The organism is Mesorhizobium sp. M0030, from assembly GCF_040323695.1.
Classification (GTDB): Bacteria; Pseudomonadota; Alphaproteobacteria; order Rhizobiales; family Rhizobiaceae; genus Mesorhizobium.
This window is the reverse complement of the sequence record NZ_JAMYVE010000024.1, coordinates 1-48963: the sequence shown is the minus strand read 5'-3', so window position 1 is coordinate 48963 and position 48963 is coordinate 1. Positions and strand designations below refer to the sequence as shown.

Genomic DNA, 48963 nt, shown 5'->3' with positions numbered 1-48963 from the left:
CCCCCCCCACCCCACCACCCCCCCGCCGCTGCCTTTTTTTTTTCCCCCGCCCCCCCCTCCCGCCCCCCCCCCCCCCCGGCCCCCCCCCCCCCCCGCCGGCCGCCCCCCCCCGCCCCCCCCCCGGCCAGCGTCTCGGCCGCGCGCCTGAGACCGTCCTGATTGGACGACGCCAGCCCTGCCGATTGCAGCATCTCGGCGGCCAGCGCCAGCGTCACATCCTCCAGTCGCTTGTCGCGGAGCCTCCCGGTGAGGAAATCGACGGCGTTGCGCACCTCGACCGCGTTGCCGGCCGCCGACGCCAGCGGCTCGTTCATGCCGGTGACCAGCGCCGAGGCCTTCAGGCCGGCGCCGTTGGCGATCTCGACCAGGCTGTTGGCAAGTGCTGTCGCGTCGCGCGACTTCTCCATGAAGGCGCCATTGCCGACCTTGACGTCGAGCACCAGCGACTGCAGGCCGGCCGCCAGTTTCTTCGACAGGATAGAGGCAGTGATCAGCGGCACCGATTCCACCGTTCCGGTCACATCGCGGATCGCATAGAGGCGACGGTCGGCGGGCGCGAGATCGGCGGTCTGGCCGATGATGGCACAGCCGGTCTCGAGCACGGTCTTGCGGAAGCGCGCGATATCCGGCTGGCTGATATAGCCTGGGATGGCATCCATTTTGTCCAGCGTGCCGCCGGTATGCCCAAGGCCCCTGCCGGAGATCATCGGCACATAGGCGCCGCAAGCGGCGACGATCGGCGCCAGCATCAGCGAGACATTGTCGCCGACGCCGCCGGTCGAATGTTTGTCGGTGACCGGACCCGGCAGGTCCGACCAGTCGAGCACATCGCCGGAATCGCGCATGGCGAGCGTCAGCGCCACCGCCTCGTCGCGGTTCATGCCGTTGAAGAACACGGCCATGGCGAAGGCGCCGACCTGGCCGTCCGAGACGCTGCCCGAAGTCACGCCCGCGACGAAGGCCGAAATCTCCTGCGGGGACAGTTTCTGGCCGTCGCGCTTGCGGCGGATGATTTCCTGCGGAAGCATCAGGCAGCGCCCTTCGGCTCCGGCAACCCATCCTGGAACACATGCGCAAGGATCGTCGCCAGCCGTGCGCCGCCGATCGGCGCCATGTCCTTGGTCTCCTGGTGCGACAGTTCCGCCCCGGTCATCCCGGCGGCGAGATTGGTGATCACCGAACAGGCGGCTACGCGAAGCCCAAGGAAGCGGGCGAGAATGACCTCCGGCACGGTCGACATCCCTACCGCATTGGCGCCCATGACGCGGGCCATGCGGATTTCAGCAGGGGTTTCGAAACACGGACCGGAAAACCACATATAGACGCCCTTGTGCAGCGCCGTCCCTGTCGCCTTCGCCGCCCGTTCGATCGCCGCGCGCAAGCCGGCATCATAGGCTTCGGTCAGGCCGACGAAGCGGCGGTCGCTCGGCTCGCCGATCAGCGGGTTGGAGCCGGAGAAATTGATGTGATCGGTGATCAGCATCACCGATCCAGGCAGCATGTCGGGATCGACCGAGCCGGCGGCATTGGTAAGGATCAGCTTGGTGATGCCGATGCCGGCAAGCACCTCCAGCGCCGGCCGCATCGCCGCAGCAACGCCGTGCTCGTAATAATGGGCGCGGCCGGACAGCATCAGCACCGGCGTGCCGGCGAAAAGCCCCGCGACCACCTCGCCGGCATGGCCAGTCACCCCGCTGCGGGGGAAACCCGGCAGGTCGGCATAAGAGATGCGCACGGCATTTTCGACCTGGTCGACAAGCCCGCCAAGGCCCGACCCCAGCACCATCGCCGTTGTCGGCGCCAACCCGTCCAGCCTTTCAACGAGGTGGTCCAGAGCTTCCTTCATATCAGCCAACTCTCACTTCAAAATGTCGCCACGAAACCCGTAGGGCAGCATGTCGCCCATGGTCACGGTCTCGACCACGCCGGTGTTGTCGCAAAGATAGAGCTTTGTGTCCGGCCGGCAGAATTCCGCCAGCCTTTGCCGGCAGCCGCCACAGGGCGAGCATTTGGCCATGCGCGAGGCAATGACGGCGATCTCGACGATCTTGCCGCCGCCGCCCATGATGTAATGGCCGAGCGCCGTGGTCTCGGCGCACCAGCCTTCCGGATAGGACGCGACCTCGATGTTGGCGCCGGTGAAGACACGGCCGTCTTCGGTGCGCAACGCCGCACCCACCGGAAACTTCGAATAGGGCGCGTAGGCCTTGGCCATGGCCTCCTGCGCGGCTTCGAACAGATCATGCGACATTCAGGTGTTCTCTCCGACGATCGTGGTCAAAACCCGGCGCTTTGCGTTTTCGTGGCGCCTTTCGAGCACCAGCCGCATGCTCGACTCAGTGCTCCTGGGCGCCCGGATCAACGTTCCTTGACATACGGCACGCCGCCGGCGCGCGGCGGGATCGCCTTGCCGATGAAGCCGGCAAGCAGGATCACGGTCAGCACATAGGGCAGCGCCTGCATGAACTGCACCGGCACCTTGCCGATCAACGGCAGCGGCGAACCCTGCAGGCGGATCGCCGCCGCGTCGAGGAAGCCGAACAGAAGACAGGCGAACATAGCGTTGACCGGTCGCCATTTGGCAAAGATCAGCGCCGCCAGTGCGATGTACCCCTTGCCCGCGGTCATGTCCTTCACGAAGCCGCCATTCTGCACCATCGAGAGGTAGGCGCCGGCAATGCCGGTCAGCACACCGGTGCAGATCAGGGCCCGGTAGCGCAGCCAAGCGACCGAAATGCCGGCGGTGTCGACGGCGGCCGGGTTCTCGCCGACGGCGCGCAGGCGCAGGCCGAAGCGGGTGCGAAACAACACCCACCAGGTGAACGGCACCATGGCGAAAGCGAGATACACCAGAATCGAATGGCCCGAGAGCAGCTCGGAATAGATCGGCCCGATGATGGGCACATCATGGATCGCGGCAGCACCTGGCAGAGTGATGGCCTCGAAACGCTCGCCCGGCTGCAGCGCCGGCGTGCGCCCGCCCTGCTGGAACCAGGCCTGGCCCAGAATGATGGTCGAGCCGGCGGCGACGAAGTTGATGGCCACACCGGAGACGATCTGGTTGCCGCGATGGGTGATCGAGGCGAAGCCGTGCACCAGGGCAAAGGCGACCGACATCACGATCGCCATGCCGAGACCGAGGAAGGCCGAATGGAAGACCGAAGCGGCGGCCGCACCTGCAAAGGCGCCGACCAGCATCTTGCCTTCCAGCCCGATGTCGAAAACGCCTGCGCGTTCCGAATAGAGGCCGGCGAGGCAAGCGAGCAGCAGCGGCACCGACAGGCGTATGGTCGAGTCCAGGATCTGCACGATGGCGATGAAGACGTCCATCTCAGGCGCCCTTCCCTTTGACCGCTTCGATGCCGACCGACCTTGGACTGAACGAGGCGAACAGCGCCTGGACGTAGGGCCGGAACATGTGCTCCAGCGCACCGGCAAACAGGATGACCAGGCCTTGGATGATGACGATCATGTCGCGGGAAATCGCCGGCATTTCGAAGGCAAGTTCGGCGCCGCCCTGGTAGAGCATGCCAAACAGGATCGCCGCCAGCACGATGCCGACCGGATGCAGACGGCCCATCAGCGCCACGGCAATGCCGACGAAGCCGGCGCCGGAGACGAAATCGATCGCCACATTGTGCTGGTCGCCCATCACCGGGTTCAGCGTCATCATGCCGGCCAGCGCGCCCGAAATCATCATCGCGATAATGATGATGCGGGTCTCCGAAATGCCGGCATAGCGCGCCGCTTTCGGGCTGTGGCCATAGGTGCGCATCTCGTAGCCGAGCTTGGTGCGCCAGATCAGCAGCCAGACCAGGAATGCCATGAGCAGCGCCAGCAGGAAGCAGATGTTGAACGGCGCCGAGCGGATCTTGGCGCCGAACAGTTCGATGATCCAGTTGAGTTTGGGCAGTTCGGCGCCGGCGAGGAAGTTGCGCGTCTGCGGCGCCTGCGACGCCGCCGGCTTCAACGGCCCAACCAGGAGGTAGACCATGATCGAGGCCGCGATGAAGTTGAACATGATGGTGGTGATGACGATGTGCGACCCGCGCTTGGCCTGCAGATAGGCCGGGATCAGCGCCCACAGCGCACCGACGGCGGCTCCGGCGACGATCGCCAGCGGAAAGGTCAGCCACCACGGCAGCACAGTGTCGAAGGCGAGGCAGACCACGCCCACGCCAAGGCCGGCAATATAGGCCTGGCCCTCGGTCCCGATGTTGAACAGGCCGCAATGCGCGGCCACCGCCACAGACAGGCCGGTGAAGATGAAGGTGGTGGCATAGAACAGCGTGAAGGCAATGCCGGTTCCCTTGCCGAAAGCGCCCTCGACCAGGATGACGGCGGCACGAAACGGGTTTTCGCCGACCAGCATGACGACGAAACCGGCAACGATGAAGGCCACTGACAGATTGATCAGCGGGATCAGCCCATAATCGGCCCAGGCCGGCAGCTTGGCGTAAGGCGTGCTCACTCTGCCGCCTCCTGGCGATCGACGCCTGCCATCAGCAGACCAAGCTCGCCTTCGGTCGCCTCCGGGCCGCGTTCGCCGACGATGCGCCCGGCAAACATCACCAGGATGCGGTCGGACAGCGAACGGATCTCGTCGAGCTCGACCGACACCACCAGCACCGCCTTGCCCTGGTCGCGCATGGCAATCAGCCGCTTGTGGATGAATTCTATGGCGCCGACATCGACGCCGCGTGTCGGCTGGCCGACGATCAGAACACCGGGGTCCTGCTCCATTTCTCGCGCCAGCACGATCTTCTGCTGGTTGCCGCCGGAGAAATTCGCCGTTTTCAGACGCGGATTGCCGGGCCGGATGTCATATTTCTCGATCTTGTCCTTGGCATCAGCCATGATGGCGTCGATGTTGAGGAACGGCCCTTTCAGGTAGCGCGGGTCGTCATGGTAGCCGAGGATCGAATTCTCGTTCTCCTCGAAGGCCAGCACCAGGCCGACATGATGGCGGTCCTCCGGCACATGGGCGAGCCCACGGTCGCGCAACTCGCCGGGATCGGCGGCCCCGGTCAGGTCGATCGGCTTGCCATCGAGCATCACCGAGCCGGAAACCGCGCGCCTGATGCCGGAAATCGCCTCGAGCAGTTCGGACTGGCCGTTGCCGGCGACACCGGCAATGCCGACGATCTCGCCGGCGTGGATATCGAAGGAGATGTCGTCGACCATGGTGACGCCGCGCTGGTCTTTCACCGTCAGGTTCTTGACGGCCAGCTTGACCGCGCCGGCCTCCGTCTCGCCCTTTTCGACCCGCAGCAGCACGCGCCGCCCAACCATCAGTTCGGCCAGTTCGCCGACTGTCGTCTTGCTGGTCTCGCGCGTCGCCACCATCGTGCCCTGGCGCATGACCGAGACATTGTCGGTGATGGCCATGATCTCGCGCAGCTTGTGGGTGATCAGCACCACCGTTTTCCCCTGGTCTTTCAATTGCCTGAGGATGCGAAACAGATGGTCGGCCTCGGCCGGCGTCAACACGCCCGTCGGCTCGTCGAGAATCAGGATCTCGGCGCCGCGATAAAGCGCCTTCAGGATTTCGACACGCTGCTGCAGGCCGACCGGCAATTCCTCGATGATGGCGTCGGGATCGACTTCCAGCCCGTATTCGCGCTCGAGCCGCTCCAGTTCGGAGCGCGCCTTGGCGATGCTCTTTTTCAACAGCGCATCGCTTTCGGCGCCGAGGATGATGTTTTCCAGCACGGTGAAATTGTCGACCAGCATGAAGTGCTGGTGCACCATGCCGATGCCGAGCGCGATGGCGTCGTTGGAGGTCTTGATCGACGCCGCCTTGCCGCCGACACGGATCTCGCCGCTGTCGGCCTGGTAGAAGCCGTAGAGGATCGACATCAGCGTCGACTTGCCGGCGCCGTTCTCGCCGACGATGCCGTGGATGGTGCCGCGTGCGATCTCCAGATTGATGTCGCGATTGGCGCGAACGGCGCCAAAACTCTTGTTGATGCCGATCAGTTCGATTGCGGCTTGCGCCATGCAGCCTGTCCCACTCTTATTTTTTTATCGCTTGGTCAAAACGCCTAGCATGATGCCCCACCCGTGCCAATTGGCGGCGCAGTGGCCACTCTCGACAAATCCCGGTGCGCTTGTCAATTTCGAACGTGGCCGCAGACCTTCACATTCACTAATATGCAAGGCTCGACAGTCGCATCATGCTGCACTGCGTGCACCAGGACCTGGGGAGTTTCGAATGATCATGCCTGTCGACCGGCTGACGACGCTGGAAATCCGCGCCGCCGAGCAGGAAAAGACGATCGAGGAACTGTCGGGCCAGATCGCCGAACAGTGGACGGTCATCGAGCGCATGCAGCGCAAGCTGGATGCGCTGACCGGGCGCTTCATGGCGCTGGAGGAACAATCGGCACCCGACGTGCCGATAACCAAACCGCCGCACTGGTAGCAAGGAGAAGCCGATGGCCGGTGAAAGCGATCGCGTTACGCGGGCGGGCGACTATGTGCTTGGCCTGATGAACGATCGCGACCGCGAGCGTGCCGAGCGAGACCTGGCGATCGATCCCGCCTTCCGCGACACGGTGATGCGGCTGGCCGAGCGCATGCATGTCTTCGACGGCACGGGGCGGCCCTCGGGCGACGACGATCGCTGGCGGCTGATCTCGCAACGCATCGCCGAACTGCCGCAGATGCGTGTGGTCGGCCAGGACGAAGCGACGCCGGCGCTCGGCAGACTGGAGCGGAAGCCCTATGGCGTCGGCGTGCATTCGCTCGGTGCCCGACGCGGCGCCGTCATCGCCATCGCGCTGATCGTGGTGTTTGCGCTGGGTTATCTCTTGGGCTTGTTGTCGACCGGCGGTGCGCTTCTGCCCTGACGTCCAAGGCAATCGCATATGGACTTGCGAAGAAGGACCCGCAACGCCGAAACTGCCGATCTCCCCCCTTGCGGGGGAGATGGCCGGCAGGCCAGAGGGGGTGTGAAGGATCGCCAACCTGATTGGCCGTTAGGCCGAGGGACAGCCCCCCCTCTGCCTTGCCAGGCATCTCCCCCGCAAGGGGGGAGATCGGACGTCGCCGAGACCTCCGCCAATCCTCAACGTCCTTTAAAGCCCTCAAACAAAACCGCCGGGCTTTTACCCGGCGGTTCGTAAGCGAATTCTTATCAATCAATACGGGCAGGCGTTGTCGGCGGTATAGTCGTGCACCTGGATCGTGCCGGCGATGATGTCGGCCTTGGCCTTTTCGACGGCAGCCTTCATCTCGTCGGTGACCAGCGCCTTGTTGTTGTCGTCCATGGCGTAGTCGACACCGCCTTCCTTGAGGCCGAGATTTTGCAGGCCGCCTTTGAAGGTGCCGTTCTTGCCGTCCATGAAGGCGGTGTAGACGGCCACGTCGACGCGCTTCAGCATTGAGGTCAGCACCTTGCCGGGCTGCAGGCCGTTCTGGTTGGAATCGACGCCGATGCCGAGCTTGCCGGCATCCGCCGCCGCCTGCAGCACGCCGACGCCGGTACCGCCGGCCGCGGCATAGACCACGTCGGAGCCCTGGTCGATCTGTGTCTTGGCGATCTCGCCGCCCTTGGCCGGATCGTTCCACGCCGCGGGCGTGTCACCGGTCATGTTCTGGATGACATCGGTCGCACCGGCCGCCTTGGCGCCGCCGACATAGCCGCATTCGAACTTGCGGATCAGCGGAATGTCCATGCCGCCGATGAAGGAGACCTTCTTGGACTTCGAGGCCATCGCCGCCAGGATGCCGACGAGATAGGAGCCTTCGTTTTCCTTGAACACAAGCGAACGGACATTGGGCATATCGACGGCATCGTCGATGATGGCGAAGTTGAGATCGGGATATTCCTTCGCGACCACCTTCAGCGCATCCTCCCAGGCAAAGCCGGCCATGACGATCGGGTTGCGGCCGTCCTCGGCGAAGCGGCGCAGCGCCTGCTCGCGTTGCGAGGCGTTCGACACTTCGAACTCGACATAGGCGGTGCCGGTCTCGGTCTTGAACTTTTCGGCGCCGTGATAGGCAGCCTCGTTGAAGGATTTGTCGAACTTGCCGCCGAGATCGTAGAGGATGGCCGGCTGGACATCCGCGGCGAAAGCCGGAAGAACCATTGCGGTTGCGGCCAGGAGGCCGAGAACGATACGTTTCATGTGATCCACACCCTGTCGGTTATTTTTTTCCGTTACGCGCCGCCCGCCTGCCCGGTTCTCCGGCAGGCATGCGGCATCAGCCAGGAGTGTACTCCCCTCCCGCTCAAGGCAATCTGGCACGGCCCGAAACAAAATTCACGCGGAATTTTGACCTTTTGGAAAAGCATGCCCCCCGTTGGAAAAACATGCCCAATGCGGTGACAGCTGTGGACGATTGCCGCGTTGTCGTCGCAAGTCCGCTGGGACAACCCATCAGCCCGGCGCGAATTCTCCGCCGCGCCGCCGGCGCCGGTAGCCGATCGCATAGAGGATGAAGGCAAGCACCGCGAACACGGCAAACCCCGGCTGGGCAAGCACCCAGGCGATGCCGCCATCCCATATCATCGGATTGACCTTGGCGCGCACGAAGGTCTCGAAGGCCGCGCGGGTGTCGGGCGAAACCGCCAGCCAGCTCGAATTCAGCGGCGTCATGACCAATGTGGAAGCCGCCACCGAGCGCGTCGCGTCGAGCACGGCCATGATGACGGCGACCGAGAGTGCGATCATGGCCGCGAGGCGAAACAAAAAACGCAACATCGAAATCTTCCCCGGTCCTCAAGTTCCTCCCGAGGACCTTCCGGTCAAAGGCGAGGAATAGAATGCGCACGCCCCGCGTGCAATCGCCATACGCGAATTTGAAGCCTATCGCCCGCCTATATGGCCACCTTTCGGCTCCGCCGATGGACGAGCCAGACGCCGAGGACGCCGCCGCCAATGGCCCCGACCACCAGCCCGGCAAGGCCGATGAACACCGCGAAGTAGCCGCAGCCGCCTTCGAAACAGCTGATGTCGGTGGCTTCGGCGATCCCCGCGCCAAGCGCGAAGCCGGCGACAGTGCCGACGACGGCGCCGAGGATGATGCCGGCCAGCGCGGCGACGATCGAACCAAAGGCTGACGGTGCCTGCGCTTCCGGCCTTGCATAAAAGGCCTTGGCCTCGTCGCGGCGGCGCAGCAGGTAAATGCAAAACAGGCCGATGACGATTTCGGTGGCGGCGATCGCAAGCTCCCTGGCGGAGACGGTGAAATCGGGCACGGTCAGCGCATAGACCTGCTCGGCCAGCCGCCAGGCGATGGTGGTGATCTGCCAGATGGTGAAATGACGCGGAAAGCGCGCGGAACGGCTGAAGGCGAGGCCGAGCAGATAAAGCCCCCACACGATGGTGACGATGTCGAAGACCAGTCCGCCAAGCACGAAATAGAAGATCCTGTCCGGCACGCCGGAACTCTCGAACAGCCACCGCGCCGAGACCAGCCAGTAGACCGACCATGCCATGACGAAGAGGAGCCAGACCACGGGCACGAAGGACAGCCCGCTGTCCGGAGGCCCTGCGGGCGTCAGCCCGCCTGGCATGCCTCCGGCCGGCGTTCCGCTGGCCGGCTGTTCATTGCTCGATGTCACGTCTGGACGTTGCCCCCGCAAAGCCTCCGCCGCACTCGACAGGTGGCGAGGGGCGAAGTCAAGCGCGGCCGGCCCTGCCGCCTTGCCCGTGCACACCATTCAGAACCGAAGCGCCTTAGAAGCGGAGCCGTTCAACGCCCCGCGAAACGATGCATGGCCGGCAAAGCGAATAGACTGCCGTTATGGCTTGGCATTCGGCGCCGGATCGACTAGATGAGCCCCGCGCCTGTTTGATTGACGGGCGCCGGGAAGGGCATCCGCTGGTTGGCGGTGTCCATCAAGCGGGTCTTCCCGCAAATCCCAAAGGGATGCATCTCCCCAACCCGCGTGGCAAAACCGGCCGGGCGCGAATGCAAGGACGGAGAGGTGGCCGAGTGGTTGAAGGCGCACGCCTGGAAAGTGTGTTTACGGGAGACCGTAACGCGGGTTCGAATCCCGCTCTCTCCGCCATTATCAAGCCATTGAAACCGCTGCGATTTTCCATCCCAGCGGGTGCGGCTGACTTTACTTCACATGCTCGCCCTGGGTTCATGGCGGATTGCCGGCTTGCTCGCCAAGCCAGGCGCAGAAATGCCGCGGAGCGATCCGGCGGTCGCCGTCACCTGTTCAACCGCCAGAGTTTCAAAGGCGTAGCCGGACCTCTGTCTTCACTCTTCGTGCCCCATCTGTCACCGTCGCAACCAACGCGTTAGTGCCGCCTGGTGCGGTCTCAGGTCGCAGATGAGGTAATTCCATGAATTATAACGATATCGACCTCAATCTATTGCGGGTCTTTGACGTGATGATGCGGGAAAGGAGCGTGACGCGGGCGGCTACCGATTTGGGCAGAACACAATCAGCTGTAAGCCACTCCCTGTCGAAGCTTCGGTATCTATTGCAGGATGAATTGTTCACCAGAGATGGCGGCGAGATGCGGCCAACTCCCCGGGCAGTTGAGCTGCTGTCGAATATTTCCGCCGCACTCGCGACGATCCGCGCATCGATCGACCGGCATCAGATCTTCAATCCAGCAACGACGCGACGCAACTTTCGAGTTGGGCTTACAGATTATCATGCCATGGTTTTCATCCCGGGCCTCATTCGAGAATTTTCCAGGCAAGCTCCTGGCGCGACGCTGAATGTCATTCCCGCAAACGGACCCGAAATCGGTTCATCGGTCTATTTGAGACAAGTTGACTGTGCGCTGACGGGAGCAGCGATACGCGACGACCCAGGTCTCTTGAAGGTGGAGCTTGGCCAGGACCGATTGTTTTGCGCGGTGTGGAGCGGAAGCAAGATCGCCAGAAGCGCAATGACGCTGGAAACCTATCTGGCCAGTTCTCACCTCCAGATTTCCGCAGATGGCCTGGCGGAAGGCCTCGCGGATGCCGCCCTCAAACAGATGGGTCTTCGCCGCAATGTCGTTGCGACCATCTCGAACTATCCGGTGCTGCCCTGGGCGCTTCGCGGCACTGAACTGATTACCCATTGCGGTGATGCCATCCTGCAAATGCTGGATGAGAGGAGTGAGGTGACGTTGGTCCCGCCACCCCTTCCGATAGCGAATGTGAATGCCTGGCTTATTGTTCACCGCCAGATGGCGAATGACCCGGGAACCAGGTGGCTCCGGGAAATCATCGTGGGAATCTACAACGAATCGCGGACCAAGAGACACCAAGGCACGGTCGGAACACCGGGATCCGCCGTAAAATAGATCGCGCGCGCTATCGTCTGTTTCACCACTCGAACGCCTTTGTACCTGCGAGCGGGTGCCGCGCAATTATGAAGGGCGCTCATTTTGACCATGAGAACAATCGATTTGACGAATAGTTCACCTGGAGAGCACATTCCCTTCAACAATAACAGGGGAATGCCGAAATGAGATCAACGTTCAAGGGCCTACTTGCCCTCGCTATCGCGTGCACCGCCTCCTCGGCGTGGTCCGCAACCCTCGACAATGTCAAGAAAAATGGCGTGCTGACCTGTGGCACAAATTCGGCCACGGCTGGCTTCAGCCTCCCCGACAATGAAGGCAAATGGACCGGATTTGTCGTCGATTATTGTCGCGCCGTGGCCGCTGCCGTGCTCGGGGATGCGCAAAAGGTCAAGTTCATCCCATTGACGCCAAAGGATCGCTTCACCGCCTTGCAGTCGGGAGAGATCGACATTCTCGCGCACAACGCAACCTGGACATCGTCCCGCGATACGTCGCTAGGCATACTGTTTGCCGGCACGTATTTCTATGACGGCCAGGGGTTCATGGTGCGCAAGGCCGACAACATCACGTCGGCCAAGGGGCTCGACGGCGCATCGATATGCGTCACCCAGGGCACCACGACCGAGTTGAACCTTGCCGACTATTTTCGCTCGCAGTCGATCAAGTACACGACGGTTGGTTTCGCGGACGAGGAAGCTGTGGTGAAGGCTTATGAGGAGGGGCGTTGCGACGTCTTGTCCGCGGACACCTCCACCTTGAACGCGTCGCGGCTTCGCATGGCCAAGCCGGACGACAGCATTGTTCTTCCCGAGCTGATCTCCAAGGAGCCGCTTGGCCCGGCGGTGCGGCAGGGTGACGACCAGTGGTTCAATGTGGCGAAGTGGACGCTCTACGTCATGGTGGCCGCGGAGGAATACGGGGTCACCTCCAAGAACGTCGATGCCATGAAATCGTCGGACAATCCCAGCATCCGCCGCCTGCTTGGCGTGGAAGGCAGCATAGGCAAGGACATCGGGCTCGGCGATAACTGGCCGGTCGAGGTGATCAAGCAGGTCGGCAATTACGGCGAAGTGTTCGATCGCAATGTCGGCAAGGATTCGCCGCTGAAAATGGAGCGCGGCATGAACGCGCTCTGGAACAAAGGCGGCGTTCAGTACGCTCCGCCGATCCGCTAACGCATGTCGCTCAAAAATGGCCCCGGTTTTGAGACAACGACATGCATACCGAAGACCCTAAAGCGCGTCGCCTGAGTCCGTTCAAACCCGACGCGCTTTAGGCAAAGGCATGGTTGCAAGGCGCTGGCGTGTTACCGTCAGCGCCTTGCACGGACCCGATAGGAACAGCCCATGTCCCATTTGTCGCTTCCCGCGCCGTCGCGCAGGAGGTTGTCGCTGCACGATACGAAGGTGCGGGGCATCTTCTACCAGCTCTTGCTCGCCGGCTGCCTGCTGGCCTTGGCCCTGGGCATCGGCATGCAGACTGCATCGAATATGCGGGTCCGGGGGATTCCGCTCTCATTCGACTTTTGGAATGAGTCTGCCGGCTTCGACATCAATCAAACCCTGATACCGTACGATGCATTGTCCAGCTACGGTCAGGCGTTCTGGGTGGGAGTGGTCAACACCCTCTACGTCAGTGTCCTCGCAATCCTGTTTGCGACCTTGCTTGGCTTCGTCATCGGCGTTGCCCGCCTGTCGCCGAACTGGATCGTTTCGAAGGTGGCGACCGCCTATGTCGAGCTTGTGCGCAATGTTCCGTTATTGCTGCAGCTGCTGTTCTGGTACAACGCCGTCCTCAAGCCGTTGCCCTCGCCGAAGGCGTCCATCGCCATTCCCGGCGGCATCTACCTCAACAATCGCGGCCTCATCGTTCCGGAGATTCATTTGCATCCGGGAGCGGGTCTGGTGGGCCTGGCATTCGTTGCGGCCATTTCCTGCTGCGTTGCATTCTGGTTTCGCGCCAGGAGCGTCCAGAGACGGACGGGCAAGCAGCTGCCGGTGCTTCTGGTCAGTCTGGCGATCTTGACAGGATTTCCGTTGGTCCTTTTCCTGGCGGCTGGCGAGCCGGTCTCGTTCGTCGCTCCGCAGCTGCGGGGTTTCAATTTTCAAGGCGGGCATCAGCTCTATCCGGAGTTTGCCGCTCTCCTGATCGGTCTGTCGGTCTACACCGGTTCATACATCGCCGAGATCGTGCGAGGTGGAATCCAGGCAGTGCCAAAGGGCCAGACCGAGGCTGCGCATGCGCTGGGGCTGGCGCCGGGCAAGACGCTTCGTCTGGTCGTCGTTCCCCAGGCGCTGCGCATCATCATTCCCCCTTTGACAAGCCAGTATCTCAATCTCATCAAGAACTCGTCGCTTGCCGTGTTCATCGGCTATCCCGACCTCGTTCAGATCTTTGCAGGCACGGTGCTCAACCAGACCGGAGCCGCCGTCCAGGTCATGGCGATTACCCTGTCGGTCTATCTCGTTATCTCCCTTGCCACGTCATTGGCCATGAACGCGTGCAACCAACATTTTGCAATCGTTGAGAGGTGACGGGTGAGCGATCAGTCCATGCGTTCGCCAGTTGTGATCAGCGCACTCATACCAGCCATGGCGCCTCCCGCGGACGTTCGACCGGGTCCAGTGAGCTGGATGAAAAAGAACCTGTTTTCGACGCCGTCTTCAGGCGCGCTGACAATATGCTTTGTCCTCCTAGCCGCGTGGCTGCTGCATCACTTCCTGAGCTTTGCGATCTTCAACGCGGTCTGGAGCGGCGGCCATGAAGCTTGCCGTGCGAACAGCCAGGGGGCTTGCTGGCCTTTCATCGCCGAGAAGTTCGACTACCTGCGATACGGCGCGTATCCGGTTTCCGAGCGGTGGCGCGTGGACCTTGCGCAGGCGATCGGCGCCATCCTCATCGTTTGGCTCCTGTGGACGAAGGCTCCGCGGCGCAAAATGGCGGCGTTGCTGTTCTTCCTCGTCTACCCCGTGGCCGCGTTCGTTCTCGTGCGCGGCGTTGCCTGGCTTCATTTGCCTGTCATCGATACGACGCTCTGGGGCGGTCTCTTGATCACGTTGCTGATGTCGATCGTGGGTATCGTCTTCTCGCTACCGATCGGGCTTATCCTGGCGCTTGGACGCAGATCGGAACTCCCTTTCGTCAAGACGGTTTGCGTCACGTTCATCGAAGTCGTCCGCGGCGTGCCGTTTATCACAGTGTTGTTCATGGCGAACTTCATGATGCCGCTCTTCGTCCCGGATTATCTGACACCTGATCGTCTGTTGCGCCCGCTCATCGCGATAGCGTTGTTCTCGTCCGCCTATATGGCCGAGGTCGTGAGAGCCGGCCTTCAGGCGATCCCGAAGGGCCAACACGAAGCGGCCAAGGCGCTCGGGATCGGCTACTTCGACATGATGCGCCTGATCGTCCTCCCTCAGGCGTTGACGATCGTCATACCGAGTATCGTCTCGACCTTCATCGGTCTGTTCAAAGACACGACTCTGGTCGCCATCGTCGGCATCGCGGATTTCCTGAAGGCCGTCGAAACGGCGCGCGTCGATCCGAACTGGGCAGGCCCGACGATCTCATCAACCGGCTACCTCTTTGCGGGGTTGGTCTACTGGAGCTTTTGCTTCGGCATGTCGCGTTACTCGCAATCTATGGAGCGCCAATTGGCGCGTGGCCACAAATCCTAGGAGGCGATGATGATGCCACAAGCAATGCCCGCGGCAAGGTGACTATCAAATGGCTTGTGCAGACACGCCCGCATCGGCGCTTGGGCAGCGACATATCGCGGGAATAGATTTCGACCAGATCCACGACCGTCAGCAGTTCGGATCCGTCAAATGGGCCAACCAGTGGGACGAGTTCTCGCCTCAGGTCGAGGGCCAGGACCTGCTGTCGCTGTGGACGGCGGATATGGATTTCCGCGCTCCGGAAACCGTCATCGCGCGACTGCGCGAGGCCGCGGAGCATGGCATTTACGGCTACACACGCCGCGATCCGCGCCACTATGAGATCGTGCAATCGTGGTTCGCGCACCGGCACAACTGGTCGCCGAAACTGGAGACCTTGCTTCCCGCGCCGGCGATCATGCCGTCGGTGGATGCGATACTGCGAACCTTCACCAAGCCCGGTGACGGCGTCATTGTGCAGTCGCCCGTGTACTCGCCCTATTTCGAAGTGGTTCAGGGAAACGGCCGCGTTCTGCTTACGAACCGGCTGAGGCTGCAGAACAACAGATATGAGCTCGATCTCGAGGATTTCGAGAAACTGGCGGCCGGCGGCGCCAAGGCATTCCTGCTGTGCAATCCTCACAACCCTGCCGGAATGGCCTGGACACGCGAAGAATTGGCGGCGCTCAACGACATCTGCGAGCGTCATGGGATCCTGGTGATATCCGACGACATTCACTGCGACATAAGGTTGTCGGATCGCCCCCACATCGTCTTCTCCTCCATCTCGGAAGATGCTGCCGAGAAATCGTTCATCTGCACCGCTCCAACGAAGACTTTCAATCTTGCCGGGGTTCCTTCGGCAACCATTTCGGTAGCCAGCAAAAAGCGCCGCGGGGCGCTTCTTGCCGCAATGCAGGCGTCATTCATGGTGAATGCGAACTTTTTCGGCCGCCTGGCTTTGGAGGTTGCTTACAGCAGCGGCGCGCCGTGGCTCGACCAACTCACGCGCTACATCGCCGGCAACATCGATCTGGTTTGCGAGTTCGCCGGTGAACACCTTCCAGGCATCACGCCCATGCGGCCCGACGCATCGTTTCTGGTGTGGTTGGACGCGTGCGCGCTCGATCGCCGAGTGGGTGGAATTCAGAAGTTCTTTGTCGATCGGGCCGGGGTTAATCTCTACGACGGCCGCGTCTATGGGCCTGGCGGCGAAGGCTTCATCCGCCTGAATGTCGGCTGCCCGCGTCCTCTGTTGCGGCAAGGGCTGGAGCGCATGTCCAGCGCGCTGGCATCCCTGTGATCGAGCGCCAGGGTGCTTCGGATGCGAGCCTGGTATTTGATGCCGGCAGCCGGTAAGGAAACGTCCAGGGCCGACGAGCCGGATGACCGCAAGTCCGGATTCCATAGACCTCGGCAGCCTTGCCGGACCCGACCCTCAAGCCAAGGTCGACATGTCCATCTCGATCGCCGCTACCATTTCACAGCGAACCCGAGCTTGGCGCCCAGGGCGTGGCTATCGCCAAAATCCTTGAGGCTTGTCCGCGCTGTCCCTTCTCCGAAGACGGCGTAGCGACCGTCCGCCCAGCTCAGCGAGCCACCAAGGCCGACACCGCCCCACAGCGCCTGATTTTCGCTGACCAGTTTCGTGCCAGACACATCGACATCATTTCCGTCGAGGAAGTCGTAGTAAAGGTTGCCGAGCCCGTAAATGTGCGTGCGGCTGACTTGCCCCGCATCGTCCACCCACTGGTCTTCATAGTCCGCGGAGAGGCCGAGGCGGCCGACGAGACTGTTGCTGCTGCCGGGCGACACGACGGCGCCAAACGGGTCCGTGAACGTGTCGAAGTCGACCGACGAATAGGCAAGCTGGGCTTGGGGCGTCAGCGACCAGTTGCCGTTGAGGGCGATCTTCTGTCCGGCCTCGATGCTCAGCCCGTAGCCGAAACCGTTGTTGCCGTCCGCAAGCGTGGTGCCCAGCGTGGCCGACCGGATGTCACTGTCATACCATGTCGCCTCGGCCTGCGCGTCGACGTAGAAGCCACCGCTGCCGAACCAGGTGAGCGTGCTGCCGACGCCGTAGCCGGTGGCAGCGATCGACCCTGCCCCGAAGATCGAGGACACGTCCGACGACGCGGTTCCGTAGTGGGCCGTAATCCCTCCGATCAGGGTACCGGCGTCGCTTTCGTGCAGCAGGCCATCGACGCCGGCCTGCAGCTTCCAGGTGGTCACGTCATAGTTCGTGCCGGAGGTCGACGTCTCCGGCTTGATCTCGGCATGGGCAGCTTCGATGCGCGCCCATATCGCCTTGCCGTCGACCGAGCCCTGGCCTGGCAGGTCCGCACCTTGCGGCGTAGCACCCTCGCCCCACGACCGATTGCCAATGCGTTGCTGCATGGTGCCCAGTTCATTGAAGGCCTGCAGCACCCCTTCATAGGCCTCGTACAGAGGCACGCCGGGCGAATAGAGCGGCTGCGGATCGGGATCGCCGTTGACCAGGGCCGAGCGCAGATACCAGTCGCCATCGGCCGGTGTGCTGACGCCGTTCTTGTAGAGCCTGTATGCGTAGGCCCCACCGACCACGGCCTGGTCGCCCTGGAAGACATAGTCGCCAACCAGGCTGAACGTGCCGTTGGAGGCCCCGCCGATGTCGACCACCTTGATGCCTTCGACAGTCTGCGCCCCGCCGCCGCCCAGGTTGACGACCTTCAGATCGGTGGCGCCCGACGTATTGCCGGTGACCACGAGCTTGTCGGTGGGTGAAGCATCACCGCCGAGCACAGTCTCGATCTCCAGCACGCCGCCATTGCCGACATAGTTGCCGGCTACCGTCAGCGTGCCAGGCACGCCGGGATTGCCGGCCGCGATAACGCCGCCGGCGAAGTTGTTGGTGTCACAAACAGTGCCGGTGCCCTGGAGACGGCCGCCCGCGTTCACATTGACGATGCCGCACAGACTGCCCGAGACGGCGAGCGTACCAGCATCGATCGAGGTCGTGCCGGCAAAGCCCGAGCTGTCCGAGGCGATGGCCAACGTCCCCGTGCCGCTTTTGGTCAGGGTGCCGGCGCCGGCCAGGGTCCCGTCCCACGTCAGCGTCGTGCCGGCGTCGGTGAGCACCGTGCCTTGGCCGAGAAGGTTCATCGCGCGGCCACTGTTGAAGCTCGCCGTCGTGTGCAGCGTGCCGCCGTTGAAAGCGAGAGCGCCGACCGCATCGCCGAGATTGCCGTCGGCGGAGACCTGCAGCGTGCCGCCATTGATCGCGGTGCCGCCGGTGTAGCTGTTGGTGCCGGTCAGCACAAGCGTCCCGAGATCGGTCTTGACCAGCTGGGTGTTGCCGATCAGCTGCGCGGCGATGGTGGCCGTGATGCCGGCTCCGGCCGCCGTGCCATCGCCGACACGGATGGTCGATGTCGGTCCGCCGGCCAACGCGACGGGACCGCCCTGGATGACATAGCCGTCGGTCAGGAACTGCATGCCGGAAGCCGCGACCTGGCCGAGGCCGTTGTCCACCGTTACCGTGCCTGCCGCGCCCGCGAAGATAGCGAATGCGCTGTCCGTGAAGGGGGCATTGACCGCGCCTGTGCTGTCTGCCCAATTGTCGTTGCCGGTCGAGTTCTGCCACACACCGTCGCCGCCATCGATGACGCCGTTGAACTTCGGACCAGCAGCCCCGTCCCAGTAATTCAGTGTCAGCCCTTCAGTGTTGACGAGGTTCACCTGGTTGGCGATTGCCGTCTGGACGAAGTAGTCCGTCGACGGGATCGACCCGATCGACAGCCCGTTATTGGTCAGGGTACCGTTGTAGTTGAACACCCGGTATACGCCGGGGCCGAACGTGCCACCTGGCGAAACCGAGACGTTGAGCGTGCCGTCAAGCACCAGATTGCCGCCGACCGTGGTCAGGTCGTTGAGCGCGCCGCCTGCAACATTCGCCTGGCCGAAGCTGTAGTTCAGGATCGAGCCGCCCGAGAGCGACAAATTGCCGGCGACCGCGAGCGTGCCTGGAGTGCCATCGGCCGCACCGGGAGACAGCGTGGCGCCGTCGGCGATTGTAACGTCGCCGCCGAGCGTGCCGGTGCCACCGAGCGTGGCGCCGCTCTGGACCGAGGTGAGCCCGGTTGCCCCGCTTTGGTTGCCATTGACGAACAGGCTGCCGGCCGTGACCGTGGTCGGGCCGGTGTAGCTGTTGGCGCCGGTGAGGGTAAGCGCGCCGCCGCTGGTCTTGGTGAACCCGCCCGCGCCGCCGATCAGGCCCGACAATGTCAGATCGGCAGTGGTCTCGAAGGTGCCGCCGCCGGCATTGAGCGTCACGCCGCGGGCGGAACTGAAGGCCGCGGTGTTGCGCAGCGTGCCGCCATCGAAGCTGAGCGCTCCGGCCGCGGACCCAGGTTGCCGTCGTCCGATACCTGCAGCGTACCGCCGTTTATGGCCGTGCCGCCGGTGTAGCTGTTGGTCCCGGCCAGAAGCAATGTGCCGAGATCGGTCTTCACCAGTTGGGTGTTGCCGGTCAGGTTCGAACTGATCGTCGCGCTGTAGGCCGCGCTGGCAGCCGTGCCGTCGCCGACGCGAATAATCGACTGCGGACCGACCAGGGCGATGTCATTGCCCTGGATCAGGTAGCCCCCCGTGGCGAACTGCATTCCGGAAGCGCTGACGCCACCCAGGCTGTTGTCGACCGATACGGTTCCCGCCGTACCGGCAAAAATGGCAAACGCGCCGTTGGTGAAGGGAGCGTTGACGATACCGGCGCTGTCGGTCCAGTTGTCGTTGCCGGCCGAAGCTTGCCAGAGCCCGTCCCCGCCATTGACGAAACCGTCGTTCTTCGGTCCGGCCGCGCCGTCCCAGTAGTTCAACGTAAGTCCGGCCGTGTTGACCAGATTGACCTGATGATCGATTGATGTCTGCACAAAGAAGTCAGGCGAAGGGATGGTGCCGATATTCAGGCCATGGTCGAACAGGGCGCCGTCATAGCTGATCACCCGATAGATGCCGGGGCCAAAGGTTCCCCCGGGAGAAACGGCGACATTGAGCGTGCCGTCGAGGATGAGATCGCCGCCGACTTCAGTCAGGTCGTTGAAGGCGCCGCCGGGTACGTTCGCCTGGCCGAAATTGTAGTTGAGGGTCGAGCCGTTAAGCAAACTCAGACCGCCGTTGATGGTGAGCGTTCCTGGTGTGGCCCCGACATCACCTGGGTTCAATGCGCCGTCATTGAAGACAAAGACATTACTGCCGATGATGCCCGTACCGCCCAGCGTACCACCTGCATTGACGGCTGTCAGGCCTGTGGCCGCCGACTGGTCGCCATCGACCAAAAGCGTGCCGCCATCGACAACCGTATTGCCCGTATACGTGTTGTTTGCGGTCAGGATGGTCGTGCCGCTGCCGAACTGCCTCAAGCCGCCTGCGCCGCTGATCGTGCCGCCGAAGGTGAAGTTATCCGACCGGTTGAACGCCAGCGTGCCATTGTCCGTCACGTCGCCGGTGAACGAGCCCGCAGAGCCGCCATTGCCGAGCTGCAGCGTGCCAGCCGAGATCGTCGTGCCGCCGCTGTAGCTGCTGTTGGCCGTCAGCACCGTGGTGCCGGTTCCGATCTGCCGTACGGCGCCCGTGCCGGTGATCGCGCCACCAAAGGTCAGGCTGTCCGAACGATTGAAGGCCAGGACAGCGTTGTTGGTCACGTTGCCGGCCAGCGTGCCGGCCGTCGCCCCGTTGCCGACCTGCAGGATGCCCGCCGTGACGGTCGTGCCGCCCGAATGCGCGGCATCGCCGGCAACCACCAGCGTGCCGGCGCCGTCCTTGGTCAGCCCGCCTGCCCCGGTGATGCCTCCGGTCAATGTGGTCGTCGTGCCGCCATTGGTCAGGAACGTGCCGGCGCCGGCGAGCGTAACGGCACGCCCGCTCGTGATGTCTGCAATCGTGTTCAGCGTGCCGCCGCTAAACGACAGGCCGCCAGCGGCGTTGCCGAGATTGGCGTCCTGCGAGATCCGGACTGTTCCGCCATTGATGGTCGTGCCGCCGGTATAGCTGTTGGTACCCGAGAGAACCAGCGTACCGAGATCGGTCTTCACCAACTGGCTGTTGCCGGTCAGGCTCGAATTGATCGTCGCGACGTAGGCTGCACCGGCGCCCGTGCCGTCGCCGACGCGGATGATGCTCGCGCCGCCGACCAGCTCGATCGGGCCGGCCTGGACCAGATAGCCGTTGGTGGCAAACTGCATACCCGCGGCCTGTACCTGGCCGTTGGTGTTGTCGACGGTCACCGTGCCAGCAGTGCCCTGGAAGATGGCGAAGCTGGCATTGGCGAAAGGAGCGGCGAAAAGGCCGGTGGAGTCGGTCCAGTTCTGGTCGCCGGCGGCGCGCCATGTGCCATTGCCGCCATTGACGATGCTGTTGGAGTGCGGACCGGCATCGCCGTCCCAGTAGCTGAGTTGTAGCCCCGCCGAATTGACCAAATTGACCTGGTTGGCGACCGAGGTCTGCACGACATAATTTGGGTCGGTGACGTTGAGGCCATTGTTCGTCAACGTGCCGCCATAGTTGATGACACGGTAGACGCCAGGGCCGAACGTGCCACCGGGGCTCTGTGTCACGTTCAGCGTCCCGTCCAGCGTCAGATTGCCGCCGACATTGACAAGGTCGTTGAACGCGCCGCCGGCCACATTCGCCTGGCCGAAATTGTAGTTGAGAGCCGCGCCGCTGGTGAGGCCCAGATTGCCGTTGATCGTCAGGGTTCCGGCGGCGTTGCCGGGAGCACCTGGGGCAAGCGCGCCGGAGACGTTGACGCTGCCGCCTATCGTTCCCTTGCCACCTAAGGTTCCGCTGGCGCCAACAATGGTGACTCCGGTCGCGCCAGACTGGTTGCCGTCGACGATGAGTGTTCCGACAAGGACATTTGTCGAACCAGCGTAGCTATTGTCCGCGGTGAGCGTGGTCGTGCCGAGATTGGTCTTCGACACTTTTCCCGAGCCGGTGATCGTTCCGGCGAAGGTATAGTCGTTGTTCAGCGCGAAAATGAGAGCGCCATTGTTGACGACAGTTGGCGTGTTCAGCGTGGCAGCCGTTGGTCCGTTGCCAACCTGCAGCACCCCGCCCTGGATGGTCGTCCCGCCGCTGTAGCTATGGTCACCATAAAGCGTAAGCGTTCCGATGCCCTGCTTGTCCAGGCTCTCGAACCCGCTGACGCTGGCGCCCTGCAGCGTGCGATTTATCGCGGTGACCACCCGAAGCGTGTCGCCTGCACCACTCTCGCCGCCAGTGCCGGCGTTGACGCCAACACCGCTGATCGCGGCGGCATCGTTGAGAACCAGCGTGTCGTTTCCGGCGCCAAGGTTGAGCGCGGCGGCGCCCGTATTGAGCGTGCCGCTGACACTCACCGTGTCGTTGCCGCCGCCTAGGTCGCCATTGGCCAGCAACGTGCCGCCCAAATTGACGTTGATCGTGCTCGCCCCGGCATCGCCGGTCACCGTCGACGACGTGGCGCCGGGACCCTGCACGGTGCCGTTCACGGTCAGCGTGCCGGCGCCGTTCATGGCGATCGTCGCCGTGGTCAGGACGCCGTTCACCTGCAGCGTGCCCGCGTTGACGCTGGTCGCGCCGATGGCGTTTCCGACCGAGGTCAGCACCGTGGTGCCGGCGCCGATCTGCGCCAGGCTGCCGGGGCCGCTCAGCGTTCCGGTGAAATTGAAGGTGTCGCTGCGGTTGATCGACAGCGTCGAGGTCGGGGCATTGACGATGACGTTGCCGGCGCCGGCATTGCCGGTGGTGCCGCCATTGCCGATCATCAGATTGCCGTCATTGATGACGGTGTTGCCGGTAAAGGTGTTATTGCCGGTCAGAGCCCAGGTGCCGCTGTCGTTCTTGGCCAGCGTGGTGACGCCGCCGGGGCCGTTGGCGATGGCGCCGCCCATCGTGTTGAGGCCGGTGTTGGTGCCGCCGAGCGCGATCGTGCGGTCACCGCTCCCGGTTTGCGTCACCGCGGCCGTGTTGCTGAAGACGACCGCGCCGGTGCCGGACGACTCGATGAAGCTGGTCCCGGTCGACAGTGTGAACAGGCGGTCGGTGGTGTCGCCTGCGCCGGTATAGCGCAGGGTCGAACCGGTGCCGATCACCAGGTTCGACGCGAGGTTGGACGACTGGCCGATACTGCTCGCCTGGCCGCCATTGGCCAGCTTGTCGACGCCGAGCACGCCGCCATTGATGGTGGTGACGCCGGTATAGGTGCTGGCGGAGTTCTTCAGGATCCACGTGCCGGAGCCGGACTTGGTCAGCGAGGTCGTGCCCAAGCCATTGTTGGTGATCTGCGCGGCGAGGCTGTTGTTGGCCGAGCTGATACCGGTCAGCGTCACCGTCTGCGAGGTGTTGACGCCGCTAAAGGCGATCGCCCCGGTATTGGTGAAATTGACCGCGCCGGTGCCGGACGCGTCGAGCGCGCTGGTGGCGGAGGGGCCAAGCGTGAACAGGCGGTTGGTGCTGCTCCCCGCGCCGACATATTGCAGGGTGCCGCCATTGATCACGAGATTGCTTGCGGCCGCGCCGGCAGCGCCGATAGAGCTGTTCGTGCCGCCGTCGGCAAGGCAGCTCACCGCCAGCGTGCCGGCATTGACCGTGGTGGTACCGGTGTAGCTGCTGTTGCAACCGGAAAATGTCTGCGCACCGTTGCCGTTCTTGGCGAGGCCGCCGGTACCGCTGATGGCGCCGGCGTAATTTTGACCGGAAGGATTGGCGATCGTCAGCGTCCCGCTGCCCAGGGTGACATTGCCGCCGGTCGTGCCGCCGCCGGCGAGCGAAGTTACGCTGACGTTCTGGTTGTTCACATCCAGCGTCACGCCGGCGGTGTTGTTCAGGGACATCGCGGCAGTGCCGAAGGCGGTGCTGGACCCTGCCCGCACGATGCCTGCTCCAACGGAAATTGTGCCGCTATAGGTGTTGGCGCCCGACAGCATCAGCGTGCCGGCGCCGCCTTTGACGATCAATCCGCTGCCCGCGAAGACGCCGGTAAACTCGAGCGTGGCTGCCCCATCCGTCACGTTGAAGGCACTGTTGGACCCGCCTCCGCCGGTCGCGGTAAAGCCGCGATTGGTCGTGACGCTGCCGCCCGTATAGGAGAACGTGGCGTTAGAGATCGCAAGATTGCCGGAAGCCGCACCCGAAGCGCCGATGCCGCTCGCCTGGCCGCCATTGGCCAGGCAGTCCACGCTCAAGGTGCCGCCGGCGACGTTGGTAACACCGGTGTAGGTGTTGTTGCAGCCGCTCATCGCCTGCGTGCCGTTGCCCGACCTGGTCAATCCGCCGGCGCCGCTGATGGTGCCGCTGAACGTGCCGCTGTTGCCGCCCACCGTCAGCGTGGCCGAGCCCAGGGTCACATTGCCGCCGCCGACAAGTGCGCCCACGCCGATGCCGGCGATATTGTTGAGGTCGAGCGTGGCGCCCGTATTCACGGTCATCACGGCAGTGGTGCTGCCGAACGCCTTTGACGAGCCGGCGCGCAGAATGCCGGCGTTGACGGTGGTCCCGCCCGTATAGGTGTTGATGCCGGACAGCACCAGCGTCCCGGCCCCGTTCTTGTTCAGGGTGCCGGCGCCGACAGCCACGCCGCTTACCGTCAGCGTGGTCGCAGCGGCGCTCACGTCAATGGCGCCGACGCCGCTGCCGAGGGTGAAACCGCGGTCGGTGCTGACCGTGGCGCCGGTATATTGCAGCGTGCCGCCGGTGCTCAGAACCAGGTTCGCCGAAGCGCTCGAAGCGGCGCCGATGCCGCTGACCGCATCGCCATTGGCGAGCGTGTTGACCGACAGGGTGCCGCCGCTGACCGTGGTAACCCCGACATAGTCGTTGGCGGCGTTGGCCAGCGTCAGCGTGCCTGCGCCGGCCTTTGTGAGGCCGGCATCGTCGGGGCTGGTGACAAGTCCGGTGAACGTCAGATTGGCTGCGGCGTTGGTGACGTCGATTGTCCTCGCCGGGCCGCCATTGACAAGCGTGAAGCCGCGGTCGCTGGTGGCAGAGGCGCCGGTGTAGCGCAGCGTGCCGTTCTCGATCACCAGATTGGACGACGCCGCCGACGAGGCGCCGATGGCGCTCGCCGCACCCCCATTGCCGATGCTGTTGACGTTGAGGATACCGGAACTCAGCGTCGTGGCGCCGGTATAGGTGTTGGCGCCGTTCAGCGTGACCTGCCCCGTCCCGCTTCCGCCGCTGACGAAGGTGGTAGCGCCGCCATTGTCGACGATGGTCGAGTTGATGATGAAGCTGCCGCCGCCGTTCTGCAGCACGCCCAGCACGCTGCCGCCCGCGCCTCCGGTCAGATTGCCGCCGGTGATGGTCTGGGTCCCTGAGGCTGACGATACGATGATCGCGCCGTCCACGCCCAGCGTGTTGCCGGCGCCGACGGTCACCGTCGAGTTTGCCGCCGCCGTGTATTTCAAGCCGCCGAGTTGTTTGCTGCCGCTGACCGTACCGAAATAAGGCGTGTTCGCGGCGCCGCCCGTGTCGCTGACGACATCGCCGTCCAGCCAGGTGGCGGCGTTGTCCTTGATCGCGTAGGCGGTGAAGGCGACGATGTTGTTGCTGCCGTCCACCGCGGCATAGTCGGTGCCGTTAACCGTGGCCCAGCCGCCCAGGGTCGCCGAGCTGGTCTTGATGTTGCCGTTGACCGGCAGTGCGAAATCGATCAGGCCGCCGGTGCGGTTGACGGCGCCGAGATTGACGGTGAGGCTGCCGCCGCTGGCGCCGGAAGTCGCGGTCACCTTGTTGCTGCCTGCGGTGACATTCAGGCCATTGAAGGTCTGGGTGTTGGCCTCGCCCGCGGCGCCGGTAACGACCAACTTTCCGCCCGCCATGTTCAAGGTCGAGGCGCCCGAGACGATGTTGCTGGCCGGTCCGCCGGCCCCGGCGAAGTTCAGGGCCAGCGTGCCGCCGCCGACCGTGGTGTTGCCGGTATAGCTGTTTGCGCCCGTCAGTGTCAGCGTGCTTGTGCCGAGCTTGGTGAGGCCGCCCGAGCCGGTGACGTCGCCGCCAAAGCTGGTGCTGGTCGCACCGTTCACCGTCACTTGCGTGCCGGTCGTTTGCACCTGGCCGCCGGAGCCGGCCGCCGACGCGAGCGACGTGAAGGTGATGTCGTTGCCGCCAAGATCCAGGACGCCGCCATTGACGATGGCGGCATTCGGCGCGCCAAAGGCCTGGCTGCTGCCGGCGCGAAGCGTCCCGTTCTGCACCGTGACGCTGCCGGTGTAGGTGTTGGCGCCGGCGAGCACCCAGGTGCCCGCGCCGTCCATGATCACGTTACCCGAACTGGAAATCACGCCGGAGACCGTGTTCACGCCGGCAAAACTGCCGCCGAGGGTCAGAAGATCTTGGCCGAGCCCGCCATTGAACGTCACGCTTCCGCTCAGCGTCAGCGCCCCGGTGCCGTCATTGCGGATGTTGCCGGCGGTCGAAATCAGCCACGTGCGATTGGTACTGGCGCCGGCGCCAAAATAGCTCAGCGCACCGGCGCTGAAAGAGATTAGCGAATTCGTGCTGCCCGTCCCCAAGCCGCTGTTGGAGCCTGAATTTGCCAGCGAGTTGGTACGCACCGTCACGCCGTTGATGGCGGTCTGGCCGGCATAGGTGTTGGCGCCGGTGACGGTGATGGTGCGGGCGAGGCTACTGCCCTCGAAGGTCACTTGCTGCGCGGCTACGGCAGTGCTGATCACGCCAGAGAGCGCCATGTCACTTGTCTGCGCGGAAAGGATGGCTTGGTTTCCGCCACTGCCGGCGATGTTGCCGGTCAGGGTCAGAAGGCCGGTACCGCTGTTTCGAATGTACGCGGCTCCAAAGGAGCTCGTATTGAGCTGCCAGTTGCGGTTGGAGCTGTCGCCGTCGCCGGTATAGGTTGCGACGCCGCTGGCGTTTCCGGCGGTTCCTACCGTGATCGTGCCGTTGGCGACCGTCACCGGCGCGCCCAGCGAACTCGCGACACCGAGATCGGCGATGGAGGAGAAGGAGTAGGTGCTGGTGCTGAAGTTGGTGGCCGTAAATACCGTCGTGCCGGTGTAGTCGTTGGCGTCGTTGGTCATCTTGACGTTGGAGCCGACGTTCAGCCCGCCGGTGCCGGTGAAACGAGCCGAGCCGACGCCGGTCGTGCCCGCCCCGGTATCGACCAGGCTGACCTGGCCGCTCACCGTGACCACTCGGGTAGCGCCGAGCGCCCCGGTGCTCGCCAAAGCTGTTCCGGTCGCCATCGTGACACCATTTGCAGCACTGCCGAGCGCCGCATCGCCATTCACGGTCAGCCTGCCGCCATTGAGGGTGATGCCCCCGCTGAAGGTGTTGGCGCCGTTGAGCGTCAAGAAGCCGCCGCCGGTCTTGGTCAGCCCCGCGGTGCCGGCGATGACCGAATTGATGGTGACAACGTCGGCTGCAGTGCCAATGACATTGATCGTCGGGGTCACGCCCCCGAGCGTCAGGGTGCTGCCATTGATCGTGTACGCGGTCTGGACGAGGGGCGCTACGGTGTCGTCTTCGAATGTCATGTTGTGCACGGTGATCGGCACGCCCAGCGTCACCGTGCCGACAAATCCCGAGCCGGTGACGGCGTCGCCGAAGATCGCGTCGTCGAGCGCGCCATTGTTCCAGAAAGTATACGGGCCGCTGGTGCCGTCATTGTTCGGGCTCCAGAAAAGCCCCGTCGTGTTCCAGGCGCCCGTGCCGCCCCGGCCAGCGGCCGTGCCGTTGGGATCCCAGTATCTGTCGGCGCCATTGGCCGAACCCGCGGCAAGCCCCATCAGCAGCGCCGCCGGCAAAAGCCGGGCGCCCCACGCGCGAACGGTGGCTGTGACCAGCTGCGCCATGGACGGCGCATAGCTGGCGGCTTCGCCGTTGCACTTGGTCATGCGGCCACCGCGCAACAGCCGCGGATCGAACGCTGCACCTCGCCGTTTTCGGGATGGGCCGAGGCAGGATGGACCAGCGCCGTCGCCAGACCGGGAGAGCAGCTGGACCGCCTCGCCACCGAGCAATTCCGACATCCAGCCTCCCCGCGCATACATCATGGATGGCTAATGTGCACATCCACTATCCTCGACTCACGTACTTACTTGAGAAGAAACCTAGAGTTGAGCATTACCTCGCAATATTGTTGAGAGCATCTTAATTTTTCAGCGCTCTGTCACATCCATGCCACGTTTTCGCCACTTCGAAAGACGGCAGCTGCCTCGCAGCCTGCCGCTTTCCCGCATCAGCAGATCTGGGCGGCCCGAACCGCGCTGAGTTGAATTCCACTGTCTCAGACCGTCGCCAAAACCGGGTTAGCGACGTCAGCAGGGGTATACCCTGAAATGCGAGCTGCGAGGCCGGTGACGTGCGCCTATCCGCTGCTTGATGACTTGCCGTGGCGCAGCGGCGGCCATCCGGTTCTGGAGCGAAGTGGGGAGAAAGACGCCAATTGACGAATGCTCGTTGCAGGGCTGCTTCCTGCTTCTAAGCTTCTTGGACGACAGAAGCTGCCACGGAAACCGAAGGCGCTTCCAGGCTCCATGTTATGCCATGCGGACCGTGTTCGAGAATTCCCTGCCCACTAACCGCTGCGGGCGCGACCCGCTTCAGCACCACGGTTCCAAAGCCACCTTGTCCGACAGTCTGAACCTGCGGACCATCGCTTTCGACCCAGGTGAGGTGAAAGAGCCTCGAACCCCCGGAACCGGTGATGCCCCATGTGACCGAAATCCGGCCCTTGTCCCCTGAGAGCACGCCATATTTGGCCGAGTTGGTCGCCAGTTCGTGGAAGGCAATCCCGAGATACTGAACTGCGTTGGGACTGAGCACCAATGATGGGCCCGACATTTCGATCAAATCCCCCCGCGGGAAAGGCTCGACCTGGGCCGCCAAAAGGTCGCTGATCGTGGCACCCTTCCAATCCGCCGATACAAGCAGGTCGTGAGATCGTGACAACGCCATGATGCGCTCGCGCACCTGGGTTTCAAATTGTTTTGGCGTCTCCGATCGCTTGTTGGTCTCCCGGATCATTGACAGGATGACCGAATACTGGTTTTTCACCCGGTGGTTGACCTCGCGCATCAGCATGCGGATGCGATATTCATTCTCCTTCGTCGACGTGATGTCTCGCGCTATCTTCGATGCGCCGGTGATCTGCCCGGTTGCGTTACGCACGGGCGATATCGTCAGTGAAACCGGAACCAGGCTGCCATCCTTGCGCTGGCGGGTCGTTTCGAATGGTTCGACGCGCTCGCCGCGGCGAATGCGTTGGAGAATGCGGGGTTCCTCGTCCTGATGGTCTTCGGGGATCAGCATGGTCACCGACCGGCCAATCGCTTCGTCGGCGGTGTAGCCGAAAAGCCGTTCGGCGCCCTGGTTCCAGCTTTTTATGATGGTGTTGAGATCCTTGCTGACGATCGCGTCAAATGAGGATTCCACGATCGCTGAGAGGTGCTGCCTGGTTTCTTCGGCACGTTGGCGGTCCGTCAGGTCCAGCAGCATGTTGACGGCGCCGATCAGAGCGCCGTGCTCGTCCCGCAGCGGTGTCGGGTAGGGCAGGAACGGAAAAAACGATCCGTCGGGACGTTGCGCAACAGCTTGCTGATTGCGGACCGGCCTGTTCTCCTTGAGCGCAATGGCCATCGGGCATTCATCGTGCGGCAATTCCTTGCCGTCGGCAGTGAACAGCTTGAACGTCACGCACCATTTATCCTTGCCGATTTCAGGCTCCCTGCCTGCCAGATCGGCCGCGGCGCGGTTGTAGTAGGTGATCGTCCCATCCTGATCGGTCGTGTAGATGGCGACGGGTAGGCCGTCGAGTATCTGGTGATAGGTACTGTCATGCTGCCTGAGCTCCGAGCGGGTGTGCACCAAGTCGGTTACATCGACCGTGAAGCACCGGGTGTTGATCAGCTTGCCGTCCCGGAAATGTCCGCTTGAGGTGACTTCGACGTGCTTGATCGATCCATCGCTGGCCCTCAATCGCGCCGGATATCTTACGATCTTCTCGCCATTGGCAAGGCGACCCAAAATGTCCTCTATGACGTCCCGGTCGGGATAGAACTCGGCGATGTGGCAACCGAGGTAGTCCTCTGCGGGATAGCCGAGAAGGTCGAGCTCAGCCTGGTTGGCATGCACGATTACGCCGTCTGCGTTCACCAGATGGAGGGCAACGGCGCCGTTTTCGAAGAAATCCTTGTAATCGAAATCCAGACCGTCATTGCTGGACACCCCCGGGTTTTCGAAGGCGACAACATTCGCCTGTGTTGCTTCATGCATCCCAAACACCTTGTCCAGTCCAACCAAATATAATGCGGCTTGGATCAGTTGGTTCCCATTGCTCGCGGTCTCGACCCGCTGCGTACGGGAACCGGACCCTAAAAGGGTCGTAGCCTCGACTCGTCTTCCATCTACAAACGTGCGATCATCCGCGCATGGGCAAACCCTTGGTCCTTGTCGTCGACGACGAAGCCTTGATAGCACTGGATATGGAGTCCACTCTTTCGGAGGCGGGCTTTGCCGTGGCATTGGCGGCGACATGTTCCCAGGCGAAACGTTTTCTTGCGGACCATACCCCCGCCGCAGCGATCCTGGACGTCAGGCTGTCGGACGGCGAGGCTGTTGACGCGGCAAAAACCTTGGCAGGGCGGGCGGTTCCTTTCATCGTCTATTCCGGCTTGGGGCTCGAGGAAACCCCCGAAGCGTTCTCGTCTGGCGTAAGAGTGATGAAACCCGCCGGACCTGCAGAGGTGGTCCGGGCTCTCAAAGCGATGACCGCCGGGCAGCAGAAGGCGACGGGATAGCCGTGCTCTGAGCACCTTCGGTCTAAACTAGCCAGGCGCTGCCGGAGCAGCTGCCGTGCCTCACGGAGCAGCGAATTGCGGCCGGTGCCGATCAGGCGAACAAGGTCGCGCCCGTGATCCTCGGTGATGCCGGTCTCCCTGGCAATTGACAGCACCAGTGCTTCTTCCCTTCCACTTTCTTAGGGTCGTGCGTTGCCCGTGCTGATCATGCCTTCTCCATCGGCTCAACGCCAAGATCTGAGAGAGACTCATTCCTCGACGCACGGTCAACCTCGTTGTGCCGCGTTTGAACGACAGAGATAGCGGCTCAATTATTGCGTTGCGAGGATCGATCCTGGCACAGCCAAGTGGCCGGTCCGTTCTCACGATAATGCGCCCGGCGCAGGGACGGCGCCAGCACGGGCCAGATCGACCAGACAGATTGAGCAGTGCTATGCCTCTCCGAACTCGGTTTCGTTTCTTGACGTCGGGTGCCGCTCGTAGTCAACGGGCGGCGGCAGGAGCATGATTTCGGTCTCCTTGCGGCCGAACTCTCGGCCGATCTGGAACGCCGCGTAGATCGCGCCGAGGCGGATAAGGAATCTAAGCATGGGGGTTCTCCTTCGATGGTAGGAACCGCAAGGCCGCGAGATTGTTCCATGGCTTGCGAGTGGGGGACGATCTTGCCGTCTCACCAGAGATTCCAGCGCCGGCGCGGCAATCTGAGACATGGCGGTGCTGCTAGGCTGTTGCGGCCGTTGCCTGGGCCGGGATCCGTTTTCGAGGGGCCGGACGCCGTCGATCGCGGCGTTTCGAAACGACTTTGAGGGGAACGGCCGGCGCTGGAGAAAGTGCGCCAAGCACAGCGTTGACCATGCCGTGGGCTACGAAATCGGCGCTGATGTCGGCGGCCAAAGCTTGCCTTTCTTGCCCGACATCGCCCTGCTCCGCGTCTGACCAGAACACAATCCCAATTCTCAAACCTGCCTTGGCGCGCTTCAGTCTGCGGACCAGAAAGCGGGCATGCTTGAGCGAATCCCGGTTCAGGAAACCGACCACGACGGTGTCGATCGCCTCTAGTTCGAGACGACGAATACCTGCCGGCTCCATATCGACAAAACTGGCCTTCGCCACCGTAGCACCTTGCACCTCCAGCACCTGAGCGAGCATGGCGGCAGCGGCATCGTCGAGTTCGCCGCGACCGCCGGCACAAAGCACCGACATGTCCTTGCCGTCGGGCAGCTCGATCTCTTCCTCTTCGACGCCATCTGTTTCCCTGCTCGCGCTCCCTTCCGCGGTGGTTGTCGGCGCATCTTCCTCGCTTGCCTCTTCCTGTGCATCGTCGGCAAGATTTGCCACAAGAATTTGGGCGCTCGCCGCCACCTGCCTTCGCTGTTGATCGCCCATCACGCCACGCATGCGGTCCTGCTCGCCCAACAGGAGAGCAGGAATGGCGACCGTGTCGTAGAAATCGATCAGGTACTTCTCCTCGAGGATCTCCTCGGCATGGTCAGTGGCCTCGTCAGGATCGCCGGCCAGGAGCCGTTGATAGAGCCGGGCGTGAGATTCAAGGACGGGCTCGTTGCCAAAGAGGACGTCGAGAAATTCGAACTGCGGAACATGTCGCCCGAGGACGACGAGGCAAACTGTCAGCGGCGTCGAAAGGACCAGGCCGAGGGGCCCCCACAACCATGTCCAGAAAATTGCCGCAACGATGATTGCCAAAGGAGAAAGTCCCGTGCGCGAGCCATAGAGCCACGGTTCGATGACGTTGCCGGTTACCAATTCCATGACGACAAACAGTGCGGCGGTCCACAGCACCAGCGACCAGCCGGGCGCAACCGCCAAGGCCAGAAACAAGGGCAGCAGCATGCCGATAACAGGGCCGATATAGGGAACGAAGCGCAGCGCCAGTGCCAGCAACCCCCACAGCAGCGCGTTGGGAATGCCGAGCACCCAAAGGCCAATCGCGATTGGTATCGCGTAGACGATGTTGACCACCAATTGCATGATCAGATAGCGGCCAACCCGTTTGCCGGCATCCTGCAATGCCTGCGTTGTGCGATGGAGGTCGCCATAGCCGACGAGGCGGATAAACCGGTCGCGCAGATCCTCGCGCTCAAGCAACATGAAGATGACGACGATGATGATCAGGCCAGCTGATGCCAGCGGGCTGATCAACGGTCCGATGATGTTCTGCAATACCTCCAGAGGTCTCTCGCGGGCGACGATCTCGACGGGAACAGGCTCGCGCCGGGGCTTGTCGGCCGCAGGCGGCGCCACATCCTGCTTGTCGATCTCCTGACCGACGCGCTCGATCACCCCACTCAGCCTGGCAATTATGCCGCCACCAACGCCCGTCTCCTTGAGGGAACGCACCTTGGTCAGAATGTTTGTCTGGTAGACGGAAATGTTCTGAGCAAGCTCGCTTACCTGGGTCGCAACAATGAAGCTGAACAGGCCCAGGGCCGCGAATGCGCCAATCACGCTCAGAAGCACTGCGGGCAGCCGAGGCAAGCCGACACGCTTCAGTGCGGAGACCATCGGCACCAGCGCAAAGGTCAAAAGCAGCGCGATGGCAATGGGAAGGAACACCTCACGACCGAAATACAGCGCAGCTACTGTCGTGACGATGGTTGCCACGGTAGGCAGAGCTGTGCGCGGATGGGCATTGCCTGCCGCAAGAATCCGTCCTAGCCCTCGCTCGGACGATGAGATGTCGTTTCGACGATTGGCAGCCACGTGATTCCCCCCGTTTCCTAGCGATAGTTAGACCCATTCGCCTGCCGGGCAATGTTTAGCTGGGCCGAATACATACGTTTTGGGGTTTTGCGCCCTGGGCGCTGTGCTCTGACGGTTCGGTCGATATCGTCGGAGCCGCAAATCTGTGGTAAAGCCGCCGCCCAACCAACCAAAGGACGACATCTGTGAGCGAACCGACTGTGGCCGAAGCGACCGAAAGTATCTATGCCTCGCTGCGGGCGGACAATGCCGACATCGACGCCCATATCGCGACGCTCAAGGCTGCACTGACACGAGAGGGCGCAAAACAGGCGGTGTTCGATCCGGCAAAATTGGCCCAGAACAACCGCTCGGGCCGTAAGTTGATGCAGGCTTATTTTCGCCAGCGCGGTGTGAGCGTGAAGTTTTCGGACCAGTAGCGCGCGGCAGCTTGTGGGAACGGCGTCCCAACGGACGGTCCGTATCTCGCCCGCTCCGCCCTGCGGTGGGCTTTCGTCAATCCTAGGCGAATCGCCGCATTGCCCTGCCCAGGTCGGTGTCGCCCCCTGCCCCTGCAGCTCTTGACGGAAACCGGTGCCTCCTGTTTGAGGGTGACCAGGACGTTTGCTGCATGGGGAGATGGGCAAGGGTGGGCAAACAGTGAAGCGCGTTCTTCGGATGCTTGCCGCGGTCGTCATGGCGTCCGGGGTGACCGGCTGCACGAGTATTTCCTACTACGCGCAGTCGTTGCAGGGTCACGCGCAGATCATGGCCGCCCGCAAAAATATTACAAAACTCATCCGTGATCCTTCGACGCCTGAGGCATTGCGCGCCAAATTGACGTCGGCCAGCGCGATAAGACGGTTTGCGACGGATGAACTGGCATTGCCCGAGAACAGCAGCTACCGCAGCTATGTCGACATCCATCGCGACGCCGTGACCTGGGCCGTTTTTGCCGCGCCGCAATTCTCGCTGGCGCCACGAACATGGTGCTTTCCGGTCTTCGGCTGCGTTCCATACCGGGGTTATTTCTCCCGGAAATCCGCGGCTGAAAGCGCTGTCGAGCTTCAAAGACAGGGGCTGGACGTCTATGTCTCGGGCGTCACCGCCTATTCCACGCTTGGCTGGTCGAGTGACCCGCTGCTGAGCACCATGCTGCGTCAGGACGACACCTATCTCGCAAGCCTTGTTTTTCATGAACTGGCGCATCAGCGGCTTTATGTGGATGGCGATTCCGCATTCAACGAGGCATTCGCCGTTGCCGTCGAAACCAGCGGCGTCAGGAAATGGCTCCGCGCCGCCGGCGACCGGGCCGGATTGCGCCGCTACGAAGCCGATCGCAAGCGCAGCGCCGATTTTCTCGGGCTGGTGGCGAGGACGCGCGACGAGCTAAGGCAGGTCTATGGTAGTCCCCGCACCCCGGAAAAGATGGCGGCCGCCAAGGCAGCAACCATCGACCGGTTGCGGGCGCGCTACCGGCAGATGCGCGACAGGCACTGGGCGGGATACCGTGGATACGACGCCTGGTTCGATGCCCCGATCAACAACGCAAAGCTCGCCGCGACTGCCGTCTACGGTGAACAGGTTCCGGCCTTTCTTCGCTTGTTCGACCTGTGTTCGGGCGACTATCCAAGGTTTTACGCTTCTGTCCGGCGGATCGCGGATTTGCCCAAATCGTCCCGCGCCGAAGCGCTCAAGGCTGCGGGCACATGCAATTGACTTGAACAAGCACAGGCTGGTCCTGACGATCACCCCAGCGACAGTTCCTTCGTCTGGTGTCTCAAAACGAGGCCGACCGCGCCCAGCAAGGCATCGTTCTCGGTGTGCTTGCCAACGATGATGCGCGTGCGCAGGGCGGGAGCGACATCCCGGGACTTGATCAGCGTGTGGCGTTCATAGGACGCGATCAGCGGCGTCAACAGAATGTCCCCTGCCAAAGCCATGTGGCCGCCGATGATGATAAGCGGCGGATTGAGCACCGAGCCGATCAGGCCGAGACCCCGGCCGGCGATCTCGGCGGTATCCTCGATCATCCGCAACGCCCTGACGTCGCCCTGCTCGGCCATGGCGATGACATCGTCCATGGTGACTTGCCGCCCAACGACACGCGAAATCTGTTCCAGCGGCCGGGTAAAACTCGCGTAGAGCTCCAGGCAGCCGCGATTGCCGCATCGGCAAAGGTCGCCGCCGGGATCGATGCTGATGTGCCCGAATTCGCCGGCGCCGCCGGCGACGCCCGTCACCAGCCGGCCATGCTGGACAATGGCGCCGCCGACACCCAGATCGATCTTGAACAGCACGAAATCGTCCTGGCCGACGGCCGCACCCCACATCAGCTCGGCAATGGCCGCGCAGTTGCTCTCGTTGTCGGCGAAGATCGGCTGTTCCAGGACGGGTCCGAACACATCTCGTATATTGACGCCGGCCCATGTTGGAACCATGCTTGCGCGCAGCACCACTCCATCGCGGCTGACAGGGCCGGAGACGGAGACACCAACCCCCAGGAGCCCCGCCATCGGCAGACCATTTTCCCTGTAGGATTGGGCAATCGCCGATTTGACCGCCTGGGCCGCCTGTTGCGGCTGGTAGTCCAGCGCCATTGGAATATTTTGTTCGGCAATGACGGAATGCGAGACATCGGCGACGATGAGCCGTATCTGCTGAAGAGCCAGGTGAATGCCGACGCAGGTGCCCGCTGTCGGATTGAGCGTCACCGCCGCGGCTGGCCTGCCGATGCCTCTGATGCCGTCGCGGCTTGTCGGGGCTTCGATCACCATTCCAGACTTTTTCAAGCCGTTAAGCGCGGTTGACACCGTCGAGCGCGCCAGACCGGTGGCGCGTGCAATCTGCAACGCGGAAAGTGCGCCGCGCTCGCTCAGGCAGCGCACGATCATGCTCTCCGGCGACGCGGAGGGTCTGTCGATCAGCCAGGTTCTAAGCGAAGGTTTTGTCATGGCTCAACATAAACATCGTTGACTGATAGCTCCAATATGTCATCTTGGAAAGAACTCGAGATTGACGCATCTCGCTGGCGGCGGCTTCAAACCGCGGCCATAAGCGGTCGAGACGAACCGTGCAACACGATATGGGAGTGAAACGATGAAGTCCGTCATGACCGCGCTCGCGGCCGCTGCTGCGTGCACATTTTTCGCCGGCGCAGCCTTCGCCGAGCCCAAGACCAACCTTTTGCACCAATGGGCGACCGGATCGGACGCCCAGGCGATCGCCAAGCTCGGCGAGATGTTCACCGCCAAGGGCGGCAAATGGGAGCAGACCTCGATCGCCGGCCACACGGCCAACACGCTGGCCAAGCTGCGCGCCGACGTGATCGCCGGCAATGCCCCGCCTGCCGTGCAGCTCAAGGGCCCGGAAATCGCCGAGTGGAACGAGACCGGCATGACCGCCGATCTCGACGAGTTGGCGGCCTCGGAAGGGTGGGAGAAAGTGGTGGCGCCGGAGCTGCTTCCGGTGATGAAGCCGACCGGCAAATGGGTCGCCGCGCCCATGAACATCCACCGCATCAACTGGCTCTGGGCCTCGCCGAAGGTCATGCAGGCCGCCGGCGTGGCGGAAATGCCGAAGACCTGGGCCGAGTTCAATGCGGCCTGCGACAAGATCGTCGCCACAGGCAAGATCTGCATCTCGCATTCGACCGCCGACTGGACGGATTCGACGGTGTTCGAGGTCGTGCTCTACGGCCAGGACATCGATCTCTACCGCAAGGCCTTCGTCGAAGGCGATGTCGAATCCATGCGCAGCCCGGGGATGGTCAAGGCCTTCACGCAGATGCGCCTGATGACGAGCAAGTACATGGATCCGGGCATGGTCGGCCGCGACTGGGATTCGATGTCGGCGCTCGTCGGCAAGGGCGACGCGGCGTTCCACATCATGGGCGACTGGACGATCGGCCTTTTGACCGCCGCCGGCTTCAAGGAAGGCACCGACTATGTCTGCGCCCAGGCGCCGACCGATTGGGGCAAACCCGGCTTCATCCTCAACTCGGACTCGGTCGTGTTCTTCAAGCAGAAGGACCAGGATTACATCGACGGCCAGAAGCTGCTGGCCAGCCTGATCCTGTCGCCCGACTTCCAGACGGTCTTCAACCAGGCCAAGGGCTCGATCCCCGCACGCCTGGATATCGATCTGTCGAAGGGCTTCAATCCGTGCCAGCAGCTCTCGCAGAAGGATCTGCAGGCTTCGATCAAGGAGGGCACGCTGGTCCGCTCGATGGCGCACAACATGACCATCCCGCAGAAGATGCGCGGCGCGATCATGGACTCCATTACCGAGTTCGTGGCGACGCCGGACATGTCGCCCGAGGATGGCGCCAATGCGATGGCCGACGCGGCGGAAGCACAGAAATAGACGGGAATGGCCGGGCGCCATCCGCACCCGGCCGTCCGCCATCCCGGTCCCGCGCTCCGCCAGTCCTGTGCTCTGCCAATCTCCGTGCTCTGAATGTCAAATCACGACCTGATCCTGTCGGTACCGGCGCCCGCCCGCCCCTGGCGCTCCGCGATGCCCTTGCTGGTGCTCGGCCCCTCTCTCGTGGCGAGCTTCGTCTACGTCTTCGTGTTCACCGGCTGGACGCTCTATATCTCGCTGTCCAACTCCTCGCTGCTGCCGACCTACGGCTTCGTCGGCCTGGACAACTACGCGTCGCTGTGGGCGAACCGGCGCTGGAACATCGCCTACAACAACCTGTTTTTCTTCAGCGCTTTCTACATCGTCGGCTCGATGGCGGTGGGACTGCTGCTGGCGATCCTGATCGACCAGCGCGTGCGCGGCGAAGCGGCCTGGCGCACGATCTTCCTCTATCCGCTGGCCGTCTCCTTCATCGTCACCGGCACGGTCTGGAGCTGGCTCTACAATCCGACCGACGGCATCCAGGCCATGGTGCGCGGTTTCGGCTGGGCGAGCTTCAGTTTCGCACTCGCCAGCGACCGGCACTATGCGATCTACGCGGTGATCATCACCGGTGTCTGGCAGGCCTCGGGCTTTGCCATGGCGCTGTTCCTGGCCGGCCTGCGCTCGGTGGATCAGGACCTCGTCAAGGCCGCGCAGATCGACGGCGCATCGACGTTCCGCATCTATCGCAAGGTGCTTCTGCCAACCATTGCGCCGATCTTCCTGGCGGTCGCCGTCATCCAGATCCAGTTCGCCATCAAGACCTTCGACCTCGTGGCGGCCCTGACCAAAGGCGGCCCGGGGATCTCGACCACCTTCCCCGCCATCTACGTCTATGACCTGATGTTCCAACGCGGCCAGATCGGCGAAGGTGCGGCCGCCGCCATCATGATGCTTGCCGCTGTTGCCGTGGTGCTGGTGCCCTATTCATTCTGGGTGGTCTGGCGCCGGCGCAAGGAAGCCGGCCATGGCTGACGTCTCCCTGGACCAGTCGCTCGACCGTCGCGCTGCCGCAGTCGCGTCGCGCCGGCATTTTCTCACCCGCTTCGCCATCTATGGGCTGCTGGTCGTCTTCGCGGCGATCTACCTGGTCCCGTTGCTGGTGGTGGTGCTGAATTCATTCCGCGACCAGCAGGAGATCGCGCGCAACGGGTTGATCTCGCTGCCGCGCAGCTTCCGCCTCGATGCCTGGGGCCAGGCCTGGAGCACCTATTGCATCGGCGGCACCTGCGAGGGCATGCAGCGCAACTTCTACAACTCCCTGAAGATGACGATCCCGGCCACGATCATCTCGACGGCGGTCGGCGCGATGAACGGTTACATCCTGTCGAAATGGCGCTTCAGAGGTTCGGAAGCTTTGTTCACCTGCATGCTGCTCGGCGTCTTCATTCCGGGCCAGATTTCGTTGATGCCGTGGGCGTTCATCCTCGGCAATCTCGGCCTCAGCAATTCGGTCTACGGGCTCGTCCTCATCCACGTTATCCAGGGCATTTCGTTCACCACTTTGTTTTGCCGCAACTACTACGTCAGCATCCCCGACGACCTGATCAAGGCGGCGCGCATCGACGGCGCCGGCTTCTGGCGCATCTTCCGCAAGATCATTCTGCCGCTCTCCTCGCCGATCCTGATCGTCACGGTGATCTGGCAGTTCACCGGCATCTGGAACGAATATCTGTTCGGCGTCGTCTTCACCTCCGGGCAGCAACAGCCGATCACGGCAGCGCTCGTCGCGCTGACGGCAAGCGGCACCAATGTGCGCGCCTACGATGTCATGAGCGCCGCCGTGCTGATCGGCGCGCTGCCGCCGCTGCTGATCTATCTCTTCGGCGGCAAGTATTTCGTTCGTGGCCTGACCCAAGGGGCGATCAAGTGAGGCGCCGTCAAGTGAGGCGCGATCCAGTGAGCGGAGCCTGTCTCCTGTCGCCGATCGTCCCGTCCGCCAAGAAGGGCATCGCATGTCGACATTGACCATCCGATCGCTGCGCAAGAACTTCGGCGCGGTCGAGGTGCTGAAGGGCATCGATCTCGAAGCGCGGAACGGCGAGTTCATCGCGCTGGTCGGACCGTCCGGCTGCGGCAAGTCCACTCTGCTGGCGATGATCGCCGGGCTCGAATCTGTTACCTCCGGCGAGATCCGCATCGACGGAAGGCTGGTCAATTCGGTGCCGCCGAAGGACCGCGACATCGCCATGGTGTTCCAGTCCTACGCGCTCTACCCGACGATGACGGTGCGCGAGAACATCACCTTCGGCATGGAAAGCCGCCGCGTCCCGAAACCGCAGCAGGACGAGGCCGTCAAGCGGGTTGCCGCCTTCCTGCAGATCGAACCGCTGCTAGGGCGCAAGCCCGGACAGCTTTCGGGCGGCCAGCGCCAGCGCGTCGCCATGGGCCGGGCGCTGGTGCGCGATCCCAAACTGTTCCTGTTCGACGAGCCGCTTTCCAATCTCGATGCCAAGCTGCGCGTCGACATGCGCACCGAAATCAAGAAGCTGCATCACCGCGTCGGCAAGACCACCGTCTACGTCACCCACGACCAGGTCGAGGCGATGACGCTGGCGTCGCGCATCGCCGTGATGCATCAGGGCGAGGTCCAGCAATTCGACGATCCCGCCACGATCTACAACCGTCCGGCCAACATGTTCGTCGCCGGCTTCATGGGGTCGCCGGCGATGAATTTTTTGGCCGCCGAACTGAGCCAGGAAGGCGGTCGCCGCACTGTTGTCCTGCAGACCGCCGACGGCAAGACGGCCAGCCTGCCGATCGTCCAGGCGCTCCCATCCGACACGCCGCGACAGCTTGTGCTCGGCATCCGTCCCGAGCACATCTACCGCTTCGATCCCGATCTTGCGCGCCGCAAGCCGGGCATCGCGCAGATCGATGCCGTGGTCGAGTTGGTCGAGCCGACAGGCGCGGAGACCATGGCCGTCCTGCGCCTGGGCGGCAAGGAGATCACCGGTCGTTTCGACCCCGACGGCACGCCGCTTATGGGTGAGACGGTGACGCTCGGCATCGACATGGCGCGTGCGTGCCTGTTCGACCCGACGACCAAACGCTTGATCTGACCCGATCTGACCAAAGCTTGATTTGAAAAGAGTTCCGCCTTGTCCTTCGCCACCTATCCGAGCCTGTCCGAGCGCGTCGTGCTGATCACCGGCGGTGCGTCGGGCATCGGCGCCGACACGGTCCGCGCCTTCGCCGCCAATGGCGCACGAGTGGCGTTTCTTGATCTGCAGCAGGAGGCCGGCGAGGCGCTCGCGCGGGAACTCGCCGCCGCGGCAGCGCACGCGCCCCTGTTCCTGCGCTGCGATGTGACCGATATCCCCGCCCTCCAGGCCGCGATCGGCACGGTGCGCGACCGCCTAGGGCCTGTCGCGGTGCTGGTCAACAACGCCGCCGATGACAATCGCCAGCCGGTCGCCGACGTGACCCAGGCGACATGGGACCATGCCCAGGATGTGAACCTCAGGCACCACTTCTTTGCCGCCCAGGGCGTGCATCCGCACATGAAGGAAGTGGGCTTTGGTTCGATCGTCAATTTTTCCTCGATCGCCTGGCGTTTCGGCGCGTCAGAGATGGCCCCCTATGCGGCGGCCAAGGCTGCGGTGGTCGGGCTGACCTTCGCGCTGGCGCGGGCGTTTGGCCCCGACAACATCCGCGTCAACGCCATCGAGCCGGGCGCCGTCATCACCGACCGGCAGCGGGAGCTTTGGTACAAGACCGAAGGTTCGGTCGACCAGGTCGTGCAGCGCCAGGTGATCCGCAAGATTCTGCTCGGCGAGGAGATCGCGCGCACGGTGCTGTTCCTCGCCGCCGACGACAGCCGCATGATCACCAAGCAGTCGATCACCGTGGATGCCGGCCTGCGATGACCACACCTGACTCAAAGGATCGCTTCATGCTCGAGGTCGGCCTGAACCCCTACGGCCTGACCTATCATCTCGGCCTCCAGGGCCGCGGCACGCCACGCGCCAATCCTAGACCTGCGGGGCTCGAAGGTTTCATCGCGCTCGCGACCGATCTCGGCGCGCGCGTGCTGGAGATCTGGGTGCCATGGCTGACCGAGCTTTCCGACGACGCGGTGATCGCGCTGCGCGAACGGCTCGCCGGCCTTCGCATCGCGCCGGTCGTCAGCGGCGGCCTGCTGGTGGGCGAACCGCTCGACGATGCCTTTCGGGCCGCGCGCCTGCTCAAGGCCAAAATCATCCGCACGGCGCTGACGCCCATTCTCTGCGGCGACCGCAACGCCGCCGGCGAAAAATGGAGCGAGTACGTCGGCATCATTCGAGAGCGATTGGTGGAATGGGGTCCCCGCGCGAATGCCGAAGGGTATGTCCTTGCGATCGAAAACCACCAGGACTTCACCAGCCGGGAACTCGTCGAATTCTGCGCGCTAGGTGGTGACAGTGTGGGCGTCACCTTCGACACCGGCAACACGTTCCCGGTCGGCGAAGCGCCGCTCGATTTTACGAAGGTGATCGCCCCCTATGTCCGCCATGTCCACCTCAAGGATTATCGCGTGCAGTTCACGACCGAAGGTTACCGGCTGATCCGCTGCGCCATCGGCGACGGTGCGGTGCCGTTTGCCGAGCTGTTCGCCATTCTTGGCCAACACCACGATCGCATGACCGCCGTTCTCGAACCGGGCGCATTGGAGGCGCGGCATGTCCGCTATCTCAGCGACGACTGGTGGCGCGGCTACCCCGCGAAGACGGCGCGCGAATTTGCCGCCTGTCTGGCGGCCGCGCAGCGCAACCGGCTGCCCGACGATGCCGACTACCGCACGCCTTGGGAGCGCGAGGACGACGTCTCACTGGTTTCCTATGAGCTCGACATGATCCGGCGCAGCGCCGCCAACATGCGCAAATTTGGTTTGATGGAGAAAATCCGATGACGGCACGTGAACTCGATGGATTGACCGCCTTCGTAACCGGCTCCGGCCGAGGCCTCGGCCGCGTGATGGCCGAGCGCCTGGCCGAACTCGGCGCCAATGTCGCGATCCACGACATGGACGAGGAAGCGCCGGCCAAATATGGCGAGTTCGCCAATCTGAGCGAAGTGGTCGAGCGCCTGAAGCGGCATGGGACGAAGGTCACGTCGGTGACCGGCAACATTGGCGACCAGAAGGCGGTGGCCGAGATGAAGCGCAGGATCGAGGCCGATCTCGGCGACGTCCATGTGCTGGTCAATTGCGCTGGCGGAGACATCGGCGCCAAGGGCGGCAAGCCGAACCCGAACAACGCCCTCGACATCGAACTGGACGACATCCGCGTGCTCACCGAGAACAATCTGATCGGCACGATGCTGGTCTGCCAGGCCTTCGTGCCGCCGATGAAGCAGCGCGGCAGCGGCTCCGTCATCAACATCGCCTCCGCGGCGGCACATCTCGGCTGCTCACCCGAGGTCGTTTACTCCACCTTGAAGGCCGCGGTCGTGCATTACACGCGCTGTCTCGCCAAGGAACTGATCGACGACGGCGTGCGCATCAATGCGGTCAGCCCAGGCGCCACGAAGACGGCTCGCTTCCAGGCGACCCGCGTGGTCGATCCCGAGCGCATGGACTCGAGCAGGAAATCGCTGAACCGCTATGCCGAGCCCGAAGAGATCGCCGAGGCGGTGGCGTTTCTGGCTGGCCCGCGGGCGCGGTTTATCAATGGGCAGGTGCTCCGCGTCGATGGCGGGTTTACGATCTTTCCGGGGTGATGGGGCGCGCCTCGAATTTCAATTTCGGGGCCGAAAGCGGAAGGTCCGTTGTCGGGATTCCTGGGTCAAATTGCCCCCTCACGCCTCGAGCTTTTCGCAGCGTCAAAACGGCTGTGGAGGGATTGGCAGGCTATACCGCTGACGAAGCGCACATGTGACCCACCGAGGATAAGTAACCCCGCTTGGTCACGCGGGCGCTGCCGACCGGTTGGTCGAAACTGGCGCTGGTACTCGCTATTCACGAAATTGCCGATCACCCTGACGAGGTCCACTAAGCAATGGTGAACGTCATTTCTGAAGTCGCAAGCAACTCGGCCGCCCTACTCCATTGAGGTCAGCCATGCCTTCGCGGAGCCGACGCAATCTCTGCTGGAGCCTGCATGCTTCTTCAGGCGCAAGCGCTGTGTCTCAGTGCGGCATGAATCCTTTTCTCAGCCAAGCCAATATCTTGCTCCCATTGAGAACCCTGCGGACACGCCCGGCGGCCCAGCCAGCCTGCATGGTGGCGCCGGTGTGGCAACTGCAGACGATCTCATGCAACTGCCAATCGGAGAGTTCGAAGAAGCGTCTGGCTTCCCCGTAGGTATCCGATTGCATGCCCGATGCACGCAGCAGTGGATCGTCAAAAGCGACACTGATCGCCGATCCGACCGCGCGCGCTTCTCCGCGGACAGAGGGATGCAGATGCTCAGTCCCGGTGAGAGCCACAAGGGAGCGCGTCGGATTTCGATAGAGCAGTTCCGCCCACCGCTCTATCCGTTGCGTCCTTGTAGCCAGCAGAGCCGGCGATAGTGGACTGATGTCCGCGACTGACTGGAGTTGATCGAGTGTCTGGTGCTTCATGACTGCCTCCTGTTGGTCGTTCCAATCCCAAGGCCTTTGCTGCAGGATTGGCTCACACGCTAAGCCGCCTCGTAAAGGAGCGGCGGCCGATCAGGTGTTGCCACCAATCGCCCACAGGCACCACGCGGCGGCATCTGCAGCGACCCCAACTGCATTCCTTCGCCAATGTTCCAGCGGGATGAAAAAAACTGTGCGGCCGGCCGACCCGACGGACCCGGCTGGCGCACGCAGGATCCTGAACTGCTGGACGATGATGACGCAGGCCTGGAAAGGCGGCTAGGTTGGACCTTGCTTTTCAGGCTTGACCATGATGTTTCACTACCCGCTCGGTCATCGCGGGAAGGCCAGGAGCAGAGCCGCTGGCAACGGTGAGTTGCGGACGAGGGCGGGCGGTGGAGGACGACGCCCTTGGGCCGCCAGGTCACTGAAGGACCAACCGAAGCGGCGCTTCGGGCGTAAAAGCGATGTCCTTGTAGGTCTGCAATGTCTGCTTATGGAGTAACGGCGGCAAGGCCTCTTTGACCGGCATGGGGCGCATTGCTGACCGGCAGATTTTCGGCCGACAGCAGACCCTCTGCTGCTTGGGTACCCAGCACGCAAGCTGACATGTGAGACCTCGGTGCGAAGGCCGGGACCAGGCCCACTGCGAACGTACGTGTTGGTTCGCATGTTGGCGCTGAAGCGCCTTATCGTTCAGCCTCGCGGCACATAGATCATATGAACCGTATCGTCATCGATCAATGTGCTCGACACCAGTTGCAGCGGAGGCCTTGCCTCGTGGAAGAAAGGCTTGCCCTTGCCGAGCACGAACGGCCTCACGTGCAGGTGATATTCCTCGATCAGGCCCAGCCCGGTCATAAGACCGGCCAGTTCCGGACCGGAAACGCTCAGGATACCCTCCGTGCGGGCCGCGATCTCGCGAATCTGCGTTTCAATATCGCCGGAGATGAGGGTGGCGTTGGGGCCGACCCGTGAAAGTGTGCGCGAAACGACCCATTTGGGCAGCTTGCGCCAGAGTGTCGCGAACTGGCGAAGCGAAGCATCCCATTCCGCGCGATCATCGTCCCAATAGCGCATGACCTCGTACATCCGGCGGCCATACACAGCGCCGGCATGGTTGCGAATCGTCTCGATCCAGTACTCGAAGTGCTTCTGGCTTGGTGCGCCCATGACCAGATTTCCGGCAAGGTCATCGACATAGCCATCGATGGAAACGTTCATTCCCAAGATAAGTTTGGCCATAAGCAGCGCCTTCACATAGTCGGTTCACGGATTAACCGCTTGTAATTTGCAAGCAGTGAGACGCTATAGCAACTGATTGCAAATCGCAAGCAGCATGGAAAGAAGCGTTCGTGCCGCAAACGCGCCCTGCCTTGTCCCATCAACCCTGGACTTGAACAGCTGGGTGATCCGTCCGGCTACCGCCATCTACGCCTGCCTTCCCGAATCAAGCTGCACCCCAAGTCGCTCGTTCCGTCTCCACCGCACCACGGCGCGATAGCTGGTATGATCGACTGGCACGTGAAGCACGAAACGGTCGGGGATTGCGATATCGGCCTTGACCCGTAGCTCCGCGCCGTGGGCGTGCTGGTTGCAAACCAGACAATTGATACTGGCGTCGCCAACGCGGATTGTCGCTTCCTTCAGAACAAGATCACGGATATGCGACCGTCGCTCTATCGGTGGGTCAGCCGGCATTGCCTTATCCCTCTGATTTGACGACCTGAAACTCTTCTGAACCCGGGATGGAAAGCGCACTACCGGCCCAGCGGTTGCCTCGAAAGACTGACGAGCTCGGCTTCGTCGACCACGCCGGCCATATAGTTCGCGATAATCCGGGATGCGATGGCGTCGCGTGCTTCGGGCGACTGACCGTCGCGCTTAAGCTGCTCGAATACACGGCCCAACAGCTCGAGTTCGGATGGCTGCAAAACGCCGGCCTCGGTGGCTTTGCGTCGAATGGGCATTTGTGATCCTCCACTACGGTCAACAACATACGACCGCGGCAGGGAAACTCAACTCACCTGTCGAGGGCGCCGCGCGGGCGGCGCCGACCACAAATCCCGTTTACCCGAGCGGGGAGTTTTTCACTCAAAGCCACAGTGATCTGGCGTCCATACAAAGCCCGCCAGCAAAGCCGGCGGGCGCAATATTCATAAGATACGCCGCTAGAACCAGCTTCGGTCGCGTTCCTGGCTTTGCCCGAGCAGCATGCCGATCAACAACCCGGCAATGCCGCCAAGCACGAAAGCGCTGCTGATGGTGCCGGGATTTTGCTGGACGGCTTCGGACACCGTCTGCGCCTGCGATCTCAGCTGCTGCGTTGCCCGTGCCGCGCGCTCGGTCGCGCTGCCATACCAGCCGCCGGCTTCGCCGACGGCATCTTCTGCACGGTCGGCAAGCGTCCGGTTGATCTTGCTGATCTCGCGCTTCAGCGATGCAACCTGCTTCTCCAGGGCCTCCTGGGCCTCTCGGGCGGACATCTTCGGGGTGTCCTTCGGGGTGTCCTTCGGGGTTTCCTTCGCGGTATCCTTCGGGGTGTCGTTGTCGGCCATGGCTGTTCCTCTCGTTGAGGCAGGGGGAACGGCCAACGGACAAGGATGGTTCCGCCGCCTGCGCTCACAGTCATTCACCCGGCCGGCCGCCAACTTTGGGAACACTCTCCCGATCCAACGGTTGTGGCTGATGGAGGGCACGCATTTGTCGAATCGATCGAGCCATGCTGAAACGCTGCGGACGGTCTCCGACCTGCTCCACCGCGCCCGCCGTGTCATTCGCGACGGCGGCCATGCGGCGGCGATGTTCGAAATAGACACGCTGCTGCAGGTCGCACAAACAGAGGTTGCGCGCCGCCTCGAACGCAACGATCGCTGAACCTCGATAGGTCACCGCGGGCGGTGTTCACTTGCCGGCGGCGAAGGGCCTCGTTTCCCTTTTTGATCGACTTGCAAGGCGCCCATCGAGCGGGTCGCCGTCCTCAGCGTCGGCATGGCAAAGGCGCAAAAAGCCGCTGACGAGGGGCCATCATCGCGGCATCGACCCTCCCGGCTATAACGCTTGGGCGGCGGAACAAAGCTTGGCCGCACTGGTTAGGCTCACAGCACAATGTGTGCCCCAACGAGGATTTCTGTCCATGAAAACACGTGTTCTTCTAGCTTCGCTGGCCACCGCCACAGCCATGGTCTTCGCCCTGCCCGCCTTCGCCGCCGACAGTGCTCAGGACTTTGTCGACAAGGCTGCCATCGGCGGCCTGTTCGAAGTGGACTCCAGCAAGATCGCAGAAGGCAAGGCCCAGGATCAAGGCGTCAAGGATTTCGCCAAGAAGATGATCGACGATCACGGGGCCGCCAACGCCAAGCTTGCGACCATCGCCGGCGAACAGAAGCTGAAAGTGCCGACGGAGCTGGATGCCAAGCACAAGGCCGATCTGGAGGCTCTGCAGAATGCCAACGATGCCGTCGACAAGCCCTATGTCCAGATGCAGCGCGATGCGCATTCGGAGGCGGTCACGCTGTTCGAGAGCTATGCCAAGGACGGCGACAACGCGCAGTTGAAGACCTTCGCCTCCGAGACCTTGCCGACGCTCAAAATGCATCAGGAAATGGTCGAGAAGATCGCTTCCACCGACAATGCATCGTCGACCACCAGCTCCACCACCCCGGCCGTGCGCACGACCGACACCACCAATCCGGCCGCCCCGGTCCCGGGTGCCAACAGCTTCACCGAGGATCAGGCGAAGAGCCGCATTCAGGATGCCGGCTTCTCCGGCGTGTCCAAGCTGACCAAAGACGACCAGGGCATCTGGCGCGGTCAGGCCACCAAGGATGGCAAGACCACGACCGTGGCGCTCGATTATCAGGGCAACGTCGTTGCCGGCGCCAACTGAACCTCTGAACCAGATCGAGGAGATCAAGACCATGAAAACCGTAACCGGACTTTTCGACAACTACGATGATGCCTCCGATGCCGTCGGCGAACTGGAGGCAATCGGCGTGCCGCAGGCCGACATCAGCATCGTCGCCAACAATTCGGACGACTGGTACGACGATGGCGACACCTCCAACGCCGCCGAGGATGCAGCCGGCGGCGCCGGTCTCGGAGCCGTCATTGGCGGCGCCGGCGGGCTTCTGACAGGGCTCGGCATCATGGCCATTCCGGGCGTCGGTCCGGTCGTGGCCGCAGGATGGCTGGCCGCCACCGCGGTCGGCGCCGTTGGCGGCGCGGTCGTCGGTGGCGCTGCCGGCGGCATCGTCGGGGCGCTGACCGAGTCAGGCGTCCCCGAAAGGGATGCGCATGTCTATGCGGAGGGCGTTCGCCGCGGTGGCACGATGGTGACCGCCAGGGTCAGCGACGAACTCGCCGACGAGGCAGAGCGTATTCTTGGCGAATCCAACTCGGTCGATCTGCAAGACCGCCGACGCGCCTACGAAGCCGGTGGCTGGACCGGCTTCGATGCCAATGCCGACCCCTACACCGACATCGAGGCCGAGCGCGACAAAACGCGCAACGCCAGCCCACTCTGATCATCGAGCCCCCGCCCCGGGGCCGCGGCCGGGGCCGGGGGGGGGGGGGGCGCGCGGCCGCCCCGCACATAGGGGCGGAAAGGGGCGGGGGGTG

General features: G+C 63.1%; 38 protein-coding genes, 1 tRNA gene and 2 pseudogenes. 21 read left to right on the top strand and 20 right to left on the bottom strand.

The window, feature by feature from the left end:
• The 6 genes from NKJ80_RS29955 to NKJ80_RS29930 all read right to left on the bottom strand — a co-directional run.
• Nucleotides 1-1028, bottom strand: a 1028-nt coding sequence (locus NKJ80_RS29955; protein ID WP_352498872.1) for a thymidine phosphorylase, incomplete at its 3' end; no start/stop codon positions are given.
• Nucleotides 1028-1846, bottom strand: a complete 819-nt coding sequence (locus NKJ80_RS29950) for a purine-nucleoside phosphorylase (RefSeq protein ID WP_023686468.1) — start codon at nt 1844-1846, stop codon at nt 1028-1030. The genes NKJ80_RS29950 and NKJ80_RS29955, both read right to left, overlap by 1 nt.
• Nucleotides 1847-1858: 12 nt before the next feature.
• Entirely contained in the window at nt 1859-2251 is a 393-nt protein-coding gene (gene cdd / locus NKJ80_RS29945; RefSeq protein WP_023683183.1) for a cytidine deaminase, read from the bottom strand.
• 107 nt (nt 2252-2358) lie between these two features.
• The gene (locus NKJ80_RS29940; protein WP_023683182.1) at nt 2359-3330 is read right to left on the bottom strand and encodes an ABC transporter permease; all 972 of its coding nucleotides are present in this window, start codon (nt 3328-3330) and stop codon (nt 2359-2361) included.
• A 1-nt stretch (nt 3331) separates the two neighbouring features.
• Nucleotides 3332-4471: an ABC transporter permease gene (locus NKJ80_RS29935; RefSeq protein ID WP_023686470.1), complete on the bottom strand. Its 1140-nt coding sequence runs from the start codon at nt 4469-4471 to the stop codon at nt 3332-3334.
• A complete protein-coding gene (locus tag NKJ80_RS29930) occupies nt 4468-6000 on the bottom strand; it encodes an ABC transporter ATP-binding protein (protein ID WP_023755056.1) in 1533 nt (510 codons plus the stop codon). The genes NKJ80_RS29935 and NKJ80_RS29930 overlap by 4 nt, the downstream gene beginning before the upstream one ends.
• Before the next feature lie 217 nt (nt 6001-6217).
• Between NKJ80_RS29930 and NKJ80_RS29925 the strand changes: the two genes are divergently transcribed.
• On the top strand, nt 6218-6424 hold the full coding sequence (locus NKJ80_RS29925) for a SlyX family protein (protein WP_196813704.1): 207 nt from the start codon (nt 6218-6220) through the stop codon (nt 6422-6424).
• Between the two features lie 13 nt (nt 6425-6437).
• Nucleotides 6438-6851 carry a hypothetical protein gene (locus tag NKJ80_RS29920; protein WP_023755057.1) on the top strand — a complete coding sequence of 138 codons (414 nt, stop codon included), beginning with the start codon at nt 6438-6440 and terminating at the stop codon, nt 6849-6851.
• Nucleotides 6852-7142: 291 nt separating this feature from the next.
• Here the strand turns inward: NKJ80_RS29920 and NKJ80_RS29915 are convergent, their stop codons facing one another.
• The 3 genes from NKJ80_RS29915 to NKJ80_RS29905 form a co-directional block, all read right to left on the bottom strand.
• Nucleotides 7143-8132: a BMP family lipoprotein gene (locus NKJ80_RS29915; RefSeq protein ID WP_023683177.1), complete on the bottom strand. Its 990-nt coding sequence runs from the start codon at nt 8130-8132 to the stop codon at nt 7143-7145.
• 252 nt (nt 8133-8384) lie between these two features.
• On the bottom strand, nt 8385-8708 hold the full coding sequence (locus NKJ80_RS29910; RefSeq protein ID WP_023683176.1) for a hypothetical protein: 324 nt from the start codon (nt 8706-8708) through the stop codon (nt 8385-8387).
• Between the two features lie 116 nt (nt 8709-8824).
• On the bottom strand, nt 8825-9571 hold the full coding sequence (locus NKJ80_RS29905; protein ID WP_352498871.1) for a hypothetical protein: 747 nt from the start codon (nt 9569-9571) through the stop codon (nt 8825-8827).
• A 360-nt stretch (nt 9572-9931) separates the two neighbouring features.
• On the opposite strand from NKJ80_RS29905, the gene NKJ80_RS29900 reads away from it, so the two are divergent.
• The 6 genes from NKJ80_RS29900 (at nt 9932) to NKJ80_RS29875 (ending at nt 16226) form a co-directional block, all read left to right on the top strand.
• Nucleotides 9932-10021, top strand: a tRNA-Ser gene (locus NKJ80_RS29900).
• A gap of 283 nt (nt 10022-10304) precedes the next feature.
• The gene (locus NKJ80_RS29895; RefSeq protein WP_352498870.1) at nt 10305-11264 is read left to right on the top strand and encodes a LysR family transcriptional regulator; all 960 of its coding nucleotides are present in this window, start codon (nt 10305-10307) and stop codon (nt 11262-11264) included.
• A 164-nt stretch (nt 11265-11428) separates the two neighbouring features.
• Nucleotides 11429-12442: an amino acid ABC transporter substrate-binding protein gene (locus NKJ80_RS29890; protein WP_023671115.1), complete on the top strand. Its 1014-nt coding sequence runs from the start codon at nt 11429-11431 to the stop codon at nt 12440-12442.
• A gap of 171 nt (nt 12443-12613) precedes the next feature.
• Nucleotides 12614-13801, top strand: coding sequence for an amino acid ABC transporter permease (locus NKJ80_RS29885; protein ID WP_352498869.1), 1188 nt, complete (start codon nt 12614-12616; stop codon nt 13799-13801).
• 18 nt (nt 13802-13819) lie between these two features.
• A complete protein-coding gene (locus tag NKJ80_RS29880) occupies nt 13820-14944 on the top strand; it encodes an amino acid ABC transporter permease (protein WP_502902250.1) in 1125 nt (374 codons plus the stop codon).
• A 49-nt stretch (nt 14945-14993) separates the two neighbouring features.
• Nucleotides 14994-16226: a MalY/PatB family protein gene (locus tag NKJ80_RS29875; protein ID WP_352498868.1), complete on the top strand. Its 1233-nt coding sequence runs from the start codon at nt 14994-14996 to the stop codon at nt 16224-16226.
• A gap of 170 nt (nt 16227-16396) precedes the next feature.
• On the opposite strand, the pseudogene NKJ80_RS29870 reads toward NKJ80_RS29875, so the two are convergent.
• The 3 genes and pseudogenes from NKJ80_RS29870 to NKJ80_RS29860 all read right to left on the bottom strand — a co-directional run.
• Nucleotides 16397-19219, bottom strand: a pseudogene (locus tag NKJ80_RS29870) (autotransporter outer membrane beta-barrel domain-containing protein); the annotation flags it as partial.
• A gap of 146 nt (nt 19220-19365) precedes the next feature.
• Nucleotides 19366-27927 (bottom strand): annotated as a pseudogene (locus tag NKJ80_RS29865) (beta strand repeat-containing protein); the annotation flags it as partial.
• Nucleotides 27928-28378: 451 nt separating this feature from the next.
• Nucleotides 28379-30172: a PAS domain S-box protein gene (locus tag NKJ80_RS29860; protein WP_032996227.1), complete on the bottom strand. Its 1794-nt coding sequence runs from the start codon at nt 30170-30172 to the stop codon at nt 28379-28381.
• A gap of 155 nt (nt 30173-30327) precedes the next feature.
• Between NKJ80_RS29860 and NKJ80_RS29855 the strand changes: the two genes are divergently transcribed.
• On the top strand, nt 30328-30696 hold the full coding sequence (locus tag NKJ80_RS29855) for a response regulator (RefSeq protein ID WP_023671108.1): 369 nt from the start codon (nt 30328-30330) through the stop codon (nt 30694-30696).
• Between the two features lie 431 nt (nt 30697-31127).
• On the opposite strand, the gene NKJ80_RS29850 is transcribed toward NKJ80_RS29855, so the two are convergent.
• Nucleotides 31128-31286 (bottom strand): hypothetical protein, encoded by a 159-nt coding sequence (locus NKJ80_RS29850; RefSeq protein ID WP_023747090.1) that lies wholly within the window; start codon nt 31284-31286, stop codon nt 31128-31130.
• 130 nt (nt 31287-31416) lie between these two features.
• On the bottom strand, nt 31417-33417 hold the full coding sequence (locus NKJ80_RS29845) for an AI-2E family transporter (protein ID WP_352498865.1): 2001 nt from the start codon (nt 33415-33417) through the stop codon (nt 31417-31419).
• 185 nt (nt 33418-33602) lie between these two features.
• Between NKJ80_RS29845 and NKJ80_RS29840 the strand changes: the two genes are divergently transcribed.
• A complete protein-coding gene (locus NKJ80_RS29840) occupies nt 33603-33836 on the top strand; it encodes a hypothetical protein (RefSeq protein WP_023686482.1) in 234 nt (77 codons plus the stop codon).
• Between the two features lie 238 nt (nt 33837-34074).
• Nucleotides 34075-35115, top strand: a complete 1041-nt coding sequence (locus NKJ80_RS29835; protein ID WP_352498864.1) for an aminopeptidase — start codon at nt 34075-34077, stop codon at nt 35113-35115.
• A gap of 29 nt (nt 35116-35144) precedes the next feature.
• On the opposite strand, the gene NKJ80_RS29830 is transcribed toward NKJ80_RS29835, so the two are convergent.
• Nucleotides 35145-36350 (bottom strand): ROK family transcriptional regulator, encoded by a 1206-nt coding sequence (locus NKJ80_RS29830; protein WP_023700960.1) that lies wholly within the window; start codon nt 36348-36350, stop codon nt 35145-35147.
• Nucleotides 36351-36495: 145 nt separating this feature from the next.
• On the opposite strand from NKJ80_RS29830, the gene NKJ80_RS29825 reads away from it, so the two are divergent.
• From NKJ80_RS29825 to NKJ80_RS29795, 7 genes are all read left to right on the top strand, one after another.
• Entirely contained in the window at nt 36496-37761 is a 1266-nt protein-coding gene (locus tag NKJ80_RS29825) for an ABC transporter substrate-binding protein (RefSeq protein ID WP_023683165.1), read from the top strand.
• 93 nt (nt 37762-37854) lie between these two features.
• Nucleotides 37855-38778 (top strand): carbohydrate ABC transporter permease, encoded by a 924-nt coding sequence (locus NKJ80_RS29820; protein WP_352498863.1) that lies wholly within the window; start codon nt 37855-37857, stop codon nt 38776-38778.
• A complete protein-coding gene (locus tag NKJ80_RS29815) occupies nt 38771-39676 on the top strand; it encodes a carbohydrate ABC transporter permease (protein ID WP_023671100.1) in 906 nt (301 codons plus the stop codon). The genes NKJ80_RS29820 and NKJ80_RS29815 overlap by 8 nt, the downstream gene beginning before the upstream one ends.
• A gap of 82 nt (nt 39677-39758) precedes the next feature.
• Nucleotides 39759-40865 carry an ABC transporter ATP-binding protein gene (locus NKJ80_RS29810; protein ID WP_023726515.1) on the top strand — a complete coding sequence of 369 codons (1107 nt, stop codon included), beginning with the start codon at nt 39759-39761 and terminating at the stop codon, nt 40863-40865.
• Between the two features lie 39 nt (nt 40866-40904).
• Nucleotides 40905-41672: an SDR family NAD(P)-dependent oxidoreductase gene (locus NKJ80_RS29805; protein ID WP_023726514.1), complete on the top strand. Its 768-nt coding sequence runs from the start codon at nt 40905-40907 to the stop codon at nt 41670-41672.
• Nucleotides 41669-42694, top strand: a complete 1026-nt coding sequence (locus tag NKJ80_RS29800; protein WP_352498862.1) for a sugar phosphate isomerase/epimerase family protein — start codon at nt 41669-41671, stop codon at nt 42692-42694. Before NKJ80_RS29805 ends, NKJ80_RS29800 begins: the two co-directional genes overlap by 4 nt.
• Nucleotides 42691-43503, top strand: coding sequence for an SDR family NAD(P)-dependent oxidoreductase (locus NKJ80_RS29795; RefSeq protein ID WP_352498861.1), 813 nt, complete (start codon nt 42691-42693; stop codon nt 43501-43503). The genes NKJ80_RS29800 and NKJ80_RS29795 overlap by 4 nt, the downstream gene beginning before the upstream one ends.
• 408 nt (nt 43504-43911) lie before the next feature.
• Here the strand turns inward: NKJ80_RS29795 and NKJ80_RS29790 are convergent, their stop codons facing one another.
• From NKJ80_RS29790 to NKJ80_RS29770, 5 genes are all read right to left on the bottom strand, one after another.
• Complete coding sequence (locus NKJ80_RS29790) at nt 43912-44346, bottom strand: hypothetical protein (protein WP_023671095.1); 435 nt, start codon at nt 44344-44346, stop codon at nt 43912-43914.
• Between the two features lie 693 nt (nt 44347-45039).
• Nucleotides 45040-45588, bottom strand: coding sequence for a dihydrofolate reductase family protein (locus NKJ80_RS29785; RefSeq protein WP_023698777.1), 549 nt, complete (start codon nt 45586-45588; stop codon nt 45040-45042).
• A 186-nt stretch (nt 45589-45774) separates the two neighbouring features.
• The gene (locus tag NKJ80_RS29780) at nt 45775-46044 is read right to left on the bottom strand and encodes a PilZ domain-containing protein (protein WP_023726509.1); all 270 of its coding nucleotides are present in this window, start codon (nt 46042-46044) and stop codon (nt 45775-45777) included.
• 59 nt (nt 46045-46103) lie between these two features.
• A complete protein-coding gene (locus NKJ80_RS29775) occupies nt 46104-46313 on the bottom strand; it encodes a hypothetical protein (protein ID WP_023671091.1) in 210 nt (69 codons plus the stop codon).
• A 201-nt stretch (nt 46314-46514) separates the two neighbouring features.
• On the bottom strand, nt 46515-46901 hold the full coding sequence (locus NKJ80_RS29770; RefSeq protein WP_352463699.1) for a hypothetical protein: 387 nt from the start codon (nt 46899-46901) through the stop codon (nt 46515-46517).
• A 130-nt stretch (nt 46902-47031) separates the two neighbouring features.
• On the opposite strand from NKJ80_RS29770, the gene NKJ80_RS29765 reads away from it, so the two are divergent.
• From NKJ80_RS29765 to NKJ80_RS29755, 3 genes are all read left to right on the top strand, one after another.
• A complete protein-coding gene (locus NKJ80_RS29765; protein ID WP_023671089.1) occupies nt 47032-47220 on the top strand; it encodes a hypothetical protein in 189 nt (62 codons plus the stop codon).
• A 259-nt stretch (nt 47221-47479) separates the two neighbouring features.
• Nucleotides 47480-48232, top strand: coding sequence for a DUF4142 domain-containing protein (locus NKJ80_RS29760; protein WP_023814658.1), 753 nt, complete (start codon nt 47480-47482; stop codon nt 48230-48232).
• 31 nt (nt 48233-48263) lie between these two features.
• Nucleotides 48264-48869 carry a general stress protein gene (locus NKJ80_RS29755; protein ID WP_023671087.1) on the top strand — a complete coding sequence of 202 codons (606 nt, stop codon included), beginning with the start codon at nt 48264-48266 and terminating at the stop codon, nt 48867-48869.
• Nucleotides 48870-48963: the final 94 nt, after the last annotated feature.

Bases quoted from the DNA above. Each gene is read 5' to 3' on its own strand.
- NKJ80_RS29800 (WP_352498862.1), top strand. From the start codon at position 41,669: ATGACCACACCTGACTCAAAGGATCGCTTCATGCTCGAGGTCGGCCTG.
- NKJ80_RS29940 (WP_023683182.1), bottom strand. From the start codon at position 3,330: ATGGACGTCTTCATCGCCATCGTGCAGATCCTGGACTCGACCATACGC.
- NKJ80_RS29850 (WP_023747090.1), bottom strand. From the start codon at position 31,286: ATGCTTAGATTCCTTATCCGCCTCGGCGCGATCTACGCGGCGTTCCAG.
- NKJ80_RS29825 (WP_023683165.1), top strand. From the start codon at position 36,496: ATGAAGTCCGTCATGACCGCGCTCGCGGCCGCTGCTGCGTGCACATTT.
- cdd (WP_023683183.1), bottom strand. From the start codon at position 2,251: ATGTCGCATGATCTGTTCGAAGCCGCGCAGGAGGCCATGGCCAAGGCC.
- NKJ80_RS29860 (WP_032996227.1), bottom strand. From the start codon at position 30,172: ATGCATGAAGCAACACAGGCGAATGTTGTCGCCTTCGAAAACCCGGGG.
- NKJ80_RS29755 (WP_023671087.1), top strand. From the start codon at position 48,264: ATGAAAACCGTAACCGGACTTTTCGACAACTACGATGATGCCTCCGAT.
- NKJ80_RS29810 (WP_023726515.1), top strand. From the start codon at position 39,759: ATGTCGACATTGACCATCCGATCGCTGCGCAAGAACTTCGGCGCGGTC.
- NKJ80_RS29790 (WP_023671095.1), bottom strand. From the start codon at position 44,346: ATGAAGCACCAGACACTCGATCAACTCCAGTCAGTCGCGGACATCAGT.
- NKJ80_RS29855 (WP_023671108.1), top strand. From the start codon at position 30,328: ATGGGCAAACCCTTGGTCCTTGTCGTCGACGACGAAGCCTTGATAGCA.
- NKJ80_RS29895 (WP_352498870.1), top strand. From the start codon at position 10,305: ATGAATTATAACGATATCGACCTCAATCTATTGCGGGTCTTTGACGTG.
- NKJ80_RS29795 (WP_352498861.1), top strand. From the start codon at position 42,691: ATGACGGCACGTGAACTCGATGGATTGACCGCCTTCGTAACCGGCTCC.
- NKJ80_RS29760 (WP_023814658.1), top strand. From the start codon at position 47,480: ATGAAAACACGTGTTCTTCTAGCTTCGCTGGCCACCGCCACAGCCATG.
- NKJ80_RS29815 (WP_023671100.1), top strand. From the start codon at position 38,771: ATGGCTGACGTCTCCCTGGACCAGTCGCTCGACCGTCGCGCTGCCGCA.
- NKJ80_RS29920 (WP_023755057.1), top strand. From the start codon at position 6,438: ATGGCCGGTGAAAGCGATCGCGTTACGCGGGCGGGCGACTATGTGCTT.
- NKJ80_RS29930 (WP_023755056.1), bottom strand. From the start codon at position 6,000: ATGGCGCAAGCCGCAATCGAACTGATCGGCATCAACAAGAGTTTTGGC.
- NKJ80_RS29915 (WP_023683177.1), bottom strand. From the start codon at position 8,132: ATGAAACGTATCGTTCTCGGCCTCCTGGCCGCAACCGCAATGGTTCTT.
- NKJ80_RS29875 (WP_352498868.1), top strand. From the start codon at position 14,994: ATGGCTTGTGCAGACACGCCCGCATCGGCGCTTGGGCAGCGACATATC.
- NKJ80_RS29785 (WP_023698777.1), bottom strand. From the start codon at position 45,588: ATGGCCAAACTTATCTTGGGAATGAACGTTTCCATCGATGGCTATGTC.
- NKJ80_RS29890 (WP_023671115.1), top strand. From the start codon at position 11,429: ATGAGATCAACGTTCAAGGGCCTACTTGCCCTCGCTATCGCGTGCACC.
- NKJ80_RS29885 (WP_352498869.1), top strand. From the start codon at position 12,614: ATGTCCCATTTGTCGCTTCCCGCGCCGTCGCGCAGGAGGTTGTCGCTG.
- NKJ80_RS29910 (WP_023683176.1), bottom strand. From the start codon at position 8,708: ATGTTGCGTTTTTTGTTTCGCCTCGCGGCCATGATCGCACTCTCGGTC.
- NKJ80_RS29880 (WP_502902250.1), top strand. From the start codon at position 13,820: ATGCGTTCGCCAGTTGTGATCAGCGCACTCATACCAGCCATGGCGCCT.
- NKJ80_RS29835 (WP_352498864.1), top strand. From the start codon at position 34,075: ATGCTTGCCGCGGTCGTCATGGCGTCCGGGGTGACCGGCTGCACGAGT.
- NKJ80_RS29950 (WP_023686468.1), bottom strand. From the start codon at position 1,846: ATGAAGGAAGCTCTGGACCACCTCGTTGAAAGGCTGGACGGGTTGGCG.
- NKJ80_RS29765 (WP_023671089.1), top strand. From the start codon at position 47,032: ATGGAGGGCACGCATTTGTCGAATCGATCGAGCCATGCTGAAACGCTG.
- NKJ80_RS29780 (WP_023726509.1), bottom strand. From the start codon at position 46,044: ATGCCGGCTGACCCACCGATAGAGCGACGGTCGCATATCCGTGATCTT.
- NKJ80_RS29830 (WP_023700960.1), bottom strand. From the start codon at position 36,350: ATGACAAAACCTTCGCTTAGAACCTGGCTGATCGACAGACCCTCCGCG.
- NKJ80_RS29820 (WP_352498863.1), top strand. From the start codon at position 37,855: ATGTCAAATCACGACCTGATCCTGTCGGTACCGGCGCCCGCCCGCCCC.
- NKJ80_RS29770 (WP_352463699.1), bottom strand. From the start codon at position 46,901: ATGGCCGACAACGACACCCCGAAGGATACCGCGAAGGAAACCCCGAAG.
- NKJ80_RS29775 (WP_023671091.1), bottom strand. From the start codon at position 46,313: ATGCCCATTCGACGCAAAGCCACCGAGGCCGGCGTTTTGCAGCCATCC.